We start from the raw sequence: 57671 nt of genomic DNA, 5'->3' as shown, positions 1-57671 counted from the left end.
GAAGCAAAATCGAGATTCTTGCTGATGGGATTGAAATGGGATTGGACTATGGGAATACCTGGACTTGTTACAATGGCCGTGAATATGCTTGTGGCGAGTGCGGAAGTTGTGTAGAACGATTAGAAGCATTTGCAATAAATAATGTAGAAGATCCTTTGATTTATGAATAAGGGAACATGATGAATACTAATTCTCACAGCAATTTAATACAGAATCTCATTGATACCTCTGTTGGTGATTTCGAAATCCATACTTTAACTAGATCTCTGATGTTCAAACTTCATTCAAGTGATTTTAGTCAGGAACTTTTCGATGAATGTAAATCGTATTGTTTGCTCATGGAAAGAGAAGGGAAATTAGTGCTCAGAGAAAATGGTTGTTTTAGCCGGCCTACTAATTAGTCCCTGTAAATAAAGCAAAATATTAATTGATTCCTTTTGCAATTAGTCGTTACATAGTATTGACTTCAAGCGCTCTACATATCAGAGCGCTAACGAAGAAGTCACAAAAGACTCCACAGCGGTGTACACAGTAATCTGGACAACACATTGTAAGTTCACATATTAGTTGGATGAATGATGAGGTTTTTGGGATTTACCTGTGATAGTCATCCAAATCCATTTTATTGCACTGTTAAAGGATCTTCACTTCGACTAGCTGCTTTCCCATTTTTAGTTTAGACTCTAGAGTTTCTAAGAATTGTGAAAGTCTACGATGTCCAGGATCCACTTAATTACTTCTTGCACTAACTCCAAAAAGAGCGGCACTTTTCGAGCATTACTCGGTTCCGTACCACCTAAGCCAATCGATAAAATGGCACAAAATTGGGTGCAGGAATTAGAGCGAGTTCCTGCTGAAGATTGCTTGCCTGCTATAGAGCGTTATAAAGGGGCACATTGGTCTGTTGCAAAGTCTTGTATGCTAGAACTCGGTGTAGAATTGTGGATTATGTCTGCAGGACTAGGATTAATTAATCAGAATGAACACATCCCTGATTACCAAGCAACTTTCTCTGCTGGTTCAGACAATTCCATCCCTGTATGGAATAAAAAGCGTGCAGACTCAAACTCGAATTGGTGGCAACTGTTAACAGAATATAAAGAGCATAGTTTTAAAGTGCTTTTTAGAGACCATTCAGAAGATACGTTTATTGTGTGCGGTTCTAAAGATTATATTCGAGCGGTTTCAGCAGATTTAGAGCAAGCAATCCTGTTCCTTGAGCAACCAGAAAAACAACTTATTATCATCACATCTGGAAATGATTCCTACCCCTCTTTGAATAGATTTCTCCTAAGAAGCCGAGAGGATATGAGAACGGCACTTCAAGCAAATATGTTGAGTTTGAATATCTCGTTAGCAAAATATTTTTTAAGCTGGTTAAAACAAGATACGACAAAATCGCTTGAAGATTTTAAAACTGATCAATTGCCAATTTTAATCCGAAATGCACCACAAAAAAAGGCTAAAGGTCAAAAGCAAACTGAGAGTCAGGTCGAAACTTATATCAAAGAGTCTATTTCTAAATGTGCGGATGTGAAAGTCACTAATCTATTGATTATGTTTAGAAAAGAAGGTAAAAGTTTCGAGGAGAAGAGATTTAAAGCTGTGTTTAAAAGAGTTAAACCATAGTCTCCTCAAGGTGAAATTTGTTCTGTACTGTGATAGGCTGTCTTGTTTTTTCGCACTCTTAGATTGGTAGGAATTGTAAGTTGTCGAAGTTAAAATATTTTTTCCCAGATAGTCAGGATTTCGTCGATCCCAGTTTCGATTTCCTCAAAGAAACTCGAAATGAGCACCGGGTTAGACAACGGGACGATTTCTATCCTCATGAGGTTTTTAAGCGAGAATTCCTTTTCCCTTATGATGGAATGCTTGTATCTAAGGCTGTGGTTGATGGTTTGGGTAATGGTGAAAGTAGGTATACTCGCGCCCAAAGACAGCGTTTTTACAGAGTTAAAATGAAGAGTTATTTTCGCTTACCTGAAAACATGCTTTCAATGGGGGATTGCGGTGCTTTCACGTATGTAAGTCAAGAGAATCCACCTTATACCGTTGATGAAATTGTTGATTTTTATGAGGATAGCGGATTCGATATTGGCGTATCACTCGACCATATTGTTTTTGGATATGATAGCCCTAAAAAGACCATTTCAGGGGCGGAGTTGGACGAGTGCATTAGAAGACAACAACTGACTCTAGATAACGCTGAGAAATTTTTGAAAGCTTCCGAAAGGGCCCGTTTTACACCTTATGGTGTTGCTCACGGTTGGAATGCAGAGTCTTATACCGAGTCCGTTCGCTCACTAATTCAAATGGGATACAAACATATTACTATGGGGGGTATGGTACCTTTAAAAACTCCGCAAATTTTGGAAGTTTTGAAAAGTACTCATCCATATTTGAAAACAGATACAAAAGTTCACCTACTAGGGATAGCAAGACCTGAAAGTTTCAAAGATTTCATTGGTTTAGGAGTTACTAGTATCGATTCAACAACACCATTGCAGCAAGCATTTAAAGACAAGCGTAATAACTATCATGTATTGGATGGAAGCGCATATGTTGCTCTCCGTGTTCCTCAATTAGATGGAAATCTTACTTTAAGTAGAAAGATTAAGTCTGGAGAAATTGATCAAGATGTTGCTAGAGTGTTAGAGCGCAATGCTTTATCAGCACTTCGGGCATACGGTAAAAGGGAAATCTCAACAGATGAAGCCCTTACCGCACTAGTTGATTATGAAACTTTACATGCAGGTGTGGATAAGGCTGATAAAATTCGAAATGAATACTGGCGTACTTTGAATGAACGTCCATGGGATGACTGTGATTGTGATGTTTGTAAGCAGATAGGTATTGACGTCATTATTTTCAGGGGCGCTGAACGAAATCGCCGAAGAGGATTTCACAATATTCAAGTGCTGTATAAAAAATTGAAATCAACGTTAAATATGAGTACTGCTTTAGAATCAAGGCTAAAAAATGACAATTGAATTTAAACATTTACGTGTACCAGCATTACGTATCAAGCAAGGCCCTAACCGTCAGTTATTTAGCCTTGCTATTGAAGGAAAGCAGATTACAGACATTGCTTCAATTTCAAGAATCAAACGAGGTGGTGAAGAATTACTGGGTTATCAACGTCCTGAAGTACAGAAACATATTCTAGAAATTCAGCGTTATATTGAAAGTTTTAATCCCATGATCCCGAACCCAGTGATCATTGCATTTGATAATAGAGTATATTTTGAGCCAGCGAATGAACAGAATGATACTGTCGGTTATCTTGTTATACCGGTGAGTGATGATAATGATTTTCAAAAACCCGGTTTCATTGTAGATGGCCAACAACGTACGGCTGCATTGAGGGATGCTCAGATACAATCTTTTGTGATGCCAGTATCCGCTTTCATTACTGATAATGATGCAGATCAGCGTGAGCAATTTATGCTTGTGAATAGTACTAAACCCTTACCTAAAACACTTTTACATGAATTAGCCCCATATACAGAGGGTCGTCTTCCATCTGATCTTCAGGCTAGAAAGTTTCCATCTCTGTTAACTCAGAGACTAAATTATGGTGAAGGTCCGTTGAAGGGAAAGATAAAAACTGCAACGAATCCTACCGGCATAATTGCTGACACTTCTATCATTAAGATGATAGAAGGGAGCTTAAAAGAAGGCGCGTTGTATCATTTCAGAGACCCTGAAACAGGAATGGGTGATGAGACAAAAATGATACAAATCTTAAATAATTTCTGGACAGCAGTCTCCTTAGTATTCAAAGAAGAATGGTCTTTACCACCGAGACAATCTCGATTACTTCATGGTGTTGGGATCGCATCTTTAGGGGCATTATTGGATGAAATTTATGATTCTCACCATGGATATACTGTCGGTTGGGATGATGTGCCAACTGTAATGCAATTTGAGCAGGAAATTATTGAAATCAAACCGATTTGTAATTGGAGTAAAGGGGTTTGGGATTTCGGTATGGAGATTGACGGTACTAAAATCAGTCGTAAATGGAATGATTTACAAAACCTTTCGAAAGATATTTCCCTAGTTACTGATTATTTAGTAAATGGCTATCGTGTTGGTTAGATAATCTAGTCTGAACTAATACTGCTATAAATTTTATTAGTTCAGACTAGATCTGACACATCATCTTGAAAAGATGAGAGTTACCCACTTTGATAAAGGTGTCGAAACTTCAATCAAAGAAATGTTACGGCTAAGATGGAGATGCTCTGTCTTAGCTGGTACCATTCATTTGATCTATCCAGAATTCATCCCCTTAATGACCTGTCTTGTAGTTCCTGCTAATACCTTTGAAAGGTGTATCTTGTATCTTTTGTGCTGCTTGAATTATTCAAAGTAACGCCCAGTCTATTCTTCAATCTGTGACGCATGATGTCTTTTATACAGTACCCCTATAGATTAAATTGACCTGTTTGGTTAAGCCGATGTAACATTTTCTGCAGTTAGGTTTTTAGCTATGAAGGTGGTTGAGTATAAGTGGTGCCGGCAAACTAAGTAGTGAAGATATTGTTCGATATAGAGTTTTCACTGGTTTCATGTGATTTATCACACTTGTATCAAACCTTCCTAATTTACCAGTAAAAATAATAATTACTAAAGCAGGTTTTAGATATGGATATCAACTTATTTGAAGGGCAACTTGTCTGTTCAGAATATTTTAAAGGGATTGGAAAAGTTCAAAAAATACATGAGCTTGAGATGGCTACTGTCACTTTTTTTGAGTCTCCATTGCGCCCTCAATCTCGCCCGCAAAATATCCTACTAAAAAATTTAAAGCCCGTAACATTACATTCTGAAGCAGTTGTGTACTGTCGAGATGAAGTAACAGGAATATGGAGACGAGCAAGATACTGTTGCAAAATTCCTAACGGCCAACATCGAGTGATATTTCGCTCAAATGAAGATGATATAGCTGACGTCGATTTTTCAGATATTCAAGTCGTTAACTCTGAAGTAAATCCTTTATCACCTGTGGAGTTTTTGGCTTCAAGAAGCAATGATGCTCCATATTTTTATCCTTTGCGCCAAGAGTTCCAACGTAGCTATATTTCTCAGCGAGCTGCAGTTAGGTCAATTAAGTCAATAAGTAGTACTGGAATTGAATTAGAAGCTCATCAACTAGCTGTCGTACGCAGAGTGCTTTCAGAGTCTAGTAAGCGATTTCTTTTGGCCGATGAGGTTGGTTTAGGTAAAACTATAGAAGCTGCGATGATCATACGTGAGCACTTACTTGAATATGGAAGTAAAGCGCGTATTTTGATCGCGGTACCTTCTGGAATGGTCGTCCAGTGGCTAAATGAACTTTCATCTCGTTTTCAACTTAGTCCTTTCATTAATACTGATATTGAAGATGCTGCGGATCCTGCATCTCAAATACAGATTTGTACTCATGCTGAATTCCCCCTTTTTAGTGAAGTATGCAACATTACCATGGTTGTGATTGACGAAGCTCATCAAGTTGCGCCTTGGGCTTGGGAGACTGAAAATCAAGCGACTTTCATTAAAGTGTCTGAATGTATTAACAATAGCGATTGGGTTTTGCTATTGTCCGGTACACCGCTCAAAGGGAATGAGAAAAATTTCCTCGCTATGTTGCACCTGCTAAATCCTAGTGGATACCGCCTAGATGAGATTGGGATTAAACGCTTTAGTCATTTAGTTAAGCATCGCGAATTACTTAATGGTTTATTTAGTGCAATTGAACCTAGTGCTGATAATGCGAGCCTTACAGATACCGTTGATCGCCTCCAAGAAATGCTAGTAGATGACCCAAAATTGTTGGATATCATTGAGCAAACTCGGCCTTTAATTGATTGGCTTGAGCCAGAGGAAGGAGATGAGAGAAGGGAACAAATATTTAAGTTACGTAACTATGTTGGGGAAAACTACCGACTGACTCACCGAGTGTTGCGTAATCGACGTGAAAGCAGCTCTATTAAAGTTTTATTCCCTGGCTTAGCTGGAGCGGTCCGTACTCATTGGACTCACAGTGAAATATCTAGCGAGTACTTATTTGAATCTTTTCGAGCAATCGCATCTGAAGTTCCAGAGCAATATTCTATTTGGCATAGTGTAGGAATGGATACATGGCTCTGCGCAGTTCTCGCAAGTCCATTATCTTTGTCATTATTAGTTAAAAATACACTTGAGAACAATCGACTGCAATTGAGCATTCATGAAAAAGAACTTTTAGAGGAACTATATTGCGTTGCTAAGAAAGAGCAACAGTCTATGGATGAAGCTTTGATTGAGTCATTGAATCGTTGGCTTTCTGATTGCAGTGGGAAAGCTGTCATTTTTTGTGATTCCCCAGAGGAAGCTGACAGGGTTACTATTAAGTTGCAGATGAAATTGGTTTTTCCAATAAGCCGTCATAAACCAGAACAGTTGTCAGAGCCATTAAATGATACGATTCGAGTTTTAGTTTGTGATCATAGAGGGGAAACTGGCCTTAATATGCACGGTGGTCGGCGTTTGGCTGTACATTATAGTTTGCCCCTTGATAGTGCACGTATAGAACAACGCTTAGGTCGATTTAATCGTTACAGCGGTAATTTACATGACGTTCATCCAGTAGAGTCATTAGTATTATTACCTGAGAGGCCTGGTTTACGTAGTAGTTGGATGTCATTACTTGAGTTTGGATTAAAGATATTTGATCAAAGTAGTGCTTCATATCAACATGCTTTAGAACCTTATTTAAATGATTTTTGGCGGCGTTACTGGGAGTTAGGCGCTTCAATACTTGATCAATCTATTGAGCAACTAAGTTCACATAATGGTTTATTGCATCGTGAACGAGTCAAAGTTGCTAATCAAGAGCAATTACTAGCAATGGAGGAAGACGTTGCTAAGGCTCAAGTTCTTAGTGAACAGATACAGTTAGCTGACGAGCAGGCTGAGACCGAATTTCGAGCAATTCAGAATTGGATCCAACGAGGCTTAGATTTCCAATTACACCCAGAGGAGAATGGGGTACGTTTTCGCTACCAGAAAGGAATTCGTGGGCCACAAACGTTAGTCGATATTGATACATTAATCGACCAATGTATTCTTGGGTTTGATATGGATGCTGGTTATCCTCCAGCAACTCACATTATGTCTCCCTCTAGAGTTACCAGTAGTCAAAACGACAACGTTTATCCTCTCCGTTACGGTCAACCATTCGTGGACCAAATATGGAATATGTTGCAACATGATCCTCGAGGATTAAGTTGTTCTATTTTGCGTCTTTTATTAAATGTTCCGATTAATCAGCGTCAGATTTATTTTCAGATACATTTTTATCGGAATGTTAATGAACACCAGAATTATACAGAGCAGCGCATCCATGATGAGGTACGGCATCCATCGTTCCAAAGTATCTGGGTAGATGAAAATGGTAAAACCGCGAATGAAAACATAATCCCATGGCTAGAAAAACCATATAATTCTGATGGAACGTCGGTTTATCAAGATGTCAATATGCGTCCAGAAATTTGGCATAAAATGGCTAAATGGTTCCCATCTGATTACTGGGAAAGTCTAGTCTCGAAGGTTGCAAAGATTGTGACAGAGCGATTACTTGAGGAGTTACCTGTAGGGGATACACTACGTCCGATTGGCATGAAAGCGGTAGTTCTTTGTCGTGAAGAGAATTTTAACTAAATGAACATGCAACTTCAATGGCAGAAACTACAGATTGATTTACTAGAATTGATTCGAGGTGCTCCCTCCTTAAATGAGCAATCTTATTCACAATTTTGGCAACGATTATTAATTTTACTTTCTAATCCTTGCTCAGAACTCGACTTACTTTCTGGTTATCGAGATGCTTTAGCAGCTTCTCAAGCGTTAAATTTGTCAGGGGATAAATTACCTGCGGCGAAGGAGTTTTCAATTTCGGCTCTACGGGCAGTTGGTCTTCAGCAAGACTCTAATAATAATTTGTCCTTGGTAGACAAATTACCAGAGTACCTTAATTCTATTTATCAACTAGAACATCGACGAAAGGTTTTTAAAGTGCCTTTTGATGGTCGTTTGAAGCAAAGATTAAAGTCTCAACAATATCAATTTTATAATGGTCAGGGGCAAGCTTTAGCTGTGCGAGCAGTTCTAAAGGCCCCTGTAGAGTCAGCGTTACTGGTTAACTTACCTACAGGGTGTGGCAAAACTTTACTGATTGATGCTCAGGTTGCTATTTGCTCACAAGACCAATTGGTATTGGTTATTGTACCTACTGTTGCATTGGCGATGGATCAAGCAAACAGGATGCGACTCACTCTTCAGGCTATGGGAGAAGATCACGGTGGGGACTATGCTTGGCATTCAGGTCTTTCAGTACAATCTCGTGCCGGCATTCGGGAGCGTCTTGAGAACGGAGAGCAGCGGGTCTTATTTTGCTCTCCTGAGGCCGCGAAATCAGCACTCACAATAAGTTTATTTAAATTGGCAAAGCAACAGCGTTTAGGGGCTTTGATTATTGATGAAGCTCACATGCTCGCTCATTGGGGGGCTGAATTCCGTCCTGAGTTTCAATTGATACCACCGTTGTTGTATGCGTTACAAATGACCAGTCCTAGGCCAATAAGGCATATCTTAATGTCGGCAACTCTCACTAGGTCAACTGTTGATGTGCTTAAACGTCTTCTTCCATCCGAACAGCAATTAATTGAAGTTAATGGTTGTTTTCTGCGTCCGGAACCTGATTATCATATTGAGCACTGTAATAGTGAAAAGCAACACCTGCAAAAAGTAGCTCACATACTCACTCTTTTGCCAAGACCAATGGTGGTTTACACCACGAAGGTAGATGAAGCTACATTTTGGTACAGTCATCTAAAGCATTTAGGTTATCAGCGTGTTGGTTTATTTACCGGTGAAACATCTAAGGATGATCGCCAGTCACTGGTTGATCAATGGCGTAACAACCAGTGCGACATTATGGTTGCTACTTCAGCATTTGGAGTGGGGATTGATAAAGCAAATGTCCGTAGTGTAGTCCATGCTTCTGTACCAGAAAGTCTTGATCGTTACTATCAAGAATGCGGGCGTGGCGGTCGAGATGGTCTAGCTTGCATTACTTATATGTTGTTTCATTCAGGACAAATTGAAGTGGCTCAAATGATGAGTCAGGCAAAATTAATTGGTGATGAAAAGGGGTTTCCTCGTTGGCAAGCAATGTATGAGCGTCGAAAAAACAGTTCTGTTGCTGAGCATGCCGTTTCAGTCAATATAGTTCCAGCACATGTTATTGGTTCTAATGAAAAAAACTCAGGCTGGAATTGGCGGACATTATTATTAATGCAACGTTCAGGGTTGCTTGCTTTACGATTTGAGGCGCCTAACCCGCGTCGTATTTCGGAGAATGAGAGTGATGAAGAGTACGAAGTTTATTTAGGAAACTATTATAAAGAATACTTTGAAACGGTGCATGTAGATGACTTGAAAGCGGGACACAGTAGTTTAGATATTTGGTCTACAGAGGTTTCCAAGCAAAGACAAAGAGAGTTGGACGCTTCTAGAGCAGATTTTCAAGCGATGCTGGATATCTTAAAGAATAATGATAGGTTGCTTTGTAAACAATTAGTGGGACATTACCAAACTGACTCTTGGACTCCTGAACATGCTTGCGGTGGTTGTCCTGGATGTCGTAGAGCAAATAGACGAGTCAATAGTAGAGTTTTGGGGGAAATTGCGTACAGTGACTTCCAATCCCAAAATGGTTTTACAGCATCAACATATTATCCAGCATCCACGGATATTCGTGCTTTAGTTTTAAGTCTGCAACAGCGTTTGCATGGTTGGCTCAAAAGTGGGCAAGTACAAGCAATTCGAACTGATGAAGAAACAAGAAAAGTACTTTATCAACGCTTTCAGAGTAATGACTTAATGTGGATTGACCTCAATTTGGACGATGCCAATGAATATTGGCATGAATTAGTGTTGCTTTCGCCGAATGTTCAAAAATTACACTCAATTGATCCTTTTGGTCCGAATAGTATTTTGATCGCTCCTGACAATCTACCAGACCCTAAAGCTTCATATCGTCATTGGCAAGACTGCCATCCCAATGCGATGCCTCTTTCACAATTCCTAAAACAGTAATGCTATGTCAATTATAAATAATGCTAATCCAGGAAGTGACTTTCGTATAGTAGCCCTAGTTGATAGGGTTCTTTCTCGAGTTAATAAGCCGCAAACATTGATGCAATTAGAATCTTTATGTCGACCAGAAAACTTGCCTAAAAATGAGAATGCTGAGAAAAAATTGATTTCAAACATTAAATTTTGGTCCGATTTGGGGTTATGGGTGCAAACCGAAGAAGGCATTCATCCAACAACGAATCCAGAGGGACATTCATCCCTTCCACGACGCATGTTGGGTGTATTAATAAAAAATTACGTTGGCAAAAGTATCATGGAAGGCTCTGATGGCCAACCCTTACTACGTAACTTAGGATTGATGCTCTGTGAAGCTTCTATGACTTTAAATGCAGCTAATCCGCTCACTAAAAAAATAGTTGAGGAGACTCTAAAGGGACATTGGCCAAATGAAGTTGTCAACTCAAACGTAACTGGTTTATTGGTTGATTATTTACAATTCTTGGGTTTTTTGGAAAGAATTGATAGTGAGTATTACTGCGTAGACCCTACTAGAGCAATAAAACCATTATTAAAACAAATGTTTGATGGTAAGCCGGAAATGGGTATTGAGGAATTTCTTGAGCAATTAAACAAAAATTTACCGATTTTAGATGGCGGTAGCATGCGACAAGAAGTGGAACAAAACTTACCAAATATCTCTCCACTTCCATCCAATCAGATAAGTGCAAGCCTGACCAATGCGTTGTTGCGTCTGGAACGGAGTCGCGTTATTCGCTTGGCTCAAATAAGTGACGATCCACATACTAAGGTACTAAGTAGTGCATTGGTAGACAACCGATTAGTTAGTAAAGTCGAGTTTACTCAGGGGGCTGTAGAATGGAGATAATGAGTTATTGGCCAAGCCTCAAAGGAGTAAAAGAATGTATTCGGACTGAAGCTGAAGAGCTAAGTGAAACAACCTTGCTTGCTGTCCATGAGCCAATGTTGCTTCGTCGTGATGGGACTAGTGCTAGTGATATTCGCCAATGCAACGAGAATGATTTACTTCAGGAATTTATTCGCTCTGAAAGGCCATTACCGATAATAGGTAGTAGTGGAGTAGGAAAATCGCACTTGATTCGCTGGTTGGCCGCAAAATTAGCGACATCTCCAGAAAGTGCTGATTGGCATATTGTCCGAATTCCCAAAAATGCCAGCTTGCGTCAAGTGTTGGAAAAGCTACTTGCGGGCTTAGAGGGGGATTCTTTTGAAGATGCTCGAAGTCGAATCAATCAAATTGGAGAAAAAAAGACCCCTAAAGAGTTGGCTGAAGAGTTATTGCTGGAAATGGGGCAACTGATAGTCCGTACTGCAGCAGAGATAAAAGTCAGAGGGAAATATCTATCTACCAAGACTCCTGTAGAATTGACGGAGGAGGAGAAGGAAGAGAAAAAGACCCTAGGGTTGAAGTCTCGGCATTATGGAAAAACCGATGATGAGGATGAGCCTAGCTTACGTTGGTTGTTAAATGACTTAGAAATCAAAAGACAGTTTTTCCTTAAACCAAATCACTGTATTTACCAATTTGCAGAGAGAATGCTTGAGGGAGCAAAAGATAACACTCTTGAGCGTAATGATTATCGTATCCACGGCTCAGATTTGGATTTTGGTGATTCACTGGATTTGACCCAAACTACAAAGGGGGTGGCTGATTATATCCGAAAGGTGCGTTTAAATACTGATACAAATGTTCGGACCGAAGTTGCAGATATCCTCAACGAGGTATTAGGTCGTGCAATGGGGGTTAAGTTTGAGCAGATGTTTCGTTATCGCGGCGGCTCTTTTCAAGATCTTTTCAAAGAAATACGCAAATATCTTCATCAGCAAGGACGCACGCTTGTTGTTCTTGTCGAGGATATGGCTGCTATTTCAGCCATTGAGGACGTATTAATTGACTCCCTTATGGAAGAAAGTACTTACGATGGTGAGCAAGAATTGTGTCCATTGAGGTCTGCAATCGCGGTGACAGAGGGGTACGCTGGTTATGTGCGTCGACAAGGGACAATTAAAACTCGAGCTCAAGCTGAATGGCGTATAGAAGAGGCTAATGGTGATGATAAGCAGCAAATTGAACGAATTATAAATTTCTGTGGCCGTTATCTTAATGCTGCTAGGCACGGAAAAGAGCAATTAGCAAATTTATACGCAACTACAAATGTTAGTAATTGGCCTCCAGTCTGGCAGAACCAGGATGGAACTCCTGATGAATTACAGTTTTTTGGTGAAGCAAGCCAACCACGAGTCCCACTTTTTCCATTGAGTCGAAATGCCATCGAAGTTTTGGTCCGTCATCATTGTGTTGATGAGCACCAAGTACTCAGATTTAACCCTCGTTTAGTTCTAAACCGAGTTGTATTAGAAGTTGTGCGTGATGGTGCAAAATCTGCACTTCAGGGGGAGTTCCCGCATGCAGAGTTTGCAAGCATACGAGGGAGTCTTACTTTACAAGGTGATATAGTTGGCCTCGGATTGAAAAATCCAGGGCAGGCTATGAGCCTCGCAACTATTTGGGGAAACAAACCACAGACTTGGGATCAATTAAAGCAACAGTTGCCTGCATCGGTTGTTACTGCTTTTGGAGGTCAAGATTTTGCATCTTATCTTAGTAATGACATTCCCAAGCCTGACTATGTAAAACCAATCATTGATGAGAAGACTAAACCTAAAAAGCCTACAGATAAACCTGTAAAACCTCTATTGCCTGAAGAACCATATGTTGCGGAACTCAGTGCTTGGCTACAAGAGGGGAAGACATTATCCCAACAATTGAGTAATCAATTGAGAAAGGCGCTTCAAAAACAACTATTGCTTAATCTTGATAAAAACTTAATCGCTGCTGATTTCATGCCGCTTGTTACTGTCGGTTCAAGATTCATGTGCTCTCTCCATAAGGCCAATGGAGATAGTGAAGGGATGCCACTTCGTTTCTTTGACCCCAAGTTATTAAGGGATGAATTGGCTCGGTCTGACATATTAAGAGTCTCACTTGGGCTATTGCGTTGGTCTGATGCGAATGAGGGCCATCGTCTGGGTTACAACTACCCTAACGGTGAAAAAGATTTTTATGCCATCAGTGATTTTATGTCTACATGGGCGCCTAGCCAAATCAGCAAAATCCTTGGCGAAAAGAGGGAAAAGCAACTTCAACAGGCGATGGAGGAGCATCTGAAGCTCGCATCAAAATTGGCTTTGTTCTCCTCGAGCATGACACTTGAAGCTAAGTTAAATGTCTTGTTACTGCCTGCGACAGACTTGGTTAATCAAAATGATATTGTATATCGTGAAGGACTTAACTCTATCCGACTAAAAGGGAGTCGCACGGTAGATAGGTTGTTTATTGAGTCAGCAATCAATGAATGGGAGAGTACTAAGTCAAATTGGTTGGAGTTGATAAATACCCAGAATCGTGCACTTGAAGGGGATCTGGCTAAATCCTCGTTGCGTAAGGCTGAAAACTCTTTGAGCACTGCGCCAGACCGAAATTTTCAACTCCAAATAAAGAATAGTTTAGATGACATTGCAAACCTACAGACTGCAGTGAGTCTTTTTGCTGGTTGTACAACAAAACCAGACTTTGAACTGTTGCTTGATCGTTGGTTGGAAGTAATGACACAACTAAAACGAGCCGATAAATATCCTTCTGAAAGTGATTTCCCATCCTATCCCTCTTTGCGTAATCGTATTAAAGAATTACGAGAATCTGGCAGTTGGGAGTTGATAAAAGCAATACGAAATGTATCTCAACAGAAAGAACCTTACCTTCAGTGGTGTGCTTTGCAATCATTGCCAGCAGTTGAAAACGATAATTTTGGAACAACGATGGACTTGTGGACCAAGGTTAGGCAATCAATTGTCTTTAAACTTCGGAGAGATAATGCGATGGGTGACGCAGCAACATTAAATGAATCTAGAGAGAAAGCTAGAGACGTGCTACGTAAAATTCGCAGTGATTTGCAAACGCTGTCACAGAGGAAACATGGATGACTAATTTAATTGAGCAACTGAATGAGTTAGTTGATCAACTGAGTATTAATAACTCTGCAGAAAATGCGAAAACTGAAATTGACAGCCTCAACAAAGTAAGCAAACAAGCAAGTAATATTGCTTCTCCATTGACTAGGTTATGTCGAGTTCATGCTGCATTATCCATCATAGATATAGACTTGGCTCAACCACCGATATTTGACGAAGAAATATATGAACAACTAAAAACGAGCACTGCGACTATTGAATCGTTGTTACAGTTGTGGGAGCAAAACGGTGACTTGAGTCAAGGGGAGCAATTAGATAACGCGCTTAGTTCCTGTAAGGTCACTATTACTAAAGTTACTGAGATTGAAGAACAAGTCTGGCATAAGTGGTCTGAATCTCTAAAACAACGTGCTTTATTGGCTGAGTCTTTACTAGAGAGTCAGCGTAATCTTAGTGCTGTGAAAGAGGTCGTTAAGAATTTCCGAAGTTTTTCAGAACAATTACTGAATCTTTTATCGTCGATGCCTGATGATGAGGCTTTGGTTATTAAGTGCCAAGAATTAGCAAAGCAGATGGAAGAGCTAAAAGGACAAATGGAGTTTGATATTCCAAAAGATGTAGAGCACTTTCTTAACGAGTTTAGTTTTAACGGTCAGCCATCCTTAAAGTCTCTTACGCCAGATGTCTTAGAGTGGCTTAACGAGAAAAACATGTTGGGTAATTTTATTCTAAGACAGGTTCACTGATGGGACTTTCAACAGAACTGTTAATCGAAGCATTAGATTTATTAGAAGAGCATGAGGCACGTTTTCTGGTTTGGGGAGATACTAATGGTTTTTTCACTGAACAAGATGTTTTAGATGTTTTAGCTCCCACCCTAGGTTCTAAAGTTGATCTTTATGAGCTTTTTTTTCAATTACTTCAGTTTGGATACTTATTTCAGGTGCCAAATTTAATGGGATTGGAAGGATATCGAACTAGGATGGCTGAATCTGTTAATCTTTTCCGAAACCAGCGTCAATGGTTCCTAAACCAAAAATTGGAGTCAACTCGTTCATTAGTTGCGGATTATCGCTTCCTACGTCGACGTCGTCGTTATCCGAAACGAGATTGTGATTCACATCAATTGTTGATTGAGTGGCAACCAAATTTACTTCAACAACCATTGCGTCAAGCAGCTGCTGATGCGTTGTTGCAAGGGTTCTCTTTAGCAAATTTTCAAGCTAAGGCTACTGTTCGGATTTTACAAGCATGGCAGAGACATAGCCAACCACGTCGAACACCTTCAGGAACTATTGTCTGTGCAGGTACTGGTAGTGGTAAGACGCTGTCGTTCTATTTGCCAGCATTAACAGCGCTGGCTGCAGAAATTGAGCAACAACGCACTTCTAGGGTTCGTATATTAGCGATTTATCCACGTAAAGAATTGCTTAAAGACCAATTTAATGAAACTTGGCTGCAGTGTCGGAAATTGGATGATGTATTACTTCCTGCCGCAGGTCGCAAAATCCGTATTGCAGCGTTGTTTGGTGATACGCCTGATACTTTAACTGATGTATCAGAACAGAGTAACTCTGGAAATTACCACTTTAGTTTGCTGCAGTGTCCAAAGGATGGTTGCGATGGAAAGATGGTTTGGCATGCTGAAAATCAAGTTAATCATAATGAACAATTGCAATGTCAAAAGTGCGGCAAAAGAACTGGAAATGATGAGATCTCAATTACTAGGCAATCGATATTAACTAATATTCCCGATATCTTATTTACTACAACAGAAATGCTCAATCAGCACCTAGGTAATCGTCGATATCAAAAGTTGTTTGGTATTGGCAAGGATGTGATTGGACCAACGTTAGTGCTACTTGATGAAGTACATACATACACAGGTAATACTGGTGCTCAAACAGCTTATCTTCTTCGACGTTGGATGCAAAGAGCATACTGTCGTCCACATTATGTAGGATTATCTGCAACCTTAGCAGATGCAGAGACAGTATTTTCGGAACTCATTGGTGCACAGACTAAACATGTTCGTTTAATTGAGCCCAATGAAGATGAAATGATCGAAGAAGGTGCTGAATATTTAATGGTATTACGAGGTGACCCTGTATCACAAACTTCACTTCTATCTACCACAATTCAAACAACTTCCTTAACTCGTCGAATTCTTGATAATAAAAAGCGGATATCCGATGGTGTTTGGGGGAATAAGACCTTCGTTTTTACGGATAATTTAGATTTAGTAAACCGCTTATTTCACGATTTGGCTGATGCCGAAGGTTGGAATACTACAGGGAAACTGACACCTCAAAAAGCACCTTTGGCGAGTTTACGTGACACGCAAGGTGATGCTTCAAAAATTCAGCGCTTCACTCAATTTGGGCAAAATTGGGCAATGCCTCAAAGCATTGGACATAGCCTCAGCGAAGATGATCGAGCGTTGATTGATAGGACTTCAAGCCAAGACTCTGGTGTTAATAAAAATGCAGAGATAGTTGTGGCCACTTCATCGTTAGAAGTCGGTTTTAACGATCCTGAAGTTGGAGCCGTTATACAACACAAAGCCCCAAGGGATGTCGCCTCATACTTGCAGCGTAAGGGGCGTGCAGGTCGTATTCGAAAAATGCGTCCATGGATGCTCGCTGTAATGTCTGATTTTGGCCGCGATAGAATGGCGTTTCAGCAGTACGAAACATTAATTGACCCTGAGGTTAAACGGCAAAATTTACCTCTAGGGAACAGCCACATACAAAAAATGCAGGCTGCCATGGCTACATTAGATTGGCTTGGTTATCAGAATGATGCAAAAAGCTTGTGGAATTTACTGAATTATCCAATGGATAAAAAAGGTGATAATAAAAAGGAGTTGCAAAGGACGCAGTTGGTTGAGCAGATACACCAGTTGTTAACCGATGATGCTCAACTACAAAAATTGTCTAATTACCTAAGCAGTGCATTGGGCTTGAATGATTCATCTTTGCAACGAGTATTATGGCACCCACCACGTTCAGTTGTAATGGAGTTTTTACCAAGCCTGAAACGTCAAGTCGAAACAAATTGGACTGAAAATGGCGAAACTTGGAGTGGGTTAACCCGTGATCGTTCTCCTGTTCCAGAGTTTATTCCTGGGGCTCTTTTCGATGAATTAAACCAACCAAATCTCAGTATCGAATTACAGCGTGGAAAGTACCCCAAATGGGAGGGGCTTAATTTTTTCCAAGGATTAAGAGAGTTTGCTCCAGGTAGAATTTCTAAACGTTATGCTGTGCGAAGTCGATATGACGCTGATTGGTTAGTTCCGGACAATTTCGTTCCTCAACCAGATATTTGTCAAAGTGTTGAATTCGGGGTTGAAGAGGCTTTTGGGAATGGCGTAATTCATTCAGAGGCAGAAATTGAAACTAAGTCTGGCTCACTATCGGTGTATCGTCCTACGGCTCTTCGGACTCGAACTCTATCTTTTGAAACCGGACTGACCGAAAAGAGTAATGCTCAACTGCATTGGAAAGTTCGCTTTACTCACGATACTCCCGGCCTGTGTTTTACACCTCCGTCGGGTCCATGGAGTAACTACTTAAAGCAGATACAGTTTTTTACTCATCAGCAGTTAACTCCATTGGAGATAACTCGCTATTGTACTGGTTCTACAGCCTCAATGAGATTTCGGAATGGTGCTAAGGGGCATGCGCATTTCCGTTGGACCAAAGAAGGTAAAGCTGTAGCAATAGGTGATACTCAATGGTTTGATGGTCTTTGCTTAAGATTTGAAGTGGATGAACAACAACTATTAGGATTCTTGGACTCGGCAACACTTCAGCGCAGTCTAAAGGGGATGTTTTTTAGTTCTAAATTACGACAATTGCCAGTTTTTGAGTTTGATCCGTTTAGCGCCAATTGGATTTGTGAATGCTACCTATCAGCAATAGCTTTAGGTTTGGTGCGGGGGAAAACTATGGATCAGGTAATGGGTATGTTAACAAGTTCCAAAGCATCTGAATATCTGATTGAGGTGTCTGATTCCTTATTCCAGTCAGGTCTTGAGTTAGATGAGAAACAACCTGAAAAGCTTCAATCTTGGATGCGTGAACTATTCAGTCAGCCAAGTTTAATGGCAGATCTTACTAGCTGTTTGGATTGCTTATGTAGTCCGTTAAGTCTACAGCCTAATATATTGATTTGGCTAAAAAGTTTACTGTCTAACACTATAGCTGCAGCTGTTCAAAAGTGGTTACTTACAGTGCTTCCAGATATTGACGAGCGAGCATTAGTTATTGATTCTCAATGGCACAATCAACAACTCCAGATCTGGGTAAGTGAATCTGAGCCAGGTGGTAGTGGTATTATCAGTCGTTTGGCTGAGAATTATCATCAAGATCCTGTACAACTTCTTAATATGTGGATTCGGTGCACTAGCTCAGGAGACTACGAGCAACTTGATGGCGACCTATATCAATTACTTCAATTATTACCACAACAACCAACGTTGGCGGATTGTTTGACTCGTATACGTGCTTCAAATGATTACAAAAGCCGTTTCGTTGCGAACAAACAATTGCGACAGCAATTGAGAATGCATGGGTTTAATGTCTCTCATAGCTTTATGGCTGTTTTGTTTAGCCGTATCTTGCGTCCTGGCAGTAGCCAACGAAACGATGAGAATATACTTCTTTGGTTAACAGAGTGGTGTGAGCTTGAAGAAACTGCAGGACTTGAACTTAACCTGAATGCAGTTTGCCATGCCTTCGCCAAACATCGGCATGGTGATAATGTTCAGCAAGTCTTTAGTGATTATTGTCGTTTACAAGGACAATTATGGCCGAGAGGGAACATCATACGCCAATCAGAACTTAGCCACTATAACCAGTTTATTCAGACAAACTCAGGTACTGAGCGATTATTGCTCGAACAGATGTTCCAGAATGATGTTGTAAGTACCTCTATTGAACAACTTGATTGGTTAAGCGAGTTGCAATTCTTAATTGGATTACATGGTAATGCTGAACTTCGAATTCCTCGGTCCTCAATTTCTAAATTGAATGAAGTCATTACTACAGTAAACGTAGAGCCAATTAATTATCACGGTCTATTTTTGCACCCCCGACTTGGCGGATTGAGGAGGGAGTCAGGAGATCTTATGGCCTGTTTTGAATTGGCAGAAGCATTACATTAGAGACAAACATGATTTCGCAAAGACAAATTTTTCTTCATGGGCCCCTTGGCCAACGGCAAACAAAAGAGGTTATAGGTTCACAATTGGTGGCCCTTATTCTTCAGCCCCAACCTTTGTGGTTAGTGTCACCTTGGATCAGTGATTTTGATGTTTTAGACAATCGAGGCGGCGACTGGGATGCTGTTGAGCCTTCATGGGGACAGCGAATCGTTGGATGGGAGGAAGTACTTGCTTGTGCTATCAATCAAGGGACATCTCTAATGCTAGTGACTAGAGATGAGCCTCGTAATCGAAACTTTGTAGATCGATTAAAGCATCGTTTACATCCAGGAGTTGATTTTCGTTGTTTGTTTGCCGATGAAGTTCATTCAAAAGGGATGCTTTGTAAAAGCTTTTTTCTGAAAGGCTCGATGAATTTCACCTACAGTGGGGCAAACATTAACGATGAACATTTGGTATTGAGCAATGACCCTCAAATAATTTCTGAGGCTTTGATTGAATTCGAAGAACAATACCAGTTTAGGGAGTTGGAGTGAAAAGTATTTGGATAGATTCTTTTTTTAGTGCTCCGAATAAACTTACTTTGGATATATTGGAGAACCGAAAGCCGGAGCTAAAGCAATTAATGCAACCATTGCTTGACCGAGCATTTGCTGGAGAAGCACTGCAGGTGTTGCCGTGGACTAATGGAAAGCAATGGTGGTTTTACGCTTGTTGCCAAGACGGTAAAGTACTTCGAGAGTTGCAACGATTGTTGAAAGCTAGACTAGGCAGCGTATACAGCTATCCTGAAGTTCTATTGATTCCACGCCCCAATAACTTGACAGAAGAGGTGTTGTTGCAACATTTCAAAGATGGTGTGCTCCGTCTTGAAATGTTTCCAATACCTGCAGACCAACAAGTTAAAATGCAGAATGCTTTGAAGCAAGTGGTTAATGGGATTGCAGATACTTTAACTCTTTTGGATAGGCGTCCTCCAATCTTATCTACAATCAAGCGTCCAGTTGGCCAGATTCTCCGTAACTTATTGACTACTCTGGTCAATCAAGATGATCTTGGAAGTCTGAAATATTTGGATGAGTTACGTCTGAGTGGTGGAGTTTCCCATCAAAACCTAATACTGATTGAATTACAACGGCTTGGGTATTTAGGGAAGTGGCAATTGCTATTAGAGCATTCAAAGTTGGAAACTTTAATGCGGGGAAGATTGCCCAATGCTCTAGTAGAGTGGTTATTACTAGCTCTTAAAAATACTGCTATAGATAACTATCATGATGAGAGTGATAGAGCTGTTTTGAAAGCTAAGTTAACTCAATTCGAGCCACTTTTTCGACGCGTACCAATCCTTGCTAGAGATGAAAGCCATAAACCAATTTGGCTTACTTGGGGATGTGGTGCTTCGTTATTGGGAGAAAAAGGGTGGCCAAATGTTTTACATGATGAACAACTCATTAGTGAAGTATTTGCAATCACTGGTCAAGAGCTTAAACCTCGAAGCTCCCCTTTAGCAGAACAAGTAAGTCAGCCTGAATCCCTAAGTGATATTGTAAAACTACTAAATACTGGTTCAGAAAATCTTACACCTAAGCAACTGCAATTGGTGTTGGAAAAAATACCGGAATCTCTTCTGCGACAATTGCAACAAGCAATACCGATAAAAGGACAACTTGAAAGTCTTAACGAGGATCTAAATGCACAGGTTGGCGGTTGGAGTCGTTGGCTTGATGAATTAGAGAGGAATCCCAGTGAAAATTTGTTGCAGCAACTTACCAAGCATTTTCAGCAATGGCCAATTGAAAGCTACGATCCAAATCGTCTACTTAGAGTTCTAATCGCGAATCTTAGCCCTCAACAAAATTCATTACTTCGGAATATGCTACCGATGTGGCTGCTTTGGACTCAAAAACATCAATTATATAGTCAGGGAGAATTATTAGTTCGTTTCCTTGAGTTACTAGCCTTAGACGATACTGTTCATGTGGAAGATTTAACGCTATGCCAGCAATTGTTTGAGCATTTGTTGCAAGGTCAATTAACTAAATCTGAATATGTTCGTGGAATAGAGGCTTATCAGTTATTGTTTGAGAAGAATCGTTCAATTGTTGCAATTGAGAGAGCTACCGAATTTGTAGAATGGTTATTGGATGAGGTTGAATTGGCTCCTGAGTCTGTGACTAATCTCTGGCAAGACCTACAATCCCTTGCGATAAGCAAGTGGCGCCGATTGGGTTGCGATGTTACTGATGTTCTGAGATTGTTGGCCGAGGATATTTGTGGAACTGCGGATTCGTTTCCATCTGATGTTATTGACGATGACGTCCAAGTTGATGCCGTACCTGATTTATCAGGCAAGAGCTTAGCAATCTATAGCTTAACTGAAGGTGCTACTCGTCGAGCTAAAGTGATGCTAGAGGCCCGCTATGCAGGATTGCATGTAGAGGTTAATCATGATCACAGTGCCACTTCAAAATTATTGAATTTGGCTAAAAAGGCTGATTATTTCTTATTCGTCGCAGCAAGCGCAAAACATCAGGCATTTTATCCAGTATCTGAGATCCGCAATGATCTCATTTATACCCAGGGTAAGGGGACTACATCAATAATCCGAGCTTTCATATCAAAATTAAAGGATTGATTGTAATAAAATTGAGCTGAGGGGGGGGCAGATAAACTCCCTTCGGCAACTTTCTGAATATGTCTGAATAACTGCAATTTTTCTATTTTTATTTCACACTCGGTGAGTGCGAAAAAATTTGAATCCACTCTCATTGAGTGCGAGAAAATATTAAATCCACTCTAGGGGAGTGTGACGCAATGGCACACTATTTGTCATTAATGACACTGCTCTTGCCACGAATGGCAGCGCATTTGTCATTGGTGACACTAAAAATTTGTGTGAAATTTATCTGGAGACCATCAATTTAGAAAACTAAGGAGCTGTGCTCCTTATATTAGTTATATAATATTTAAATTATTATAAACGTTATAATAGTTATAACACATTTTTAGGAATAAATAAAACTATTTCGATAGGATTTTAGCTCCAGTATAGATATATCTTTAATGAGATTGAGGTACTAGACGGTTTGTCTTAAAAATAAGGTATTACCTGAATTTTTAATAGCGATATAAATTTAAACTAATCTGAATGATGCCATCAGAGAATTTAGTGTAAAAAAAATCAAGTGACTCGTCACTATTCTTCATGGGAAGGAAGTTTAAAAGATCGCTCCTTTTAGAATGATATCTAGTTGAGCCTAAATGGTAGATTTTTTGTTTACGTTTTGGCCTGCTGGATGAGCTCAATGGCTAAAGTGTAATAATTATTACGCTGCTTTACTTCATTGCTTTGTTTGAAAGAACTGAAGATGAAGAGGTTTTTTCAGATTACCTGATGTCTATCTTATAGACTTAAAATGGGAAGATGGTAATGTTATCGACAGGGTTGATAATAAAGACGTTAAAGCTCAAGGGAAAGTATGGCAGTAAACTACATAATTTATGCGCTCGGAATGAAAGGGCAAGTAATCGATAAAGTATTTGTTCCTTATCGAGAGCAGGATGGAACGTTTCCAATCTTTTCGGAAGATCTTCAACGAAAGAATGGCAGTGACAAGATCCAGAAGGCAGAGAATAAAGTACCCGGTGTAACGGAGGTTTCCGAAGCTGTCAAATATATACGCCATGGTGGATATCGTTGGAGACTCAAAGAATATGAAACTGGCCAGGTTAACATCTTCAAACCTGAGCATATCGTGATCCGAGAGCTATGAGTTTTAACGAGTCAATCAGCTACGAGCCCTCGGCTCCGGACGCAGCAAAGTTACGCCGGTTATTGAAGGAGGGATTACCTAGGAATATCTAAAAAGCTGAAGTGTAATAGTTATTACAGCCTCTACGGGACTATCTCAATGGCTAAAGTGCAATAATTATTACACTATCCACGTCGTACGTGACCAGATGATAGGACTATCTCAACAGCTAAAGTGAATATTACACTTTATTACTTCATTGCTTTGTTATTACCAATTTGAGCGCTCTCAAACTTACGAGTCTCGACTTGATAGTTATAGCATTATTACTAATTTATTTTTCCTGCTGCGCAGAAGAAAGACCAGTTGTTTGCTACAGGTTTTAGCGATTGTAATGGACAAATCACTATAAAATCGTGGACGACTTTTCTTACCTTGCTCTGATTTGGTTTGCCAACTGGCGATAGCTTCTTCACCAATCCAGGAGGTGATTGACCTTGGTTGATTAAGGCTTAGTTGTATTGTTTCCAGTTGGTCGTTTGGTAGAAGGGTTTAGGTACAATAGCTGGGTGAGTCAGTAAATGATGCCGATCTGATCATCGGCATCAAAATTAGGTCAACCGATTTTGGAAACAAAGCCGTTTCATAATGTTCAGAGTGTCACTAAACTAAATTCAGAAAATTGTGAATTCATCATTTAGTGATTTTTGCTGGTTAATAAATCGCCAATCCCGGTAATTAATTAAAAAACTAAATTACCAATTTTCTTATTTAAAAATAGAGTGTTATGTGATTTTTTTTGGTTTTTCCAACGTTGGAATATTTGGCTTAATTTTGATCTTAATTCATTAAATGGTATTTATTCTCTGCGAAGCAGGGGGATTGGACAATGAATGTTTTGTTTTTATGTACTTCTAATATTAATCGTAGCAAGACTGCAGAAGCGCATTTTTCAGTAATAAATCCTGCCAATGAATATCGTTCAGCAGGTTTGAGTGAAAAAGAGTGCCTCCGACATGGCACAACGCTGTGTAATGAAATGCTACTTAAATGGGCAAATGTTGTTTTTGTGATGGAAGATGAGCATTTACGCCGCATTCAAGAGCACACCGGTCTGGAATTCTTAGATAAAATTATCGTATTGGGGATTCCTGATATTTACAAATTTGGTGAGCCAGCGTTGATTGAACAGCTAAATAATGCCCTGGAATATAGCTTCGCCATCTTACGTGAATGCGATTTAGAGACTTTTGTGGGCGACAGATAAAGATTTGGCTCTGAATCGACACCGATTCCGTAGATTGATTTGAACTTCGATTTATCACTGAACTCTCATTTTACGATGCTGTAGTGGCATAGGCTGAAGCTATTTCGGCTAGCCCCTTTCTTTGTTAAGGCATTTTTTGTCGCGGAGCGTGCCACATCAATCGCAGTACTTTTCCTCATGACTGACAGTTGAAGTGGGGAGAAACTTCAAAAGTGAGCATAGGCTGTGTTCAGAAACTTTGGTCTGCAACCACTTGCTAGCTAGTACACTTTCACTGTTCAATGAATTAAGAACACCCAAAGGATCAAAATTTCCAATTCAGGACATATTGATTTAAAATCATTATCTTAGTGATTTTATGGTGGTGATATGAAGAGAAAATTGTTCAGTAAAGACTACATCACAGTAGCAGATGTTTACTTGGCTTATAGGAAAGCAAAAGCTGAAGCTTTTTTCGACAACTTTCACCCCAATGCTATTGCATTTAGTGAGTTTGAGAAAGAGATTAATGATAATATAGTAAAACTACACTCTATGATTATTAATGGTGAGAGTGAATGGTGGGAAGATACGAATTTTATCGGAAAGTACCATTATGTACCGAAATCTCTTGACGACTCTTCTTGGAATAATAATCTAAATGTTCACTATAGCTCTGTTGATCCGACTGAGGACTGGAAACGCCGATTCGAAGAAAATAAAAAGAAACGTCTAAATCCCAAGTATCGTTTAATTCAATCCCCAAGTGTAGAATATCAAATTATATCAGCCTTATGGATTCTAAAAGTAGGGCACAAATTTGAAGCTAGATTAGATAAAAATTTGTCCTATGGAAATAGATTAAGGCGGAAAAAGCATGTGTTTGAAGACTTTGGTCCTTATAATGGTCAAATTAACAATGATTCTAGTGGTTTATTTTCTCCATATTTCTCAGCTTATAAAAACTGGAGGAATAAAGGCCTAGCTGAAATGAAAAACCTCATCAAAGAGGGGCATTCAGTTACTGCTATTACAATGGATCTTGCGAGTTTCTATCATAACGCATCCGCTAATTTTATTCTCCGACCATCATTTTTAAAAAAAATTAATGTTGTTTTAAATGGAGATGAAAAGAAATTTACGACACTTCTATTAAATTCCATTACAAGTTGGTATAGGGAGACTCCAGATTTTAAAAAAAGAGAGGAAGGAGCATTACCTGTAGGTCTATCAGCCTCAAAGGTAATTTCAAATGTTCTCCTGTACGAACTCGATGTCCAGATACAACAAGGTCTCGACCCTTCATACTATGGTAGATATGTTGATGATATATTTTTAGTCTTTAAGACGCCAGATGATTTGGCTGTTAATGGAGACGCAATTCTTGCATACATGTCTAAACATGTAGAGTGTTTAAAAATTAATCGCGAAATAGGTAAGCAACCTGATCTAAGACTCAGATTTAATTATGCTGCCGATAGCGTATTGAAATTTACAGCTAGCAAACAAAAAATATTTTCACTATCAGGTAAGCACGGTTTGGACTTTATTGACCAAATTGCAGGTCAAATTAAGGCACAATCCAGTGAATATAGGATGCTTCCTGAGGTTCCCAAAGATTCAGTGGAAATGGCAAACAAAACGCTGCTTGCTTCGGAAGATGCCTCATTGATTGCAGATGCTCTCCGTAAAGCTGATGGTGTGTCGGTGCGTAGATTGGGATTATCACTACTTCTGAGAGATATTGAAAGCTATTCAGAGGACCTTTCAAGCGAAGAATGGAAACAAGTAAGAGTTGAATTCTATGGGTTGGTAGAACGTTACTTGTTGACACCTAAAGGATTATTTGACCTTTTTGGGTACTTACATCGAGTCTTCAAGTTGATGATTACAAATGGTGATTTTCATTGCGCAGATAATTTTGTCGACAAACTGTCAGAGTGTTTGAATCTGATAGGTGAAACTACTGATAAATCGACATTGTCAGAGTTAGATAGTTGTAGCGAATACTTCTTCGCAAGACTTATTGAAGTCGCATTGCAATCTTCTACAACAAATAACTTTGATAAATGGGAAGCTCTAAGAAAGTTGCTGATTAAGCTAAATGTACTCTCAAATTATGATGAAAAAAAACTCACCAAATCACAGATTAAGGCACTGAGCTACAGTCTACTTTTAGCTGACTTCGGGTGTCGTTCATACAAAGATTATTGGTACTACACGCAAGAAAACGACATTAGTATAACCAAAGTGCCAAGAGGGATAAGCGTAAGAAAAATACTGCGTTTGGCGTTAATTAAGAAATTCAGAGAGTCGGCTGAGTTAAAAGTACCACATTGGCCCGCTTTAGCATTTCCTACTCGCCCGCTAAGCATACAAGAGATAGCTATTATTTGCCCAAAAGTGTTCGATGAACAAGAAGATAAGTTGTTCAGAGATAGTATTCTTGGACTAAGAGGGGCTAAAACCCCCAAATTTAGTATCGGCAAAAAACGATGTGATGATGGTGTAGTATTAGCTGTACCGAGTCAAATAAAGTCAAGTGTATACATAGCACTAACAAATTTTGAAACAACTAATACACAGTACCAGTTAGCATTATCTGGCAAGCCAGATATAAGTTTAAAAAGATACGAGAAAATAAATAAGTTAGTAAATGATATATTGAAGTCAAACAGAAAATGTGACTACATTGTCTTTCCTGAGTGTTCTTTACCTAGGCGATGGGCTGTAAATATTGCTGGAAATCTCGCCAAACAAAAAATATCTTTAATTGCTGGCATTGAGTACTATAAATATAGAAATGGAACAGATATTGTTCGTAATGATTGTTTACTTTCATTGTCGACAAATTGGCCTGGATACCATAGTAATATTTTAGTACTGCAACCGAAACACTCTCCTTCCCATGGTGAAAGAAAGTCACTTAGTGAAAATTCACTTAAACTATTCGAGCCTAATTCTGATGTTAGTGTTTTCCCTGTATACAAGCATGGGAAATTTCACTTTGGCTCGATTATTTGTAGCGACTTAACAAATCCACTAAATAGAGTCAGGTTTCAAGGGAAAGTTGATTGTCTCTTTGTTCTTGAGTGGAATCCTGATGTAAAGACATTCAGTTTTCTTGTAGAGGGAGCTTCACATGATACACATTCATTTGTGGTTCAAGTGAATAACAGAGCTTATGGTGATAGTAGAGTAAGAGCTCCTTACAGAACCGACTATAAGCGTGATTCTGTGAGAGTTAAAGGTGGTCTCTCTGACACTCATGTTATCGCAGAAGTAAACTATACGACACTTAGAAAGTTTCAAAAGAAAGGAATAATGACAGATGAAAAATCTGAATTTAAACCTGTTCCCATTGGATTCAAAATGTCGAATTCTAGAAAATAGATAAAGAAGTGAATTTATAGGTTTCAAATGGAAAATATAACATGTTTTAAAACTGGTTGGTCTGCTTTACTCGATGTTGGTCTTTGGCTTAAATGGCTGAGTATTTTTTCAGACATCGCGACAGTAACAGCTGTTATAGTTGCAATAATTGCTGCAAAAATTGCTTATAAGCAGTTACTTTCGAGTGTCAAGGAGTCTAAGAGTTCAACTGCAAATAGTATATATCAGCAATATCTACATCTATGTATGGAACATCCAGCATTTTCTCTTGGTATGGAAAAGCCAGATGAAAGAAACGAAGAATACGCAAAATACTGTTGGTTTGTTTCTTCGATGCTTTTTTCATTTGAACAGGTTCTTGAAATAAATGATGATAATGAAAAGTGGTTGAAAACTATCGAGTCCCAATTATCAAGACATGCAAGTCACTTAAAAAGTTCTAGCACTGTTTCTGATGGGCATTGGAACGACAATTTAGAGTCATTGATTAATAAAGTTATAAGTGAATAGAATTGCATTTTCATATCTAAGTATTCACTGAATTTAAGGACTGTGACAACCTCGCTTCGCCCAAATTCAACTAATCCATACACGACGGCTTTGGTTTACAACTCTAAGCCGTTTTTGTCCCCTCATTTCTAATCGTTTATTCACACTATGCTATGATTAAGCTACAAGCCAGCGAAGGAGAAGTTGGTGATCATTAGATGGTCATTTTAAGGACACAGACACATGGACAGTGATATTGGTACGAAAACCTTCTTGATGGAAATCTATTGGCGACAAAGAGCGTTCGCCATCTACCAGCGCCGCAATAGCTCAGGCCGCAGCATTCCTAATTCTGTCACAGTAACGTCACTCGATGGCAGCACTGAGTTCATCGGTCAGCACTTTGCTGATGTGAGTGATGCTATTCTCTCTATAGAGAGCGTTTGATGCGTTAAGACACTCTAGCTATGACACGAACGAGACTTTAGAGTGACGACGCACTCAAAAACTGAGTAGTTATGCAGTTTTATGTGCATAACAGCAGTTAAATCGCGTTTTGCTGTAGTTTGCTGCTGAAACAGCGAAAATATGCGCGTAAACACGAGGTTTCTGCATGTTAATAAACATTAAAATGCAGAAGTTGTTGTTTGTCTTGTAAAGTAACTGCGATGTCGCAATGCTGCTTAGTCGTTTTGAAGTGAAGCTCAAGTCACTTACTGGCATAGCTGCGATTCGGGTTTGTCCCGGCCCGAGCCAGCGTCTCTAAAGCGCTTTTGTCCACTGTAAGCTTTGCTTAGTTTGCTGCATTTTTTCTCGATGAAGTTTTAATTGCTGAAATTTTATTTTTATGCATCCCATTATGGTAGCCACCAGATGGAGAATTGTTGAGAGTTCAGTATGATTTTCTCATCTACCAGAGCAACTTATGTTTTAAAAATTCAGGCTATTTATCAAAGGCAGTTTTATTATTTTATTAATTCCTATTAATATTTCATTTAAACTTCACAGTATTGTTTATCATCTTTGTTATTGGTTGGGTTAGGTTCGTTAGTCTTTTTCTGTATAAAATTAAATTATATCTATTTAAATGGTTGAACAATGGGTGATGTTTGTTATAATTTCTAAAAAATAAAAAAGGTTACTAAATGAAATTAGATATAAGAAATAATGAAATACTCGATTTTGTCATTTTGGCGATTTTAAGTGCTAACAAAAAAAATGGTGCACCGATTGCGCTGGAGGATACTTCAGAGTTTATGGTTAATATTCTTCATGAGACATCTTGTCATTTTGATCTCGACCCCTGCCTTGTTGATGAAGAAGATTCCTTAAGTGATTTTTTTGGAGGTGATGGCTTTCATATGATAAGAGATGCTGAAAGTGGACATGTTGTAAAGGGCTATAGCAATTAGTTAGATATGGCATTATGTTTAAAAAAGGAGTTTCGAAGCTATTTTTGATAGTTTTATATTTAGAAAATAAATAATTGCATTATTTCGTTCGTTCATAATTCGAGACTCAACATAATCATAAAGTTTAAGTGTAATAATTATTACACTTATCCGGTCAAACAGTTTGTAACTATCGACTATGTTTTAGCTCTCCTTGGAAAGTAAAACTGGTTTTATGTATGACTGTGTCTTGACACAGTCATGGTATATAGCAATGGATTATCAGGTTTTACCAGAATAGAGCTACAAATTTACGAATATTTTCTTTGTCACAAGCGCTAATTGAACTTAGCCGATAGCAGGAAAGTGTAATAATAATGACACTCTTCACGTCGTACGTGGCAGATGATGGCTATCTCAAAGCTAAAGCTAAAGCTAAAGCTAAAGCTAAAGCTAAAGCTAAAGCTAAAGTTAAAGTGTAATAGTTATGACACTCTCAACCACATACTTGGCCAGATGATGACTATCTCAAAGCTAAAGTGTAATAGTTATGACACTCTCAACCACGTTCTTGGCCAGATGATGACTATCTCAATGGCTAAAGTGTAATAGTTATGACACTTTACTACTTCATTACTCTGTTATTATCAATTTGGGCGTATTCTAGCTTACCAGGCGATCCCTGAGAGACATTAAGTGATAAAAGTATTATTAATTAGTACTAATTTTCCTGCTGCGCAGAAGAAAGACCAGTTGTTTGCTACAGCTTTTTCTAACTGCTGTTATTTGAATACTTATAGTTAAAGCTAAGAAATAAAAAATAAGTCAGAAATGATATAAATTTCTGACTTATTAGGTAAATTTTTATAAAATATTAGTTGTTGAATATAATTTTGATGCAATTGTTTAATGTTTACATAATAACTCTTTGCGATTTGATAATATTTTATCTACTGCATCATTTAAGTTTTCACCACTAGCAGCTGCGATTAGATATGCATCTACTTCATGCTTTAAAAATCCAACAGCCCGGCCACCTAAATTAATTGCAGGCGGGAATTTTCCTAAATTAATATATCTATGTAATGTTGCTTTCGAAAACTTAACTCTCGATAAAACTTGCTTTTTTCTTTCAATTTTAATTTCAATGTTCATATTTCAGCTCTTATTATTGTTTTTGCTTAAGCGGAAATATACACATATGAAACTTGTTTATCAATAATTAATTTAATAATTATATTGACAAAATAAGGATTTCTGTTAGGTTTTGATTATTTTATTTAATTAATATTGGGCATGTAGCAAGGGAAAAATAATTTTTTGTCTCAGTAATTATGTAGTTACTCCACCAATTCATAATTTGGCGACGCTCTTCTATATATTCAGCTTTGTTATATGCACTTCTGATTGTATTTTTATCTACGTGAGATAAGCAAACCTCAATCGCATCTATATTGAATCCTTGCTCGTTTAAAGCCGTACTACCGATAGATCTTAAACCATGGCTTACTAAAATACCCTCCATTCCGGCACGTTTTAATGCCATATTGACAGATTGGCTATTCAGATGGCTGCCAGGATTTCGATCACTTGGAAAAACATATTTCTGTCCAAACGAAATTTTTTTCATGAACTCAAGTAACTTCAATGCTTCAGGAGACATTGGGATCTTATGATCGCGATTCTTCTTCATTTTTTCTTTAGGAATAGTCCAAATTTCATTCTCAAAATCAATCTCATTCCATTCTGCTCGGGCGCACTCGACTGGCCGAGTGAGCGTGTGGAGTTGAAATTCAAAAGCACAACGTGTCACATGCTTGATGTTTGCGAGTGACATTGCCCGCATTAATTCACCAAGTTGCTCTGGTTTTATCGTGAGCATGTGAGTCGACTTAGGCTTTTTAAACGCAAACTTGATACCAGATAAAGGATTTGATTGAAGTCTTCCGCAATTCACCGCGTAGTTCATGATTTCATTTAAACGCTGGCATACACGCTTAACTGTTTCTAGAGCGCCTTTTGCTTCAACAGTCCTCAAATTTTGAATGACGATTGGAGCTGTGAGTCCATCAATAGGTAGATTGCCAAGATTGGGAAATATATGTCGCTCTAACGAGCGCCAAATGTCATCGGCGTAATCTGGGGTGATGTCATGCTTTTTGACTTCGATCCACTCGCGTGCAATTGCAAGAAGTGTGGATGTCTGAGCTATCTGAGCTGAAACGAGTTGGTTATCTCGGTGTGTTTTTGGGTCAATACCTTCTGCTACTAATGTCCGCATCTCTCGCTTTTTCTCCCTGGCGGATGCAAGAGTGATCTCAGGATATTTTCCTAAACCAATATTTTTGCGTTTTTTTGTTGTCGGATGGATGTAATTGAAGATCCAGGACTTCGTTCCGTTTGGCATGACGCGGAGAAATAATCCATCACCATCACCGATGGAGTATTCCTTTTCTTGTGGCTTAATTCTTGATATTTGAGCGGTAGATAAGGGTTTGATTTGCTTAGCCATAGTGACACATTCCTCTTTGATGTAACACGAAAATGTCTACAACATAGTGCGTGTTACTAGTAATGTTACTAGACGAATGAGACAAAGTGAAATTTCATGAGACGCTATGAAATCTTCAACATGATGTAAAACAAAGAGTTAATAAAGAAAAAGGGACGTCCTGAGACGTCCCGATTCTACTATTTGGTGGAGGCGGCGGGACTTGAACCCGCGTCCAGAAAACCTACATCCAAGGCGCTACATGCTTAGTCTTTCTATTGTTTAACCGTTTGAACTCCGAAAGACAGGATCCCACACGGTGAGTCCGGTACTGTTTCGCGGTTCACCCCCGGACAGGGTTCCCTCGCTAGCACGATGTGAGATGACCATCAAATCCACTGCCCATGTGCGAAACGTGTGGTAGATGGCTAGCGGCATTAAGCGGCTAGAGCGTAGTTATCGTCGTTTGCAACTATAACTTTGCGGCTTTTAACGAGGCCAACCGCCCCTCGGCATGCTCCCAGGGTTTCGTGAATCCTGTCGAATCCAGAATCGCCCCCAAGAAAGTTGATTGTAACTCGTAGCGTGGTGATAACCTAGTATCATTTGCTGCAAGTTCAATCGTTTGTTCATTATCCGCGCGTTTTTTCCTTTTTCATTACGCGGGCTTTTTCCACTTCCCACTCGCGTGCTTTGGTATCTTCACGCTTGTCGTGGTCTTTTTTACCTTTACCTAGGCCGATTTCTACTTTGACCCAAGCCCCTTTACGCCAGTACATGGAGATAGGGATAATCGAGTAGCCTTGACGCTCAACAAGACCGGCTAATTTGTCTAACTCTTTACGACTTAACAGTAATTTCTTCAGTCGAATCGGGTCGCACACCACATGGGTGGAGGCGGTATTGAGCGGAATAATGGTACAGCCATGCATAAAGGCTTCGCCATTTTTTAAGAAGACGTAGCAGTCCGATAGGTTTACTTTACCCATACGGATAGACTTCACTTCCCATCCCATGAGGGAAATGCCAGCTTCCATTTTTTCTTCGAAACGGTATTCGAAGGTTGCGCGCTTATTGCGTGCGATCGTCGCAGGCGCGGCTTTTTTTGAGTTTTTCTTTACCATAGTGGCGCCATTATACGCACGGTGAATCAATTTGAAATGGATATAAGGGTTTATTTGGGCTATTTCAAGCCCCCATCATTTTATTGCTGTTTTTTTATGCGGTTTTGCTTAGTCATCATAGGGATATGTGAGGGGTGCGTTTTTTAAGTATCGTGGTAGAATCCAAACCAATTTTGTTAGCTTCCCTAGAGAGTAGGGCGCGCGGAGTTCGCTTGAGACAGCGTGTTTACTTAGATTGAGAGTGCCAAGCCCTATGCCGCAAATTTCTCGAAGTGTGTTAGTTCGTTTTAGTGCGATGCAAATGTATGATTTAGTCAATGATGTTGAGTCGTACAAAGAGTTTTTACCCGGTTGTGTTGGCGGTAAAGTGCTTGAGTTTGATGGTAAAACCATGGTGGCCTCGGTCGATGTGAGTAAGGCGGGGATCCGTAAGACCTTCACTACGCGCAATCAGGTGGTGCCGGGAAAGAGTATCGAGTTAAGACTTGAAAATGGGCCTTTTAAACACTTATTCGGCCAGTGGCGTTTTACCGAGTTGACGGAAGATGCCTGTAAGGTGGAGTTTGACTTAAATTTCGAGTTTTCCAGCTCATTGGTCGATATGGCTTTTGGTAAAGTGTTTAATGATCTTATGGTGTCAATGGTGACGGCATTTACCAGCCGCGCTAAGGTAATTTACAGTGACAAATGAAGCAGATAAGTTCGTCGTCGATGTTATTTATGCACTGCCGACTCAGCAAAAGGTGATTTCGGTTAGCGTATTGCCCGGCACGAGCGCGATTGACATAGTGCGTCAGAGCAATATGGTGAGTTTTTTCCCTGAGATTGATTTAGAAACGGTAAAGCTTGGGGTGTTTAGCAATGTGGTTAAGCATGACCAAGTGATTCTACCGGGGCAGCGAGTGGAGATTTATCGCCCGCTGATCGCCGATCCTAAGGATGTGCGCCGTCGCCGTGCCGATAAGGCCAAGGATGAAGGTCGTGCCAATAAAGTGACCGGTGGACGGGTGTCTTAATTTGTCCGTAACACGAACAAACAAAAAGCGCCATGGGCGCTTTTTGTTTTTAAGGTAAGTGTTAAACCAGTGTGCTTACTTGATTGGCTTTTGAACTTGCGCTTCGGTTTGATTTTCTTTCACTAATGGCTTTTCATCTGGACGCTGTGCTGGCACGAGCGGCGCAGACTCAGCGGTGTTGGCCATAGGTAACTTACTCTGCTCAAGCGGCGTATTAAACTCTGGGCTTAATTCATAGTCGCCCTTCACTAAGCTTAATTTGTTACCGGTAAAGTGCAGGATCAGTTCTTTGTGGGTAATGCTCGCATCACGGCCACTCTTATAGTGGTACACATAATACCAAGTGTCATCGGCAAAGCTGTCACGCAATACTGGGCGCCCAAGAATGTATTCGGCCTGCTCTTTGGTCATGTCGATACGCAACTTTTCAACCTGTTGCGGCTCCATGTAGTTGCCTTGCGGAATATCGGGCTTATAGATCAGCCAATCAAACACGCTACAGGCACTGAGCGAAACTGAGAGCGCAATGGCACTCAGCAGGGTAAGACTTTGCTTTTTATTGATCATTGTATGCGCTACTTCTGAAAATCTGGCGGCCATCATACCCAAGCACTCCCCCTTATGACAAGGGTAATTGGGCGTTGCGGCGCTTATCGTTGCAATTGTGTGAGTTTTCGACCTAAGCGACGCGTTTTAGTTCGCGATGAGTGAAGATTTTTATGCTGATGATTGCGCTTAAATAAGCTACCCCGCGGTAAATTGCGCTGAAAAACCGTAAAGTTAAGCAAAGTCGAAATAGTCATGTAGCAATGTTGTGAAAACATGGGTAAAGTTGTGAAAGTGTTTTACTTTGATGGTGTTAGCATTTTCTCGCGACTTTAGGGAGTAGCATAGGGTTTAGCGGTTGCTATCAAGGTTATGGCTTGAGTGCATCAATCAGCCTGCGGTAGTGCATTTTTAGGAGAGACCATTGGGATCACTCGTTTGTGTGGGTACGGGGTTACAGCTCGCGGGGCAAATTAGCGTATTAAGCCGCAGCTATATTGAACATGCCGATATTGTATTTTCACTCTTACCCGACGGTTTTTCGCAGCGTTGGCTGACGAAGCTCAACCCCAATGTCATCAATTTGCAGCAGTTTTATGCGCAAAATGGGGAAGTTAAAAATCGCCGAGACACCTACGAGCAAATGGTCAATGCCATTCTAGATGCGGTGAGAGCGGGTAAAAAAACCGTGTGTGCACTCTATGGTCATCCGGGCGTATTTGCCTGTGTATCCCATATGGCGATAACTCGCGCCAAGGCCGAAGGGTTTTCGGCCAAGATGGAGCCGGGGATTTCGGCCGAAGCTTGCCTTTGGGCCGACTTAGGGATTGACCCAGGCAACTCAGGGCATCAAAGCTTTGAAGCCAGCCAGTTTATGTTTTTCAACCATGTGCCGGATCCAACCACTCACTTATTACTCTGGCAAATCGCGATTGCGGGCGAACATACCCTAACCCAATTTCATACCTCGAGTGATAGGTTGCAGATCCTCGTGGAGCAGTTAAATCAATGGTACCCGCTCGAGCATGAGGTGGTCATCTACGAAGCGGCTAATTTGCCAATCCAAGCCCCGCGTATCGAGCGTTTACCTTTAGCGAATTTACCCCAAGCACACTTAACGCCGATTAGTACGTTGTTAATTCCGCCTGCAAAAAAGCTGGAGTACAACTATGCTATTTTGGCTAAGTTAGGGATCGGTCCCGAAGATTTGGGCTAAATTGAAGTGTGATATTGAGTCATTATTAACAATAAGGAAAAAACATGTCTGCATTATCGGATTTTTTTACCCAGCTAGGCCAAGATGCGCAGTTAATGGAAGACTATAAACAGAATCCTGAGGCGGTGATGCGTGCCCATGGGTTAACGGATGAAGAAATTAACGCTGTAATGACTGGGGATATTGAAAAGCTAAAAGTCTTGAATGGCGACCAAAATTATCAAACCTTTGTTTTAGTTAATCACGGTAATAATTAACTTATCTTGAAACGGTTGCGTTGTGCCCTATTAGCCATCTTTGCTTTGTGTTCGACAGCGTTGATGGCTAACTCTCTCGATTTTGATCAGGCACTCAATGAGCTTGATGTATTACTGCAATCTGATCTTAGCGCCGCGCAGAAAAAACTGGCCGAATATGAGAAAGAATTCAGCAAATTAACTTCAGTGCAACAAGGCCGACTGAGGATAGATAGAGCGATAGGTTATTTTTTCACAGGTGAATATGCCAAAGCGTTAGACGATCTGCATCAGGCCGAAACCTTAATCACAAGTTCTGAATTATTAGCATCGGTTTATAGCTATCAAGCCACGGTCTATATAGGGATGCGCGACTATGACAAAGCCTTATCGGCTGTCGCCAAAGCATTAGCCCTAGTGGTGAATATCGATGATATTACGATTAAACGTCACTCTTATCTAAGAATTGCCAATATTTATTCTGAAATGGACGCTTATAGCGATATGGGCCTCTATGCCAATAAGGTGTTACAACTCGCTCAGGAAACCGATGTCCGCGATATTTGCCATGCCAAATTGCTGCGGGCGATTTACTTGCTCGGTGTGAAAAGTCCCGACACCTTCGACGCCTTCGAAGATAGCCGTCAATATTGTGATGCGAAGCAATTTCCCCTTTTGGCGACTATGTCGATGAAAGGCAAAGGGGTGGTTTTGCAGGAGCGGGGTGACTATTTAGGCGCGAGAGCGATTTTGCTATTAGCGTTAAAAGGGTATGAAGCTTTTCAATTTCAATTAGAAATCAGCCATGTGCATGCACTACTTGCTGAGAATTACTTTGCAACGGGTGAGCTGGTTCAAGCAAAAAGTCACGCAGTTAAAGTGCTCACATTTCCCGACGATAATAGTTATATCGAACATAAGCATATTGCCTACAAAGTGTTTGCCGAGTTGATGGCGGCGGACAAACAATTTGAGCAAGCCTATGAATACTCCAGAAAAGAGCAACATTATAATCAACTGATTTTTGACCAATCTAAGATGAAAACCCTTGCTTATCAAGCGGCTAAGTTTAATGCCGATGAGCAGGCGCGTGAAATCAACTTGCTGAATAAAGAGCGCGAACTTTACATCGCTCAGCAAACGGTAAAAGAGCGCGAGTACACTAATATGCTGATGTTTATCACCATATTAGTGGGCGGGCTGTTTTTCCTCGCGATTTTGTTAGTGGTAGGCAATTTGCAAAAACGGCGTTTTATGCGCATGGCCAGAATGGATGCATTGACGGGCGTGCTTAACCGTGGTGCGGGGCAAGATCTGGGCGAAAATTTGTTTGTGCAAGCCGCTGCCCGAGGGGGCGATTATTGCGTGATTTTATTCGACTTGGACCATTTTAAACGGATTAATGATTCCTACGGCCATGGCACGGGTGACTGGGCGCTGAAAAAAGTCGTGGAAGTATTAAAACCCCATGTCCGTAATGGCGATGTGTTTGCCCGGATTGGCGGCGAAGAGTTTGCGTTGTTTTTGCCCTATGCCAATGAGGAAAAGGGAATGGAAGTTGCCGAACAATGCCGTCGACGACTCGAAGCCATTGATACGCATCTCTCGGGGCATAAATTTACTATCACCGCGAGCTTTGGGGTCAGCGGTATGACAAAAGAAGACTTAAGCCTAGACCCTTTGCTGCACCGTGCCGATATGGCGCTGTATGCCGCAAAATCCAATGGTCGTAACAGTGTATTCTGTTATGAGGACGCTTTAGCCTCAGATAAACGCGCCACCAATATTACCAGTCAGTTTGCAAGGCAGTAGCGTACGAGTTGTATTGTCTGTGTAACTGACTGTTTAGGCTAATGTAACGTAGATTTCTTCTTTCGCTGTTTCGCTTATTTCTTGTTTTTTTCGATGATTTTTAGGCCAATTTTTCACACTTTTTCCTGTCTAACTAGAGTATGATTGCCAGCGGTAGCCGAAGCTTTTTTGCTTAAGGCTATCCCCCTATTTTTGCCTTTCGCTAACGTTGTGGAGCCCTAATGGAAGAGTCGAGTCTGCTCACTTCTGTATTGTTATTTTTATTGGCCGCGGTGATTTTTGTGCCCTTGGGCAAACGTTTTGGCGCAGGACCGATTCTGTCTTATCTCGCTGCCGGGGTGATTCTAGGCCCCGGAGGCATGGCGCTGGTGTCTGATCCCGCCGCCGTGCTGCATTTTGCCGAGCTGGGTGTGGTACTGATGCTGTTTGTCCTCGGGCTTGAACTCAATCCGAGCAAGTTATGGGAGCTGCGCAGCGCCATCTTTGGTCTCGGCAGTGGTCAGTTACTCCTTTCTTGGGCGGCAATTGGCGGTTTAGCCTGGGGATTTGGCTTATCCATTGAGGCGGCATTAGTGGTGGGCGCAGCGTTATCACTATCATCGACGGCTTTTGCGGTGCAGCTGATGAGCGAACATAGACTACTGACCACTCCGCTTGGCCGTGATGCCTTTGGGGTGTTGTTAATGCAAGATCTCGCCGTGATCCCCATGTTGCTATTAACCGCTTACCTTGCACCTAATTCGGCCCAGATTGAGCACCATGCGGTGCCATGGTATTGGACCTGTGTGGCCTTAGTGGGCTTTGTGTTAGTGGGCAAATATCTGTTACCGCGGGTACTTAAGCTTGTTGCCAGCAGCGGGGTTCGTGAGGTGTTAACCGCCTTTGCATTGTTGCTGGTGATGGGCAGCGCCGAATTGATGGAGTGGCTAGGGCTGTCGGCGGGTATGGGCGCATTCTTAGCCGGAATTATGTTGGCGAACTCCAGCTACCGACATCAGCTTGAAACCGATATTGAACCTTTTAAGGGCTTACTGCTTGGGCTGTTTTTTATGGCCGTGGGCATGAGTATGGATCTCAAGCTGTTTTTAACCGATCCCTTACTCATACTTGCGATTTTGCTGGGCATGTTACTGATTAAGACTCTCGTGCTGATGCTCCTTGGCCGTTTACGGCACCATGCATGGCGCCCGAGTATTGCCCTCGGCCTTATCTTGGCCGAAGGCGGTGAGTTTGCCTTCGTGCTGCTGTCGCAGGCGCAATTATCCAGCATAGTGGATGATAAAATCGCCCAAATCTTAGTGCTCGCCATAGGTTTATCCATGGCAGTCACGCCGATGATTTTCACGCTTTTTAGAGCCACGAAACCTAAGGTGGTGGATACACGTTTGCCCGATACCATTAATGTGACTGAATCTGAGGTGGTGATCGCCGGATTTGGGCGGGTTGGGCAGATCACTGGGCGGATTTTAGCGTCATCGGGCATTCCGTTTGTGGCCTTAGATAAGGATGCCAGCCATGTGGATGTGATCCGCAAATACGGTGGTGAGGTCTATTTTGGCGATGCCAGACGTTTAGATATGTTGATGTCTGCGGGGATTGCACGCTCGCGCCTGTTGCTGCTGGCCGTTGATAATGTTGAGGATTCGATTGAAATTGCCCAGCAGGTGAAAACCCATTTCCCTCACATCAATATCGTTGCTCGGGCGCGGGACCGTAACCATGCCTATCGATTAATGAGCCTTGGGGTGACCGATGTGTTCCGTGAAACCTTTGGTTCGGCTTTATCCGCCAGTGAGAAGATTTTGCAGGGCTTAGGCTTATCGCAGGTGCAAGCCAATGAACGGGTGAAGATTTTTGCCGAGCACGATAAAAAGCTGGTGATAGCCAGCTCGGCCCATCAACATGATTTAGCCAAGCTCCTTGATTTATCCAATAAAGGAAAAGCTGAGTTGGAGTCGCTGATGCGTGGCGACCGGGAAAACGTCAGTTAAGTCTGCTAGCTAAAACAAACAAGAGAGCCGATGGGCTCTCTTGTTGTTTATGGGCTTAAGGAAAACGCTTAGAAACTGTAGCTATATTGAAGCTTCACATTACGCTCTTCGCCTGGCATACCACCGAGGAACATGGCCTTACTGTAATAGTCTTTATTGAATAGGTTGTTGATATTCAATTGTAACTTCCAGGAGTCGGTGGCATAGCTGATGGCAGAATCCACTAAGGTGTAGCTCGGCACATAACCATCAGGGATACCAAATGAGCTTGAGTGCGTGCTTCTATCATCCACATACTTGGCACCTAAACTCAGCTCAATAGGGCTTGTTAAGGCAAACCAGTCTGCACCATAGGTTACCCAAGCACTGGCTGTCACATAGGGCACACCTTTTTGACGGCTGTCGTAGTTGGCTTTGTCATTCGGGTTTTGTTTATCCCTCGCATCCTGATACATGCCGTTCAGGTTGATGCGCCAGTTATCGTTTAGGTGGGCATTGAGATCCAATTCGACCCCTTGGGTATCTTCGCTGCCATCGTAAAAGTACACCGGCACCTCGGCACCTGACACACCAGCGTTATAGTCTGGGTTGTTGTAAGGCACATTAGTGCGTGAGCTTTTAAAGAACACCAGCGAAGCAAGCATTTGATCATCAAAGGCTTTAAAGCGCATACCGAGATCGTTACTGACGGATTCTGAGTCTTCGCGGTCGGTATTTTCCCCAGTGATAGAACCTAGAATGCTATAGGCGGTGCGGCCCTTTGAGTGATTGACGAAAAACGATAAATCGTCAATGGGCATATAAGTTAAGCCCAAGTTGTAGGTCACACCATTATCTTTGCTATCTTCCTCTGGAGTGGGGCTCGCTTGACTCGCGCTGTAGCGCTCATCCACACCTAGGTGCTCATAGCTCTGTTTGATTTCGTTAAAGGCCACGCCAACACGGGTGGTAAAGCCATAACCTAGATAACCCACATGTTGCACGCCTAAGCCCCAAGCGCTGACTTTTTTGTTGTAGTTGGCGGTTTTGAGCGGATCGTAGTCGGCAAATTTACCCGTTCCCCAGTTTGGATTGCGGATATCGTAAATGTACGGTAGCGAACCACGGTAAATCACTTCACCTTGTTTGTTTTTAATGACTTGATCTGCATCGTAAATCGAGAATTGCTCGAGGCGAATGTTACGATCTTCGTAGTTAGCATTCACCAGCAATTCGTTGTCGATATTGCCGATTTGGAAGTCGTAACGCAGATCGGCAAAATACTGCCATGAGGTTTCTTCTGCATCGAGCTGGCGGTATTCCTGACGTCTGGCGGCAAAGGGATAGAGCACACCATTTTCAACCAGTGGCGCGCGGGGATCTTCGTTAATCACATCAGTCGGTACGCCGCCAATCTTGATTTTGCGCTTCCAATACACATAGTTATAAGCGCCTGTTTGACGGGCAAAACCTGTGGTGTAGTCGCGATATTGCAACTGCTGGTTGAGGAACAGATTATCGGTAAAGTAGATATTGTGGGTCAGCTTGAACCTTAATTCTTCACCTTCATTATCCTTTGCCATGGGCGAAATTAATCCCGCGTCACCGAAGGAATAAGGAGTTAAGCCATCACCACTGGCGAGCGACGCCGCCAATTGCTGACGCTGCTCGTCGGTTAGCTGGATGCCTTGACCCTTAGGATCGTTAATCAAATCTTGCCAAGTGACTTCGCCAGCGGTTTTACCGCCGACAGAATCGGCATTGTAGATACGGATTGGATGGCCGATGGAGTCAACGGCAATGGCGTCTTTGATATACGCGCCTGATAGCATCAGATCTTGGCTATCACTTAATACCCACTTGAGTGAGCCGAACACTTCATCACGGTCGGCGCCTAAATCTCGGTAGCCTTCACTGCGGGCGGTTTTGGCGACTAAACGATAAGCAAGATCATCTGTGATTCCACCCGTGCTATCGATGGCGAGCGAGTAGGTATCCCACTGGCCAACTTCAGTGGTGATTTTGTGTTTGGATTCAAATTGCGGTTTCTTTTCAATCAGGTTGATCACGCCGCCCGCGCTGCCCATGCCGTAGAGTCCAGTAGCAGGCCCTTTTAAAACCTCAACGGATTCCACATTGGTTAGGGAGCGAGTGGGGTTAAAGGTATTGCCAAGGCCGGCACCGCCATACATGCCGTCATAGGTGTAGTTTGCGCCAAGACCGCGAATAACCAAGTTATCCCCAATGCCGTAGTTATTGCCTGCTTGAGTCACCCCACTGATATTGCGAATCAAGTCCTGCAGATTATCGACTCCTTGGCTGTTAATCAGCTCCTGGTCAACGATAACAACCGCCGCAGGGGTTTCCATTAAGGACATATCTGACTTAGTCGCCAGCCCTGAGTTTTTCACCACAGAGTTTTGTCTGCCGTATACCGTTATGCGTTCGACGTTTTCATCGCGAGCGGAAGGTGTGTCATCGGCGTAGGCTGTGTGTGGTAAAGCACTGAGGCAGGCGAGTGCAATAAGTGATAAGCGAAATACAGGCTGTAATACTGGCATTGAAAGTCCCCCAATCAGAAAGGTCGCGAATGATAATGATTTTCATCTACTTTGCAACCCCTTGTTTGGCGCTTAAAAGACCATGAACCTTGGTTATCTTTACATACGAAATACGGTTAACTGCGTTGGGGATAAAGACCTTCACTATCACCTGTTGCCCTCATTTGAAGCAACACAGGGTCAGAATTCTAATTTGTTTCATTTTTTTTATAAAAAAGTGATTTATTTTTTGGGTTAACCATATCGACTCGGGTTTTTGATCGAGAAACATAACCCGTGATCCCTGTCACTCTCTCTCTATTTACTTGACTGTTTACGTAAACGTAATAGTTAAACGAGTGTTTAAATTTTTAATCTGTTTCTATTTTGTTAATTGATTGGTTTTGTTGATTTTTACCGCTTTCCTCCGGGTGGAGTTCAAAACGCGCACTGCTTTCTACTTAGGTCGAATAGGTCAAAAATGCTGTATATTTAAATTTTCGATCGGTAATTAAATTACGTATAAAATTACAATGAGCTTTGAGTGGTAAAGTTGTCTGACAAATTTCACGATAAGAAAAATCTTATTTAGCTTGAAATCTTATAGTTGTTATTTATCAATTGTTTGTGATGCATTTCTTATCTTGGTCAGACCAATTTTGAGAGGTTTTTTGGTCAAATTATTGAGCGGTTATGGCACTTTTGGATAGTTGCAAATACAAATGTTTGTCTGTAAGTTTTGGTTCTAAACGAACATTTGAATGTTTTTAGATGAATGTTTGTACATGTTACTCATGTCTTTGCTGGTAACGAGTCGTAAACGAGCAAAAGGTTAGCCTCTTGGGAGGGCGAGAAGATGACGGAACACACTTTAGGTGAACAGCAATTGAATTCGACACAGAATAAGGCCACTGAGAATGGCACTCTGGCCTTAGTGGGAAATACCATACCAGGGCAGGAGGTGATTTTTACCGAAGGCGCGCTGGCGTTGCTTGAGTCACTTTGCCGTGAATTTGCGACAGAAGTGCCCACCTTACTCGCCAAACGTAAAGATAGACAAGCGCGTATCGATAAAGGGGCTTTGCCTGACTTTTTACCCGAGACTCGCGCTATTCGTGACGGGGCATGGAAGATCCGTGGCATTCCGAATGACTTACTCGATCGCCGTGTTGAAATCACCGGTCCCGTCGAACGTAAGATGGTGATCAATGCACTCAATGCCAATGCCAAAGTGTTTATGGCGGATTTTGAAGACTCCTTAGCACCGAGCTGGCAGAAAGTGGTTGAAGGTCAGATTAACCTGCGTGATGCCGTGCGCGGTGAGATTGAATACACAGCGCCTGAAACTGGTAAACATTACAAGCTAGGCCCAAATCCTGCGGTATTAATCTGCCGTGTGCGTGGTCTGCACTTAAAAGAGAAGCACGTTGAATTTAACCAGCAGTCCATCCCCGGCGCGTTATTCGACTTTGCGATGTACTTTTACCATAACTATCGCCAATTGCTGGCGAAGGGCAGTGGTCCTTACTTCTATATTCCTAAACTCGAGAGCCATATCGAAGCGCGTTGGTGGGCAAAAGTGTTTGCTTTTGTTGAAGAAAGATTCTGCCTACAGCCTGGCACAATCAAATGTACTTGTTTGATTGAGACCTTACCCGCAGTGTTTGAAATGGACGAAATTCTCTATGAATTACGCTCAAACATTGTCGCGCTCAACTGTGGTCGCTGGGACTATATCTTCAGCTATATCAAAACATTAAAGCGTCATAGCGACCGCGTTTTACCGGATCGCCAAGCGGTGACCATGGATACGCCTTTCTTAAGCGCCTATTCAAGACTGCTGATCAAAACCTGCCATAAACGTGGCGCACTGGCGATGGGTGGCATGGCGGCCTTTATTCCAGCGAAGGATCCTGCTCAGAACGAAACCGTGTTGCAACGAGTGCGTAAGGACAAAGAGCTTGAGGCGCGTAATGGCCACGATGGGACTTGGGTCGCTCACCCGGGTCTTGCGGATACGGCGATGGGGATCTTTAACGAATACATAGGCCAAGATCATCAAAACCAATTGCATATCACCCGTGATGTGGATGCACCGATCCTCGCCGCAGAGTTATTAAAACCCTGTGATGGCGAGCGTACAGAGCAAGGGATGCGCCTGAATATTCGCATCGCACTGCAATACCTTGAGGCGTGGATCAGTGGCAACGGTTGTGTACCGATTTACGGATTAATGGAAGATGCGGCAACCGCTGAAATCTCCCGCGCCTCGATTTGGCAATGGATCCAACATGGCAAGTCACTCTCAAACGGCAAACCCGTCACTAAACAATTGTTTAAGGACATGCTAGTGGAAGAGTTAGCGAATGTGAAAAAAGAAGTGGGCGGTGACAGATTCACCCACGGCAAATTTACTCAAGCAGCGGTATTGCTTGAGGATATTACCACTTCGGATGAGTTGGTCGATTTCTTAACCTTACCCGGTTACGAGATGCTAACGGCTTAATGATTAGCGTTTTAATGCTGTAACACTGAATGCGTTTACATGGAATGCGTTATGGCGGTCAAGCCGCCAATTAAACCAATGGGCAGGGTGAGGCTGTGGGGCAGCTTCACTTGCTACAACATCACAGAGAAAGGAGTGACACTATGACTAAGGCAACACAGACTTCACGTCAGGCACAGATTGACGCGATCAAAAAAGATTGGGCTGAAAATCCACGTTGGAAAAACGTGCGTCGCCCATACACTGCAGAGGAAGTTGTGGCACTTCGTGGTTCTATCGTACCCGAAAACACCATTGCTAAACGCGGTGCCGCTAAACTGTGGGATTTAGTCAACGGTGGCGCAAAAAAAGGTTATGTGAACTCGTTAGGTGCACTGACTGGCGGCCAAGCGGTACAACAGGCGAAAGCCGGTATCGAAGCAATTTACCTGTCTGGTTGGCAAGTGGCGGCCGACGCTAACTTAGCGGGCACTATGTACCCAGACCAATCGTTATACCCAGCAAATTCAGTACCTGCTGTCGTTGCTCGTATTAACAACTCTTTCCGCCGTGCAGACCAAATTCAGTGGAGCAATGGTGTTAATCCGGAAGAAGAAAACTTTGTCGATTACTTCCTGCCGATTATTGCCGATGCGGAAGCGGGTTTTGGTGGCGTACTGAATGCGTTCGAGTTGATGAAGTCGATGATCGACGCTGGCGCCGCCGGTGTGCACTTTGAAGACCAATTGGCCTCAGTGAAAAAGTGCGGCCATATGGGCGGTAAAGTATTAGTACCGACCCAAGAAGCGGTACAAAAGTTAGTTGCAGCGCGCCTTGCAGCCGATGTGAGCGGTGTTGAAACCTTAGTTATCGCTCGTACCGATGCGAACGCAGCGGATTTATTGACCTCCGATTGCGACCCATACGATCGTGACTTCGTGACTGGCGAGCGCACCAGTGAAGGTTTCTACCGAGTGAAAGCGGGTCTGGACCAAGCGATTTCTCGCGGTCTTGCCTACGCACCTTATGCGGATTTAATTTGGTGTGAAACCGCTAAGCCTGACTTAGAAGAAGCCCGCCGCTTTGCTGAGGCAATCCATGCTCAGTACCCAGACCAATTACTGGCCTACAACTGTTCACCTTCGTTCAACTGGAAGAAAAACTTGGACGACGCGACGATCGCGCGCTTCCAACAAGAGCTGTCGGACATGGGCTACAAGTACCAGTTCATCACTTTAGCGGGTATCCATAACATGTGGTACAACATGTTTGACTTAGCTTACGACTACGCTCGTGGTGAAGGTATGAAGCATTATGTTGAGAAAGTTCAAGAAGTTGAGTTTGCAGCAGCGAAGAAAGGCTACACCTTTGTCGCGCATCAACAGGAAGTAGGTACAGGTTATTTCGACCAAGTCACCACAGTGATCCAAGGCGGTCATTCATCGGTGACTGCACTGACTGGCTCGACCGAAGAAGAGCAGTTTTAAGCGAAGTCTGTTGTATCGCGAATAGGTTCTACCCGTAAGATGTTGTACCCGTAAACCCTGTGTTTAGCTGCATTGCAGCTGTTGTCCCCCGTGCAGTTCGCCTACATGTGCTGCACGGGTTTTTAAGTCAAGCCTTGTGACTTAACTTCCTACCCAGTCAATACATTGCTTGCCTGAGCTTGGCGACTCTTTGAGTCGCTATTTTTTTATCTAATTGATTATTCTGGTGCAACTCTGACTCGAGTTGGTGCAAATTTTTAACCGTTTTACAATAGCTTAATACTATCTCATTGTTATTCAATGGCTATTTATCTTGGCCTAAATAATGCTGTGAATTGACGGTAAAACTTGGCATTCACAGTGAGGTCACCGTCATGAAATATTACAGTCGTCGTTTAGTCAAACCTGAACATTTAAATCCTGCAAATACCCTATTTGGCGGCCAGTTATTGAGTTGGATTGACGAGGAGGCGGCTATCTTTGCTGCGTGCCAGATGAAGAGCAGCAGCCATGTGACTAAGCTGATTTCTGAAATCAATTTTATGACGCCAGCGCGCCAAGGGGATGTATTGGAGTTTGGCTTGGAGCTTGTCAGCCTTGGCCACAGTTCCATTACGGTTAGTTGCCAAGTGCGTAATAAGATGACGCAAGCGCCTGTGGTTAGTATCGATAAGATGGTGTTTGTGAATGTGAATGCACAGGGGTTACCCGTGCCCCACGGTATTCGTGCTAATGCGGCCTAGGGATTGAGACCCGATAAAGCAGAGTGACGCATGGGCGTCACTCCGAATCTTCAGTCAGTTCTTCTTTGACCGATTTCACCGCATCCCGTGAGGCATGACCAATGGCTTTGGTGGTATCGCGGGTGGCGTGGCCAATCTCTTTGGTGGTGTCGCGAGTGGCATGACCAATCTCTTTCGTCACATCTTTAGTGGTGGTGCCTATGGCGCGACCCGCATCCTTTAAATCGGCGCAGGCAGTGGTGGCCAGTAGCAGTGGTAATATTATGAGCGTGGCTTTTTTCATTGTACTCATCCTGAAAACTAACGGTTGTTAAGCAAGATACCAAATACTGCTGTACCGCGCCTTAATAATCTGAAAATCCAATCATCGAACCCCAATCTTTTGAGCCCAATTTTGGGAGTAGGGATAATGCATAAGTTTGCTTGAGTGAAGCTTAAATGTCTCTTGCTCAAGATAACGAGGCGGCGGATTAACGACGCTTTAAGAATGGATTGATTAACAAGGTGAGTAAAACAAAATGCCAGAGTGTTCACTCTGGCATTGTTGCTATTTCACTTAGCGATTAATCGCTTATGTGATACGTCACTCTCAAGTAAAGCACTATGAGGCTTGATCGAGTTTCGCTAAACGCTGCTGATAGTCATCAATCAGGTGCTGCATAATTTCTTCTGGCGCCGCCTCGTCACAGCAGGTATCGAGGAAGATTTTAAAGGTGACGAGTGCGTGACCATCATTTTTAAGCCTATCACTTTGCATGGAGAAGTAGGCTTCTTCATTGTCGGCTTTACGGACTACAAACTTACTGGTTTCGAAGGATTTACTGCCTGAGAGTTCGTGCCATTTGGTGATACGGTTTAAGGCAATTTCACTGGATTGGTTTAATTCGATGTGGTTTAACCAACTCACTGGATGTTCGGGATCTTTGTAATGCGGACATCTAACTGTGTAGTTATATACATGAGTAATTGCTGTCATAGCGTACCTACCTGTTGAGGATGTTGCTGCCATCATAGGCATCGTTTTTGAATTCGGTCAATCATTAATTGCGCTGATATCGCCCGAGTTAAATCACAGTTTTTACAAGTATTTTTGTTTAAAAATGAGTCAGTTAATTCATTTCCATTCAGTGTTATTTAGCATGAGTTTTTAACGAATATCTATGTGCTATCTCTCAGTTTTGCACTCAAATTCGTTTTTGCTTAATTACTGCGCAATAAAGCAGCAAATAAGCGACAGGATCTGAATGGCGCAGTCAGCCATTAAACAGTAGCAAATTATTGGGGAGGTGTAGGGGCGGGCGCTAAAAGGGACAGAGGCCCATTCCTTAGAATGGGCCTCTGAGCTGGCTTCATCTTTTGCAGGGAAAAAGCGAACTAAAGCCAGTCTAGCGGATTTGTAACAGCATGTAACCCACCAAGATCACGTTTTTACGCTATTGGGACGATTTTTCGATCTATGGGATCCCAACTGCCTAAGATTAAGGCGCTACGGCGGTATTTTACATTATGGAGTAGTGAAAAATTGGCTGAATCAGCCCAAAAGAAAGGCCCAAACAAGCTCCCTTGTTTGGGCCGATTCTCATGTCGTTAGCTTGCGCTAGCCGAACAACATCCTGTCAATTGGCGCGCGACAGACGGCGTTAATGCGAATGCTCTATAACGCGGGTTTATAACGCGTTAGTGAAGATCTGGCAGATCTCTTCATGGGTTGCCTGTTTAGGGTTAGTGAAACCACAGGCATCCTTTAAGGCGTTTTCGGCCAGCGTTGGAATATCTTCCGCTTTAACCCCGAGTAATGTCAGGTTTTCTGGAATGTTTACCGCAACGGATAGGGCCTTAATCGCAGCGATCGCCGCCGCAGCACCTTGCTCATCCGTCATACTGGTAACATCGACACCCATCGCCTTAGCAATATCCTTTAAGCGATCTGGTACCACTTTAGCGTTGTATTCTTGCACATGGGGTAATAATAGGGCGTTACACACACCGTGGGGCAGGTCGTAGAAACCGCCTAATTGGTGCGCCATCGCATGCACATAACCTAAGCTGGCGTTGTTGAAGGCCATACCCGCCAAGAATTGCGCATAGGCCATCTGCTCACGGGCCTCAATATCTTGGCCTTGCTTTACCGCATTCACTAAGTTGCCTTGGATAAGTTCAATGGCCTTAATAGCGCAGGCATCGGTAATTGGGTTAGCAGCGATAGACACATAGGCTTCAACCGCATGGGTCAGCGCGTCCATGCCTGTTGCAGCGGTGAGGCTCGCTGGTTTTTTCAGCATCAGCTCAGGGTCATTCACAGACAGTAATGGGGTGGTGTGTTTATCGACAATTGCCATTTTAATATGGCGAGCTTCGTCAGTGATGATACAAAAACGGGTCATTTCACTGGCGGTACCAGCAGTAGTGTTAATGGCTACTAATGGTAGTTGTGGCTTAGCGGATTGGTCTAACCCTTCATAGTCTTTGATGCTGCCGCCGTTGGTGGCAACGAGGGCGATACCCTTAGCGCAATCGTGGGGTGAACCACCGCCTAATGAAATCACAAAATCACATTGATTGGCTTTTAATAGTGCAAGACCTGCTTCGACGTTACCGACGGTTGGGTTGGGTTGCACGCCATCAAACACGGTTGAAGTAATGCCGTTTTGACCGAGCTTTTCGGCCACTTCACCGACCAGACCAATCTTGACTAGAGGTTTATCCGTCACGATTAACGCGCGTTTAAAGCCTAAGGTTTTGATATCTCCGATAGCGTCATCGACGGCGCCTTTGCCTAATACGTTGACGGAAGGGATAAAAAATTTAGCAGCCATAAGTCCACCTATTTGCTTGTAAATTAAATTTGTTTCTTTCTGGTGACCAAGCTACCAATTAAGGGGTATACAAGATGTGATCTAGATCGGCTTAGGCGGTTTATTGAGGTGAAATTCCCACTAAAGTTGGAACTAGATAACTAAATAATGAACTTTTATGACAGGGATCAGACTCGATATACGCTATGTTTTTAAAAGCTTTTTTCAGCTTATGCTGGTTTAGTTAAACTCAGATTGTTACGCGATAAAATTGCCCGCCGAGGTGAGTTGTGGCTGAGTTTCTGGTAAGGTGCGGCCGTTGGGTTGATGAGGAGCACGCGAAGCACGATGGAAAAATACGAACAACTGCTGATTTCACTGCGCAGGGTGATCCGCGCTATCGACATTCATTCCCGGCAACTCAATAAACATTCAGGCCTGACAGGGCCGCAGTTGATGGTGATGCAGAAAATTGCCCAACTCGGCGCTCCCTTAGCCAAACAGGTGGCCGAAGAAATCACCCTCAGCCCTGCCACAGTGACGACAATTATTGATAGGCTCGAAGGGCGGGGATTAGTGATCCGCAAACGCAGCGAGTCGGATAAGCGCAAGGTGCATTTACATTTAAGTGAGGCGGGGCGGGCATTATTGCAAGAGTCGCCTAAACCGCTTCAAGAGCACTTTATAAAGCAATATCAAAATCTTGAAGAGTGGGAGCAGAGTCAGTTGCTGTCATCGGTGGAGCGCATTGCCGCCATGATGGATGCCGATAAAATTGATGCCGCGCCTATGTTGTTGGTGGGTAAAATTCAAGGGGACGAATAATCCCCTTTCGGCCACAAATGAAAAAAAGCACTGTGCATACAGTGCTTTGTTGTTTTGGCTAGGCGGCGGGGCAGCTCGTTTCAGTCACGCTATTGATCAAAATCTCATTCACAGGCGTGTCGCTAAAACCGTTGCTGGTTTTGGTTGGTACAATGCTTATCTGATCGACCACATCCATCCCTTCGACGACTTTACCAAACACGGCATAACCATAGTTACTCGCCGAAGCATCGAGCTGCGGATTATCTAACACATTGATAAAGAACTGTGATGTCGCTGAGTCTGGCACTGTGGTACGCGCCATCGCGATAGTGCCACGCTTGTTGCTGATGCCGACGGCGGCCTCGTTTTTAATCGGCGCGCTGGTTGGTTTGCTTTGTAACCCCGTAGTGAAACCTCCGCCTTGGATCACAAAGTTATTGATGGTTCTGTGGAATAAAGTGCCGTTATAGAATGACTTATCGACATATTGTTTAAAGTTCTTACCCGTGATGGGCATATTGGTGAGGTCGATGGCTAAGGTCAAATCCCCCTTAGTCGTGCTCATTAAATAGCAGACATCAGCACTTAGACTCGGTGGGGTTGGATCGGGAGTCGGTATGCTCGGCGTTAACTCATCATCGCCACCGCCGCAAGCGCTGAGGGCCAAGCTCAAACCGCCTGCGAAGATAAGCCCTGTGATACTTCTCATGTCAATTTCCTTATTTGCGTCGTTCGCTACTTACTCCCTGTCAGCTTGGATGATGTAAGCGGGCATGGGTAAATGTTGCGATTAAGTGTTGTTTTTGTTTTGAACGCGCATAGTGACAGAGCGATGAAGGTGAGTTCAAGATGAAAAATGCAATTGATACAAAGTGTTGCAGCTAGTTATTAATGCGGGCATTGCAGTTTGAGCGGGTGAGTTAACCGCTGCGATACTTCTTGAAATGCTGCTTTAAGATAAGACGCTGTTTTGCTTGCGCCATTTAAGCGCGTTGCACCTTTTTTAACCACTCCCTGCTTCATACTAGTGCGTTAGCGAGATGGCCCCGTCGGTAAAGGCTTGGGCGATAAAGGCACGCATTTTATTCAAGATGCTGATTTATAAGTTTTCTTTGTTGTCACTTGGCTGACACAAATCTGTCTTCATGCTGTTATTTTGCGCTGGCATGGTTACTGCCTAACTAAGGCTATGGATGAGCAGTCGCGGGGGCGACAAATATGGGGCTGGAGAAGTTGCTGTATTTGCGGGGCGTGGGAGCAGATTTTATCGACTGCTTCGGCCAGTACATCCGCATTCCCGAGGCTGACAGGCAAGGGATTTTGACCTGTATGTTGCAGGAGAAAAACACTCAGGCCTGCGAGGCGAAGGATGAGCCATTAACGAGTTTACCCAGTGGCGACGAGCTTGATGCTCAAGTGTATCAACTCGATGCCCACCATTGGACACAAGTGTTGCCGGCGTTTCATTGGTGCTATGTCGACGAACCTTGGGTCTGTCTGTATTTACCTCAATCTTACCGTGGCGATCTGCTGCTCACCTTTACCTGTGAGCATGGGGAGAGGGTGATCCTCGAGGTGCCGTTTTCGGCGCTAAAACCGATTGGGGATTATCGTATTCAGGCAGAGGAGTTGGCGCAGTTTGGCACCAGTCTCTTCACCAATGAGTGTCAGTTTTTGCAATACCGCCTCGACCTCTTAGGTCATGAGTTTCATTGCCGTGATGCGTGCGATGCTGCTGAGCAAGATAGCAATTCTGAGCTGCGCCGTTCATGGGAAAATGTCAGCGCCGCGCCAAATACATCTAACAATAAAGACAACTTAAGTGATTTATCTTGCCTGGGGCTTGGGTACCACACACTGAGCGTCAGTTTGCTTGGGCTGGCAGATGATCAGCAAGCCGTATCAACGGCAAGCTCGTCAGCAGCAAGTATATCTTCAGCAAGTAAGGCGACTGAGTTTCATGGCACTTTTATGGTGGCGCCGAGAACCGCCTATCAAGGGGTGATGAGCGCTGTGGCTCAAGGAAAGCGCCATAAACCCTGGGGCGTGAGTCTTCAGCTTTATAGTCTGCGCAGCGAAAGCCAATGGGGTATCGGCGACTTTGGCGATTTAGAGCAACTTATCGGCTTAGTGGCCGAGTATGGCGCCGATTTTATTCAACTAAATCCATTGCATGCCTTAGATATTGCCGCGCCGGAACATCCGAGTCCCTATAGTCCCTGCGATCGTCGAAGGTTGAATCCGCTGTATATTCATTTACCTAGTGTGTCTGAATTTGAGCCATTAAAGACGGAGTTTGCGGCAAAGGAATGGCAAGAAATCATCGCCCTACTCAATGCGGAGAACTGGCTCGATTATCCCAAGGTGAGTGAGCTTAAGTACCGCGCCTTTGCACGTTTATACACTGTCTTTTGCGAACACCATTTACAGCCAAACACCCCAAGGGCGCAGCGTTTTGAGGATTTTGTGGCAGAGCAGGGCGCGCCGCTTAGGGAATTTGCCCAAGCCGAATCGCTACGCAGTCCAAGGGCCATCGCACAGGATGAAGGCTTTTATTTGTACCTACAGTTTGTGGCCGAAGATCAACTGCAATTGTGCCAACTCAAAGCCAAAGAAGCGGGGATGGGCATAGGGCTTATCCGCGATTTGGCCGTGGGCGCCGCGTTGCAAGGCGTTGAGGTTCAAGCCAATTCGCAGCAGTTTTGCTTAAACGCCAGCATAGGCGCACCGCCAGATCCCTTCGCGCCACAAGGACAAAACTGGGGCCTCACTCCCCTCGATCCCGTCAAGCTAAAACAGCATCAATATCGCCATTTTATTGAGCTGACTCGCGCCAATATGACCCACTGCGGGGCACTGCGAATCGACCATGTGATGGGGCTGCTGCGGCTCTGGTGGTGGCCACTAGATAAGCGCCTCGGCCATGGCGCCTATGTGTATTACCCGGTCGAAACCCTGTTGGCGATTCTGTGCCTCGAGAGTCAACGTGCTCGCTGTGTGGTGATTGGTGAGGATTTGGGCCTAGTGCCGCCCGATATTATTCATCGCCTGTATCAGGCGGGGGTCTATTCCAACGAGTTGTTCTACTTCTGCAAAGACCATCAAGGCTTTAAGCCGCCGAGCCACTATAAATTCCAGAGTTTGATGATGCTGGCAAACCATGATGTGCCGACCTTAGTCGCCTGGTGGACGGGCAGCGATTTGCACCTGAGGCGACAACTCGACCTGCTCAATACCGACGAGCAATTAGGTGAGGCCTTAGCCGGACGTGAGCAGGAAAAACACCAGCTCGCGCAGTGCTTAATCTCCCAGGGCTTATTAGCTGAGACAGATATTCAACAGATTGATATTGAAGATTTATTAACGGCGTGGATGCCCTTTGGCGCCTCGGGTAACAGCGCACTTTATAGCGTGCAATGGTGCGATCTGCTAGGGGACCGCCATGCGGTGAATATTCCCGGCACTTGGCTCGAGTACCCCAATTGGCAGCGGCGATTGCCCATCAGCCTAAGTGAAGCCGCAGGTAGGCCTACGCTGGCTGAGCGTTTGCAACGCATTGCTGCGGCAAGACATTTGCCAGATACGGCTGCGCATACAGATACCCTTTGACTAAAAATGGAAGCCAAATGATGACTCAAGCCCAGACTTACTTCTATGACGGTAGCGATGTCGCGCTGTTAAACGGTCAATATACGGATGTGTTTTCCCTGCTCGGCATGCACAGCATCAACGAGGGCAAGGCCTTGGTGGTGCGCTGTTTCTTACGCAATGCCCAAAAGGTTGATGTGATAAGTCTTAAGGATGGCCGTAAGGTGGCGAGTCTTGAGCGCGTCAATGAGGCGGGGCTTTTTGCGGGGACGCTTGGCAGACGGGTTAAGCCCTTTTTGTATGCGCTGCGGGTGACTTATCCCCTCTGCGAGCTGGATATTATCGACCCCTATCAGTTTGGTTCCCTCCTCGATAGTCAGGACTTATATCTCTTCGGTGAGGGAAGTTCTGAGCAGGCCTATCGTTTTTTAGGTGCCAACTGGCGCCAAGTCGATAGCGTCGAAGGCGTGCATTTTTGCGTATGGGCCCCCAATGCGAAGCGGGTTTCTGTGGTGGGGGATTTTAATCACTGGGACGATACTCGCCATGTGATGCGCCAACATCTGGCCAACGGCTTGTGGGAGATTTTCCTGCCTGATGTTGCCGAAGGCGCGCACTATAAGTTTGATTTGGTTTATCAAAATGGCGAGCGCCACGCAAAATCTGACCCTATGGCGACCCAAATGGAATGTGCGCCGCACAATGCCTCCATAGTGCCGAAAAAACACCAACACCTGTGGGCAGATTCACAATGGATGGACAAACGGGCGAGCACGGCTTGGCATCGCGCCGCTATGTCTATCTACGAAGTGCAGTTAGGTTCTTGGCGCCGAAAAGGTGAGTTTGGTGAGCAATATTTTGATTATCAAGACTTAGTCGAACAGTTGATCCCCTATGTGAAGCAGCAAGGCTTTACCCATATTGAGTTGATGCCAGTCAGCGAGTATCCCTTCGATGGCTCTTGGGGGTATCAACCCGTTGGCCTGTATGCGCCGACCCATCGTTTTGGTGATGCTAATGGCTTAAAGGCCTTTATCGATGCATGCCATCAGGCCGAGGTTGGCGTGTTACTCGATTGGGTCGCGGCGCATTTCCCTAAGGATCCCCACGGTCTTGTGCGTTTCGATGGCACTTGCCTCTATGAACATGAAGACCCGCGCAAAGGCACGCACCCCGATTGGGATACGCTGATCTATAACTACGACCGCGGTGAGGTGCGTAGTTTTCTGCTCAGCAATGCCTGCTATTGGCTGCGGGAATTTCACTTAGATGGCCTGCGGCTCGATGCGGTGTCATCCATGTTGTACCTCGACTACAGCCGCGAACCCGGGCAATGGCTACCCAATGCCTATGGCGGACGGGAGAATTTAGAGGCGATTCACTTTCTGCAAATGTTGAATCAACGTTTGTATCAAGCCTTCCCCGGCATTTGCATGATAGCCGAAGAGTCAACCGCCTTTGCGGGGGTGACTAAGCCGACGGATTGCGGTGGGCTGGGGTTTGGTTTTAAGTGGAATATGGGCTGGATGAACGACAGCCTAAGCTACTTGGGTCGCGATCCCATTTATCGCCAGTATCACCATAACCAGCTGACCTTTAGTTTGATGTATGCCTACTCCGAGCAATTTATGCTGTCGATAAGCCATGATGAAGTGGTGCATGGTAAGGGCTCTTTACTGCATAAAATCCCTGGCGATGATTGGCAAAAATTCGCCACCCTCAGGGCCTATTACGGCTTTATGTGGGGGCATCCGGGCAAAAAATTACTGTTTATGGGCAGCGAGTTCGCCCAGCGCGACGAATGGAACCATAACCATAGTCTCGATTGGCATTTGCTCGCCTTCGAGCCCCACCAAGGCGTGCAACGCTGGCTTCGCGATCTGAATCAGCTTTATCGACAATTCCCCGCTTTATCTGTGCTCGACTATGAGTCGCAGGGATTTCGCTGGCTCGATTGTGACAATGGTCGCGACAGTATTTTTAGCTTTGTTCGCTATGGCGAGGGCAGTGATGTGCCCTTGGTGTTTGTGGTGAACATGACGCCCACTCTGCACCAAGGATTTCGTATTGGCTTGCCCCAAGGCGGGGATTTTTGTGAGTACCTCAATAGCGACAGCCATCTCTATGGCGGCAGCAATCAGGGGAATGCGGGCAAGGTAATTGCCGAAGATTTACCTTGGCAGGGCATGGCATCGAGTGCGTTGATCACTGTGCCGCCTCTGGGTTGCTTGATCCTCGGGCCTGCGACAGAGGCGCCCGACAGAGACCTTAGCCTATGATGAATCCTGTGCCTGCAAATGCTGATGGCTCAACCGCGTATAACCTAAGCGCGGGACAGCCTTTTCCCTTGGGGGCGACGGTCGATGATGGCGGGGTGAATTTCGCCCTGTTTTCGGCCCATGCTACTGGGGTGGAATTATGTCTGTTTGATGCCCAAGGCGAGGTGGAAATTCAGCGCATCGTCTTGACGGAGCAGACCCAGCAAATCTGGCATTTGTATGTGCATGGACTGAGTGCCGGTCAGCTGTATGGCTACCGTGTCTATGGTCCCTACGAGCCGCAATTAGGCCACAGATTTAATCCGCATAAATTGTTGTTAGACCCCTACGCGCGTCAGCTCGTGGGGCGTTATCACCACCATATCGCCAACTTTGGTTATGAGATTGATAACCCCAGTGAAGACTTATCTTTCAGCACCTTAGATAACGCGGACTTTGTCCCTAAGTGCAAAGTGGTCGATACTCGGCCTCTTTTTAATGCCGCTAAGACGCATAATATTCGGCCACTCTCAAGTCAGCGTGAGCCACTGCCGCTTGAGCAGTGCATTATCTATGAGATGCATTTAAAGGGATTTACCGCGCTGCACCCTGAGATAGATGCGCCACTGCGTGGCTCTTTTGCAGGGCTGGCATCGAATGCCGCGATAGATTACTTAGTCAATCTCGGCGTGAATTGCGTCGAGTTACTGCCAGTTCAGGCATTTTTCTCAGAGCCCTTTCTGCTTGAAAAACAGCTATCTAACTATTGGGGCTATAACAGCATTGGCTTTTTTGCACCTGAGCCGAGTTATCTCTCGAGTGAGGATATCGGCGAGTTTCGCACTATGGTGGATGCGCTGCACGGCGCGGGTATCGAAGTCATTCTCGATGTGGTCTATAACCACAGCGCCGAGGGCAGTCGCCTCGGACCGACCTTTAGCTTTCGCGGTATCGACAATCTGAGTTATTACCGCCTGCAT

General features: G+C 43.1%; 40 protein-coding genes, 1 other RNA gene and 1 pseudogene (2 of these 42 only partly in view). 31 read left to right on the top strand and 11 right to left on the bottom strand.

The window, feature by feature from the left end; genetic code table 11:
• The 13 genes from queC to K0H59_RS14910 all read left to right on the top strand — a co-directional run.
• Positions 1-170: the end of a 7-cyano-7-deazaguanine synthase QueC gene (queC, locus tag K0H59_RS14970; protein ID WP_220055615.1), read on the top strand. Its footprint begins 493 nt before the window's first position; the window shows 170 of its 663 coding nt (coding positions 494-663); its start codon lies off the left edge, out of view; it ends in the stop codon at positions 168-170.
• 643 nt (positions 171-813) lie between these two features.
• Positions 814-1629 (top strand): hypothetical protein, encoded by an 816-nt coding sequence (locus K0H59_RS14965; RefSeq protein ID WP_220053580.1) that lies wholly within the window; start codon positions 814-816, stop codon positions 1627-1629.
• Between the two features lie 80 nt (positions 1630-1709).
• Positions 1710-2990, top strand: coding sequence for a tRNA-guanine transglycosylase DpdA (dpdA, locus tag K0H59_RS14960; protein ID WP_220053579.1), 1281 nt, complete (start codon positions 1710-1712; stop codon positions 2988-2990).
• Positions 2980-4101 (top strand): DGQHR domain-containing protein DpdB, encoded by a 1122-nt coding sequence (gene dbpB, locus K0H59_RS14955; protein ID WP_220053578.1) that lies wholly within the window; start codon positions 2980-2982, stop codon positions 4099-4101. The genes dpdA and dbpB overlap by 11 nt, the downstream gene beginning before the upstream one ends.
• Positions 4102-4650: 549 nt before the next feature.
• A complete protein-coding gene (gene dpdE / locus K0H59_RS14950) occupies positions 4651-7686 on the top strand; it encodes a protein DpdE (RefSeq protein ID WP_220053577.1) in 3036 nt (1011 codons plus the stop codon).
• Positions 7687-10125, top strand: a complete 2439-nt coding sequence (dpdF, locus tag K0H59_RS14945; RefSeq protein ID WP_220053576.1) for a protein DpdF — start codon at positions 7687-7689, stop codon at positions 10123-10125.
• Between the two features lie 4 nt (positions 10126-10129).
• A complete protein-coding gene (gene dpdG, locus K0H59_RS14940; protein ID WP_220053575.1) occupies positions 10130-11011 on the top strand; it encodes a protein DpdG in 882 nt (293 codons plus the stop codon).
• On the top strand, positions 11011-14148 hold the full coding sequence (gene dpdH / locus K0H59_RS14935) for a protein DpdH (protein ID WP_220053574.1): 3138 nt from the start codon (positions 11011-11013) through the stop codon (positions 14146-14148). Before dpdG ends, dpdH begins: the two co-directional genes overlap by 1 nt.
• The gene (gene dpdI, locus K0H59_RS14930; RefSeq protein WP_220053573.1) at positions 14145-14882 is read left to right on the top strand and encodes a protein DpdI; all 738 of its coding nucleotides are present in this window, start codon (positions 14145-14147) and stop codon (positions 14880-14882) included. The genes dpdH and dpdI overlap by 4 nt, the downstream gene beginning before the upstream one ends.
• Positions 14882-19306, top strand: coding sequence for a protein DpdJ (dpdJ, locus tag K0H59_RS14925; RefSeq protein ID WP_220053572.1), 4425 nt, complete (start codon positions 14882-14884; stop codon positions 19304-19306). Before dpdI ends, dpdJ begins: the two co-directional genes overlap by 1 nt.
• An 8-nt stretch (positions 19307-19314) precedes the next feature.
• Positions 19315-19842, top strand: coding sequence for a phospholipase D-like domain-containing protein DpdK (gene dpdK, locus K0H59_RS14920; protein WP_220053571.1), 528 nt, complete (start codon positions 19315-19317; stop codon positions 19840-19842).
• The gene (dpdD, locus tag K0H59_RS14915) at positions 19839-21941 is read left to right on the top strand and encodes a protein DpdD (RefSeq protein WP_220053570.1); all 2103 of its coding nucleotides are present in this window, start codon (positions 19839-19841) and stop codon (positions 21939-21941) included. Before dpdK ends, dpdD begins: the two co-directional genes overlap by 4 nt.
• Positions 21942-22785: 844 nt before the next feature.
• The gene (locus tag K0H59_RS14910; RefSeq protein ID WP_220053569.1) at positions 22786-23079 is read left to right on the top strand and encodes a hypothetical protein; all 294 of its coding nucleotides are present in this window, start codon (positions 22786-22788) and stop codon (positions 23077-23079) included.
• A gap of 363 nt (positions 23080-23442) precedes the next feature.
• On the opposite strand, the pseudogene K0H59_RS21295 reads toward K0H59_RS14910, so the two are convergent.
• Positions 23443-23564, bottom strand: a pseudogene (locus K0H59_RS21295) (transposase); the annotation flags it as partial.
• 383 nt (positions 23565-23947) lie between these two features.
• Here K0H59_RS21295 and K0H59_RS14900 point away from each other — a divergent pair.
• The 5 genes from K0H59_RS14900 (at position 23948) to K0H59_RS14880 (ending at position 29598) form a co-directional block, all read left to right on the top strand.
• Entirely contained in the window at positions 23948-24325 is a 378-nt protein-coding gene (locus tag K0H59_RS14900) for a hypothetical protein (RefSeq protein ID WP_220053568.1), read from the top strand.
• A gap of 369 nt (positions 24326-24694) precedes the next feature.
• The gene (locus K0H59_RS14895) at positions 24695-27697 is read left to right on the top strand and encodes an RNA-directed DNA polymerase (RefSeq protein WP_220053567.1); all 3003 of its coding nucleotides are present in this window, start codon (positions 24695-24697) and stop codon (positions 27695-27697) included.
• A 27-nt stretch (positions 27698-27724) separates the two neighbouring features.
• On the top strand, positions 27725-28207 hold the full coding sequence (locus tag K0H59_RS14890) for a hypothetical protein (RefSeq protein ID WP_220053566.1): 483 nt from the start codon (positions 27725-27727) through the stop codon (positions 28205-28207).
• Between the two features lie 222 nt (positions 28208-28429).
• Positions 28430-28633: a hypothetical protein gene (locus K0H59_RS14885; protein WP_220053565.1), complete on the top strand. Its 204-nt coding sequence runs from the start codon at positions 28430-28432 to the stop codon at positions 28631-28633.
• A gap of 698 nt (positions 28634-29331) precedes the next feature.
• Complete coding sequence (locus K0H59_RS14880) at positions 29332-29598, top strand: hypothetical protein (protein WP_220053564.1); 267 nt, start codon at positions 29332-29334, stop codon at positions 29596-29598.
• Positions 29599-30483: 885 nt separating this feature from the next.
• On the opposite strand, the gene K0H59_RS14875 is transcribed toward K0H59_RS14880, so the two are convergent.
• From K0H59_RS14875 to smpB, 4 genes are all read right to left on the bottom strand, one after another.
• A complete protein-coding gene (locus tag K0H59_RS14875) occupies positions 30484-30732 on the bottom strand; it encodes an AlpA family transcriptional regulator (protein ID WP_220053563.1) in 249 nt (82 codons plus the stop codon).
• 121 nt (positions 30733-30853) lie between these two features.
• Entirely contained in the window at positions 30854-32089 is a 1236-nt protein-coding gene (locus K0H59_RS14870; protein WP_220053562.1) for an integrase domain-containing protein, read from the bottom strand.
• A 184-nt stretch (positions 32090-32273) separates the two neighbouring features.
• Positions 32274-32628: a transfer-messenger RNA gene (ssrA, locus tag K0H59_RS14865) on the bottom strand.
• Between the two features lie 72 nt (positions 32629-32700).
• On the bottom strand, positions 32701-33192 hold the full coding sequence (gene smpB / locus K0H59_RS14860) for an SsrA-binding protein SmpB (protein WP_011623527.1): 492 nt from the start codon (positions 33190-33192) through the stop codon (positions 32701-32703).
• A 253-nt stretch (positions 33193-33445) separates the two neighbouring features.
• Between smpB and K0H59_RS14855 the strand changes: the two genes are divergently transcribed.
• On the top strand, positions 33446-33883 hold the full coding sequence (locus K0H59_RS14855; protein ID WP_011623526.1) for a type II toxin-antitoxin system RatA family toxin: 438 nt from the start codon (positions 33446-33448) through the stop codon (positions 33881-33883).
• Complete coding sequence (locus K0H59_RS14850; protein WP_011623525.1) at positions 33873-34208, top strand: RnfH family protein; 336 nt, start codon at positions 33873-33875, stop codon at positions 34206-34208. The genes K0H59_RS14855 and K0H59_RS14850 overlap by 11 nt, the downstream gene beginning before the upstream one ends.
• Before the next feature lie 75 nt (positions 34209-34283).
• On the opposite strand, the gene K0H59_RS14845 is transcribed toward K0H59_RS14850, so the two are convergent.
• A complete protein-coding gene (locus K0H59_RS14845; protein WP_039978606.1) occupies positions 34284-34775 on the bottom strand; it encodes an outer membrane protein assembly factor BamE in 492 nt (163 codons plus the stop codon).
• A 403-nt stretch (positions 34776-35178) separates the two neighbouring features.
• On the opposite strand from K0H59_RS14845, the gene K0H59_RS14840 reads away from it, so the two are divergent.
• From K0H59_RS14840 to K0H59_RS14825, 4 genes are all read left to right on the top strand, one after another.
• Positions 35179-35970, top strand: a complete 792-nt coding sequence (locus tag K0H59_RS14840; RefSeq protein ID WP_088210567.1) for an SAM-dependent methyltransferase — start codon at positions 35179-35181, stop codon at positions 35968-35970.
• Positions 35971-36014: 44 nt separating this feature from the next.
• The gene (locus K0H59_RS14835; protein WP_220053561.1) at positions 36015-36227 is read left to right on the top strand and encodes a hypothetical protein; all 213 of its coding nucleotides are present in this window, start codon (positions 36015-36017) and stop codon (positions 36225-36227) included.
• 63 nt (positions 36228-36290) lie between these two features.
• Complete coding sequence (locus K0H59_RS14830) at positions 36291-38018, top strand: GGDEF domain-containing protein (RefSeq protein WP_220053560.1); 1728 nt, start codon at positions 36291-36293, stop codon at positions 38016-38018.
• 221 nt (positions 38019-38239) lie between these two features.
• On the top strand, positions 38240-40009 hold the full coding sequence (locus K0H59_RS14825; protein ID WP_220053559.1) for a monovalent cation:proton antiporter-2 (CPA2) family protein: 1770 nt from the start codon (positions 38240-38242) through the stop codon (positions 40007-40009).
• A gap of 68 nt (positions 40010-40077) precedes the next feature.
• Here the strand turns inward: K0H59_RS14825 and K0H59_RS14820 are convergent, their stop codons facing one another.
• Positions 40078-42549: a TonB-dependent siderophore receptor gene (locus K0H59_RS14820; protein ID WP_220053558.1), complete on the bottom strand. Its 2472-nt coding sequence runs from the start codon at positions 42547-42549 to the stop codon at positions 40078-40080.
• An 835-nt stretch (positions 42550-43384) separates the two neighbouring features.
• Between K0H59_RS14820 and aceB the strand changes: the two genes are divergently transcribed.
• From aceB to K0H59_RS14805, 3 genes are all read left to right on the top strand, one after another.
• Positions 43385-45034 carry a malate synthase A gene (gene aceB / locus K0H59_RS14815; protein ID WP_220053557.1) on the top strand — a complete coding sequence of 550 codons (1650 nt, stop codon included), beginning with the start codon at positions 43385-43387 and terminating at the stop codon, positions 45032-45034.
• Positions 45035-45177: 143 nt separating this feature from the next.
• Entirely contained in the window at positions 45178-46500 is a 1323-nt protein-coding gene (gene aceA, locus K0H59_RS14810) for an isocitrate lyase (protein WP_086904378.1), read from the top strand.
• Positions 46501-46874: 374 nt separating this feature from the next.
• The gene (locus K0H59_RS14805) at positions 46875-47243 is read left to right on the top strand and encodes an acyl-CoA thioesterase (protein ID WP_011623516.1); all 369 of its coding nucleotides are present in this window, start codon (positions 46875-46877) and stop codon (positions 47241-47243) included.
• A gap of 37 nt (positions 47244-47280) precedes the next feature.
• Here the strand turns inward: K0H59_RS14805 and K0H59_RS14800 are convergent, their stop codons facing one another.
• The 3 genes from K0H59_RS14800 to yiaY form a co-directional block, all read right to left on the bottom strand.
• Positions 47281-47526 (bottom strand): hypothetical protein, encoded by a 246-nt coding sequence (locus tag K0H59_RS14800; RefSeq protein ID WP_011717801.1) that lies wholly within the window; start codon positions 47524-47526, stop codon positions 47281-47283.
• 318 nt (positions 47527-47844) lie between these two features.
• Positions 47845-48219 (bottom strand): hypothetical protein, encoded by a 375-nt coding sequence (locus tag K0H59_RS14795; protein ID WP_011717800.1) that lies wholly within the window; start codon positions 48217-48219, stop codon positions 47845-47847.
• Positions 48220-48910: 691 nt separating this feature from the next.
• A complete protein-coding gene (gene yiaY / locus K0H59_RS14790) occupies positions 48911-50059 on the bottom strand; it encodes an L-threonine dehydrogenase (RefSeq protein ID WP_220053556.1) in 1149 nt (382 codons plus the stop codon).
• A 327-nt stretch (positions 50060-50386) separates the two neighbouring features.
• Between yiaY and K0H59_RS14785 the strand changes: the two genes are divergently transcribed.
• The gene (locus tag K0H59_RS14785) at positions 50387-50863 is read left to right on the top strand and encodes a MarR family winged helix-turn-helix transcriptional regulator (RefSeq protein ID WP_041408827.1); all 477 of its coding nucleotides are present in this window, start codon (positions 50387-50389) and stop codon (positions 50861-50863) included.
• Between the two features lie 58 nt (positions 50864-50921).
• On the opposite strand, the gene K0H59_RS14780 is transcribed toward K0H59_RS14785, so the two are convergent.
• On the bottom strand, positions 50922-51554 hold the full coding sequence (locus K0H59_RS14780) for a peptidylprolyl isomerase (protein ID WP_220053555.1): 633 nt from the start codon (positions 51552-51554) through the stop codon (positions 50922-50924).
• A 509-nt stretch (positions 51555-52063) separates the two neighbouring features.
• On the opposite strand from K0H59_RS14780, the gene malQ reads away from it, so the two are divergent.
• The 3 genes in view from malQ to glgX are tightly spaced (at most 17 nt apart) and all read left to right on the top strand, a layout consistent with a single transcriptional unit that may run on beyond the window.
• A complete protein-coding gene (gene malQ, locus K0H59_RS14775) occupies positions 52064-54454 on the top strand; it encodes a 4-alpha-glucanotransferase (protein WP_220053554.1) in 2391 nt (796 codons plus the stop codon).
• 17 nt (positions 54455-54471) lie between these two features.
• Positions 54472-56712 (top strand): 1,4-alpha-glucan branching protein GlgB, encoded by a 2241-nt coding sequence (gene glgB / locus K0H59_RS14770; RefSeq protein ID WP_220053553.1) that lies wholly within the window; start codon positions 54472-54474, stop codon positions 56710-56712.
• Positions 56709-57671: the 5' portion of a glycogen debranching protein GlgX gene (glgX, locus tag K0H59_RS14765; RefSeq protein ID WP_220053552.1), read on the top strand. 1296 nt of this gene lie beyond the right edge of the window; the window shows 963 of its 2259 coding nt (coding positions 1-963); the start codon lies at positions 56709-56711; its stop codon lies beyond the right edge, outside the window. Before glgB ends, glgX begins: the two co-directional genes overlap by 4 nt.

Source organism: Shewanella sp. FJAT-51649 (genome assembly GCF_019457435.1).
GTDB lineage: Bacteria > Pseudomonadota > Gammaproteobacteria > Enterobacterales > Shewanellaceae > Shewanella > Shewanella mangrovisoli.
Note: the sequence above shows the minus strand (reverse complement) of the source record. Positions and strands in the feature narration are given on the sequence as shown.

Coding starts and splice junctions, on each gene's coding strand:
- K0H59_RS14800 (WP_011717801.1), bottom strand. CDS start 47,526: ATGAAAAAAGCCACGCTCATAATATTACCACTGCTACTGGCCACCACT.
- K0H59_RS14875 (WP_220053563.1), bottom strand. CDS start 30,732: ATGAACATTGAAATTAAAATTGAAAGAAAAAAGCAAGTTTTATCGAGA.
- K0H59_RS14965 (WP_220053580.1), top strand. CDS start 814: ATGGCACAAAATTGGGTGCAGGAATTAGAGCGAGTTCCTGCTGAAGAT.
- K0H59_RS14825 (WP_220053559.1), top strand. CDS start 38,240: ATGGAAGAGTCGAGTCTGCTCACTTCTGTATTGTTATTTTTATTGGCC.
- K0H59_RS14835 (WP_220053561.1), top strand. CDS start 36,015: ATGTCTGCATTATCGGATTTTTTTACCCAGCTAGGCCAAGATGCGCAG.
- dpdE (WP_220053577.1), top strand. CDS start 4,651: ATGGATATCAACTTATTTGAAGGGCAACTTGTCTGTTCAGAATATTTT.
- yiaY (WP_220053556.1), bottom strand. CDS start 50,059: ATGGCTGCTAAATTTTTTATCCCTTCCGTCAACGTATTAGGCAAAGGC.
- glgB (WP_220053553.1), top strand. CDS start 54,472: ATGATGACTCAAGCCCAGACTTACTTCTATGACGGTAGCGATGTCGCG.
- K0H59_RS14830 (WP_220053560.1), top strand. CDS start 36,291: ATGGCTAACTCTCTCGATTTTGATCAGGCACTCAATGAGCTTGATGTA.
- K0H59_RS14870 (WP_220053562.1), bottom strand. CDS start 32,089: ATGGCTAAGCAAATCAAACCCTTATCTACCGCTCAAATATCAAGAATT.
- dpdG (WP_220053575.1), top strand. CDS start 10,130: ATGTCAATTATAAATAATGCTAATCCAGGAAGTGACTTTCGTATAGTA.
- K0H59_RS14845 (WP_039978606.1), bottom strand. CDS start 34,775: ATGATCAATAAAAAGCAAAGTCTTACCCTGCTGAGTGCCATTGCGCTC.
- K0H59_RS14900 (WP_220053568.1), top strand. CDS start 23,948: ATGAATGTTTTGTTTTTATGTACTTCTAATATTAATCGTAGCAAGACT.
- dpdF (WP_220053576.1), top strand. CDS start 7,687: ATGAACATGCAACTTCAATGGCAGAAACTACAGATTGATTTACTAGAA.
- K0H59_RS14890 (WP_220053566.1), top strand. CDS start 27,725: ATGGAAAATATAACATGTTTTAAAACTGGTTGGTCTGCTTTACTCGAT.
- dpdI (WP_220053573.1), top strand. CDS start 14,145: ATGACTAATTTAATTGAGCAACTGAATGAGTTAGTTGATCAACTGAGT.
- aceB (WP_220053557.1), top strand. CDS start 43,385: ATGACGGAACACACTTTAGGTGAACAGCAATTGAATTCGACACAGAAT.
- K0H59_RS14910 (WP_220053569.1), top strand. CDS start 22,786: ATGGCAGTAAACTACATAATTTATGCGCTCGGAATGAAAGGGCAAGTA.
- K0H59_RS14895 (WP_220053567.1), top strand. CDS start 24,695: ATGAAGAGAAAATTGTTCAGTAAAGACTACATCACAGTAGCAGATGTT.
- dpdK (WP_220053571.1), top strand. CDS start 19,315: ATGATTTCGCAAAGACAAATTTTTCTTCATGGGCCCCTTGGCCAACGG.
- K0H59_RS14780 (WP_220053555.1), bottom strand. CDS start 51,554: ATGAGAAGTATCACAGGGCTTATCTTCGCAGGCGGTTTGAGCTTGGCC.
- dbpB (WP_220053578.1), top strand. CDS start 2,980: ATGACAATTGAATTTAAACATTTACGTGTACCAGCATTACGTATCAAG.
- K0H59_RS14795 (WP_011717800.1), bottom strand. CDS start 48,219: ATGACAGCAATTACTCATGTATATAACTACACAGTTAGATGTCCGCAT.
- malQ (WP_220053554.1), top strand. CDS start 52,064: ATGGGGCTGGAGAAGTTGCTGTATTTGCGGGGCGTGGGAGCAGATTTT.
- K0H59_RS14820 (WP_220053558.1), bottom strand. CDS start 42,549: ATGCCAGTATTACAGCCTGTATTTCGCTTATCACTTATTGCACTCGCC.
- K0H59_RS14885 (WP_220053565.1), top strand. CDS start 28,430: ATGGACAGTGATATTGGTACGAAAACCTTCTTGATGGAAATCTATTGG.
- smpB (WP_011623527.1), bottom strand. CDS start 33,192: ATGGTAAAGAAAAACTCAAAAAAAGCCGCGCCTGCGACGATCGCACGC.
- K0H59_RS14785 (WP_041408827.1), top strand. CDS start 50,387: ATGGAAAAATACGAACAACTGCTGATTTCACTGCGCAGGGTGATCCGC.
- aceA (WP_086904378.1), top strand. CDS start 45,178: ATGACTAAGGCAACACAGACTTCACGTCAGGCACAGATTGACGCGATC.
- K0H59_RS14880 (WP_220053564.1), top strand. CDS start 29,332: ATGAAATTAGATATAAGAAATAATGAAATACTCGATTTTGTCATTTTG.
- dpdH (WP_220053574.1), top strand. CDS start 11,011: ATGAGTTATTGGCCAAGCCTCAAAGGAGTAAAAGAATGTATTCGGACT.
- K0H59_RS14855 (WP_011623526.1), top strand. CDS start 33,446: ATGCCGCAAATTTCTCGAAGTGTGTTAGTTCGTTTTAGTGCGATGCAA.
- K0H59_RS14805 (WP_011623516.1), top strand. CDS start 46,875: ATGAAATATTACAGTCGTCGTTTAGTCAAACCTGAACATTTAAATCCT.
- dpdJ (WP_220053572.1), top strand. CDS start 14,882: ATGGGACTTTCAACAGAACTGTTAATCGAAGCATTAGATTTATTAGAA.